The organism is Kitasatospora indigofera (assembly GCF_014655955.1).
Taxonomy (GTDB): Bacteria; Actinomycetota; Actinomycetes; order Streptomycetales; family Streptomycetaceae; genus Kitasatospora; species Kitasatospora indigofera.
Genome location: NZ_BNBO01000035.1, coordinates 1 through 56,365, shown reverse-complemented (window position 1 = coordinate 56,365; position 56,365 = coordinate 1). Strand labels below are relative to the sequence as shown.

The 56,365-nt window shown below is 74.2% G+C and carries 50 protein-coding genes, 1 pseudogene and 3 riboswitches (1 of these 54 cut by a window edge); of the genes and pseudogenes, 22 read left to right on the top strand and 29 right to left on the bottom strand.

Going from position 1 to position 56,365, the window contains the following annotated elements; all coding sequences use genetic code 11:
* Together IE329_RS26010 and IE329_RS26005 are read left to right on the top strand one after the other, a co-directional pair.
* Positions 1-1,538 carry the 3' portion of a phytoene desaturase family protein gene (locus IE329_RS26010; protein ID WP_190213404.1) on the top strand. It extends 25 nt beyond the left edge of the window, so only the last 1,538 of its 1,563 coding nucleotides appear in the window; the start codon falls outside the window, past its left edge; its stop codon occupies positions 1,536-1,538.
* Between the two features lie 222 nt (positions 1,539-1,760).
* A complete protein-coding gene (locus IE329_RS26005; protein ID WP_190213403.1) occupies positions 1,761-3,140 on the top strand; it encodes a glycosyltransferase 87 family protein in 1,380 nt (459 codons plus the stop codon).
* Positions 3,141-3,176: 36 nt separating this feature from the next.
* Here IE329_RS26005 and IE329_RS26000 read toward each other — a convergent pair whose 3' ends face one another.
* Together IE329_RS26000 and metF are read right to left on the bottom strand one after the other, a co-directional pair.
* Entirely contained in the window at positions 3,177-4,130 is a 954-nt protein-coding gene (locus IE329_RS26000; RefSeq protein WP_190213402.1) for a hypothetical protein, read from the bottom strand.
* A gap of 106 nt (positions 4,131-4,236) precedes the next feature.
* Positions 4,237-5,151 carry a methylenetetrahydrofolate reductase [NAD(P)H] gene (gene metF, locus IE329_RS25995; protein WP_190213401.1) on the bottom strand — a complete coding sequence of 305 codons (915 nt, stop codon included), beginning with the start codon at positions 5,149-5,151 and terminating at the stop codon, positions 4,237-4,239.
* Positions 5,152-5,312: 161 nt separating this feature from the next.
* Here metF and IE329_RS25990 point away from each other — a divergent pair, with 161 nt between their 5' ends.
* On the top strand, positions 5,313-6,419 hold the full coding sequence (locus IE329_RS25990; RefSeq protein ID WP_229927758.1) for a polyprenyl synthetase family protein: 1,107 nt from the start codon (positions 5,313-5,315) through the stop codon (positions 6,417-6,419).
* An 86-nt stretch (positions 6,420-6,505) separates the two neighbouring features.
* On the opposite strand, the gene thiE is transcribed toward IE329_RS25990, so the two are convergent.
* From thiE to IE329_RS25975, 3 genes are all read right to left on the bottom strand, one after another.
* Positions 6,506-7,171 (bottom strand): thiamine phosphate synthase, encoded by a 666-nt coding sequence (thiE, locus tag IE329_RS25985; RefSeq protein ID WP_190213400.1) that lies wholly within the window; start codon positions 7,169-7,171, stop codon positions 6,506-6,508.
* Complete coding sequence (locus tag IE329_RS25980; RefSeq protein WP_073923314.1) at positions 7,171-7,536, bottom strand: Rv2175c family DNA-binding protein; 366 nt, start codon at positions 7,534-7,536, stop codon at positions 7,171-7,173. Before IE329_RS25980 ends, thiE begins: the two co-directional genes overlap by 1 nt.
* A 101-nt stretch (positions 7,537-7,637) precedes the next feature.
* Complete coding sequence (locus tag IE329_RS25975) at positions 7,638-8,834, bottom strand: NAD(P)/FAD-dependent oxidoreductase (protein ID WP_229927757.1); 1,197 nt, start codon at positions 8,832-8,834, stop codon at positions 7,638-7,640.
* A gap of 112 nt (positions 8,835-8,946) precedes the next feature.
* Positions 8,947-9,060: riboswitch (TPP riboswitch) on the top strand.
* Between IE329_RS25975 and thiO the strand changes: the two genes are divergently transcribed.
* The 5 genes from thiO to IE329_RS25950 all read left to right on the top strand — a co-directional run bounded on the left by thiO (position 9,054) and on the right by IE329_RS25950 (position 14,725).
* Positions 9,054-10,280, top strand: coding sequence for a glycine oxidase ThiO (gene thiO, locus IE329_RS25970; RefSeq protein ID WP_190213399.1), 1,227 nt, complete (start codon positions 9,054-9,056; stop codon positions 10,278-10,280). It overlaps the preceding riboswitch by 7 nt.
* On the top strand, positions 10,277-10,486 hold the full coding sequence (gene thiS / locus IE329_RS25965; protein WP_190213427.1) for a sulfur carrier protein ThiS: 210 nt from the start codon (positions 10,277-10,279) through the stop codon (positions 10,484-10,486). The genes thiO and thiS overlap by 4 nt, the downstream gene beginning before the upstream one ends.
* 80 nt (positions 10,487-10,566) lie before the next feature.
* Positions 10,567-11,310 carry a thiazole synthase gene (locus tag IE329_RS25960; protein WP_229912977.1) on the top strand — a complete coding sequence of 248 codons (744 nt, stop codon included), beginning with the start codon at positions 10,567-10,569 and terminating at the stop codon, positions 11,308-11,310.
* A 147-nt stretch (positions 11,311-11,457) separates the two neighbouring features.
* Positions 11,458-13,212, top strand: a complete 1,755-nt coding sequence (gene pknB, locus IE329_RS25955) for a Stk1 family PASTA domain-containing Ser/Thr kinase (RefSeq protein WP_229927762.1) — start codon at positions 11,458-11,460, stop codon at positions 13,210-13,212.
* 133 nt (positions 13,213-13,345) lie between these two features.
* Entirely contained in the window at positions 13,346-14,725 is a 1,380-nt protein-coding gene (locus IE329_RS25950) for an FAD-binding oxidoreductase (RefSeq protein ID WP_190213397.1), read from the top strand.
* Positions 14,726-14,806: 81 nt separating this feature from the next.
* Here IE329_RS25950 and IE329_RS25945 read toward each other — a convergent pair whose 3' ends face one another.
* Positions 14,807-15,436, bottom strand: a complete 630-nt coding sequence (locus tag IE329_RS25945) for a sulfite oxidase-like oxidoreductase (RefSeq protein WP_190213396.1) — start codon at positions 15,434-15,436, stop codon at positions 14,807-14,809.
* A 204-nt stretch (positions 15,437-15,640) separates the two neighbouring features.
* Between IE329_RS25945 and bfr the strand changes: the two genes are divergently transcribed.
* Positions 15,641-16,120 (top strand): bacterioferritin, encoded by a 480-nt coding sequence (gene bfr / locus IE329_RS25940; RefSeq protein ID WP_190213395.1) that lies wholly within the window; start codon positions 15,641-15,643, stop codon positions 16,118-16,120.
* A 199-nt stretch (positions 16,121-16,319) separates the two neighbouring features.
* On the opposite strand, the gene IE329_RS25935 is transcribed toward bfr, so the two are convergent.
* Both IE329_RS25935 and IE329_RS25930 read right to left on the bottom strand, forming a co-directional pair.
* On the bottom strand, positions 16,320-16,634 hold the full coding sequence (locus IE329_RS25935; RefSeq protein WP_190213394.1) for a (2Fe-2S)-binding protein: 315 nt from the start codon (positions 16,632-16,634) through the stop codon (positions 16,320-16,322).
* 235 nt (positions 16,635-16,869) lie between these two features.
* Positions 16,870-18,207, bottom strand: coding sequence for a class II 3-deoxy-7-phosphoheptulonate synthase (locus tag IE329_RS25930; protein WP_190213393.1), 1,338 nt, complete (start codon positions 18,205-18,207; stop codon positions 16,870-16,872).
* A 303-nt stretch (positions 18,208-18,510) separates the two neighbouring features.
* Between IE329_RS25930 and IE329_RS25925 the strand changes: the two genes are divergently transcribed.
* On the top strand, positions 18,511-20,475 hold the full coding sequence (locus IE329_RS25925) for an anthranilate synthase family protein (RefSeq protein ID WP_190213392.1): 1,965 nt from the start codon (positions 18,511-18,513) through the stop codon (positions 20,473-20,475).
* A gap of 130 nt (positions 20,476-20,605) precedes the next feature.
* On the opposite strand, the gene IE329_RS25920 is transcribed toward IE329_RS25925, so the two are convergent.
* The 3 genes from IE329_RS25920 to IE329_RS25910 all read right to left on the bottom strand — a co-directional run bounded on the left by IE329_RS25920 (position 20,606) and on the right by IE329_RS25910 (position 23,485).
* A complete protein-coding gene (locus IE329_RS25920; RefSeq protein ID WP_073923301.1) occupies positions 20,606-21,277 on the bottom strand; it encodes a response regulator in 672 nt (223 codons plus the stop codon).
* Positions 21,274-22,401: a MacS family sensor histidine kinase gene (gene macS, locus IE329_RS25915; RefSeq protein WP_190213426.1), complete on the bottom strand. Its 1,128-nt coding sequence runs from the start codon at positions 22,399-22,401 to the stop codon at positions 21,274-21,276. The genes IE329_RS25920 and macS overlap by 4 nt, the downstream gene beginning before the upstream one ends.
* Positions 22,402-22,591: 190 nt before the next feature.
* Complete coding sequence (locus IE329_RS25910) at positions 22,592-23,485, bottom strand: lysophospholipid acyltransferase family protein (RefSeq protein WP_190213425.1); 894 nt, start codon at positions 23,483-23,485, stop codon at positions 22,592-22,594.
* 223 nt (positions 23,486-23,708) lie between these two features.
* On the opposite strand from IE329_RS25910, the gene IE329_RS25905 reads away from it, so the two are divergent.
* From IE329_RS25905 to IE329_RS25895, 3 genes are all read left to right on the top strand, one after another.
* Positions 23,709-24,503, top strand: coding sequence for an alpha/beta hydrolase (locus IE329_RS25905; protein WP_190213391.1), 795 nt, complete (start codon positions 23,709-23,711; stop codon positions 24,501-24,503).
* A gap of 10 nt (positions 24,504-24,513) precedes the next feature.
* Entirely contained in the window at positions 24,514-25,290 is a 777-nt protein-coding gene (locus tag IE329_RS25900; RefSeq protein ID WP_229927756.1) for a hypothetical protein, read from the top strand.
* Positions 25,291-25,498: 208 nt separating this feature from the next.
* Positions 25,499-26,197, top strand: a complete 699-nt coding sequence (locus tag IE329_RS25895; protein WP_190213390.1) for a hypothetical protein — start codon at positions 25,499-25,501, stop codon at positions 26,195-26,197.
* Between the two features lie 37 nt (positions 26,198-26,234).
* On the opposite strand, the gene IE329_RS25890 is transcribed toward IE329_RS25895, so the two are convergent.
* The 5 genes from IE329_RS25890 to IE329_RS25870 all read right to left on the bottom strand — a co-directional run bounded on the left by IE329_RS25890 (position 26,235) and on the right by IE329_RS25870 (position 30,676).
* The gene (locus IE329_RS25890) at positions 26,235-27,038 is read right to left on the bottom strand and encodes an endonuclease/exonuclease/phosphatase family protein (RefSeq protein WP_190213389.1); all 804 of its coding nucleotides are present in this window, start codon (positions 27,036-27,038) and stop codon (positions 26,235-26,237) included.
* Positions 27,039-27,301: 263 nt separating this feature from the next.
* Positions 27,302-28,246 (bottom strand): ROK family glucokinase, encoded by a 945-nt coding sequence (locus IE329_RS25885; RefSeq protein WP_190213388.1) that lies wholly within the window; start codon positions 28,244-28,246, stop codon positions 27,302-27,304.
* A gap of 193 nt (positions 28,247-28,439) precedes the next feature.
* Positions 28,440-28,940, bottom strand: coding sequence for a DUF5304 family protein (locus IE329_RS25880; protein ID WP_190213387.1), 501 nt, complete (start codon positions 28,938-28,940; stop codon positions 28,440-28,442).
* Positions 28,941-29,007: 67 nt separating this feature from the next.
* Entirely contained in the window at positions 29,008-30,225 is a 1,218-nt protein-coding gene (locus IE329_RS25875; protein WP_190213386.1) for an ArsA family ATPase, read from the bottom strand.
* Between the two features lie 16 nt (positions 30,226-30,241).
* Positions 30,242-30,676, bottom strand: coding sequence for an SRPBCC family protein (locus IE329_RS25870; RefSeq protein ID WP_190213385.1), 435 nt, complete (start codon positions 30,674-30,676; stop codon positions 30,242-30,244).
* Between the two features lie 287 nt (positions 30,677-30,963).
* Here IE329_RS25870 and IE329_RS25865 point away from each other — a divergent pair, with 287 nt between their 5' ends.
* Positions 30,964-32,757, top strand: a complete 1,794-nt coding sequence (locus IE329_RS25865; RefSeq protein WP_190213384.1) for an AMP-dependent synthetase/ligase — start codon at positions 30,964-30,966, stop codon at positions 32,755-32,757.
* A gap of 174 nt (positions 32,758-32,931) precedes the next feature.
* Here the strand turns inward: IE329_RS25865 and IE329_RS25860 are convergent, their stop codons facing one another.
* The gene (locus tag IE329_RS25860) at positions 32,932-34,068 is read right to left on the bottom strand and encodes a glycosyltransferase family 4 protein (RefSeq protein ID WP_190213383.1); all 1,137 of its coding nucleotides are present in this window, start codon (positions 34,066-34,068) and stop codon (positions 32,932-32,934) included.
* Positions 34,069-34,315: 247 nt separating this feature from the next.
* Between IE329_RS25860 and IE329_RS25855 the strand changes: the two genes are divergently transcribed.
* Positions 34,316-35,749 carry a glycosyltransferase 87 family protein gene (locus IE329_RS25855; protein WP_229927755.1) on the top strand — a complete coding sequence of 478 codons (1,434 nt, stop codon included), beginning with the start codon at positions 34,316-34,318 and terminating at the stop codon, positions 35,747-35,749.
* A gap of 61 nt (positions 35,750-35,810) precedes the next feature.
* Here IE329_RS25855 and IE329_RS25850 read toward each other — a convergent pair whose 3' ends face one another.
* The 6 genes from IE329_RS25850 to IE329_RS25825 form a co-directional block, all read right to left on the bottom strand.
* Complete coding sequence (locus IE329_RS25850; RefSeq protein ID WP_190213382.1) at positions 35,811-37,037, bottom strand: hypothetical protein; 1,227 nt, start codon at positions 37,035-37,037, stop codon at positions 35,811-35,813.
* 86 nt (positions 37,038-37,123) lie between these two features.
* Positions 37,124-38,188 carry a C40 family peptidase gene (locus IE329_RS25845; RefSeq protein ID WP_190213381.1) on the bottom strand — a complete coding sequence of 355 codons (1,065 nt, stop codon included), beginning with the start codon at positions 38,186-38,188 and terminating at the stop codon, positions 37,124-37,126.
* A 245-nt stretch (positions 38,189-38,433) separates the two neighbouring features.
* Entirely contained in the window at positions 38,434-39,552 is a 1,119-nt protein-coding gene (locus IE329_RS25840) for a C40 family peptidase (protein ID WP_190213380.1), read from the bottom strand.
* 10 nt (positions 39,553-39,562) lie between these two features.
* A riboswitch (cyclic di-AMP (ydaO/yuaA leader) is annotated at positions 39,563-39,727 on the bottom strand.
* A 543-nt stretch (positions 39,728-40,270) separates the two neighbouring features.
* A complete protein-coding gene (locus IE329_RS25835) occupies positions 40,271-41,305 on the bottom strand; it encodes a C40 family peptidase (RefSeq protein ID WP_190213379.1) in 1,035 nt (344 codons plus the stop codon).
* A 284-nt stretch (positions 41,306-41,589) separates the two neighbouring features.
* Positions 41,590-42,945 carry an NYN domain-containing protein gene (locus IE329_RS25830; RefSeq protein WP_190213422.1) on the bottom strand — a complete coding sequence of 452 codons (1,356 nt, stop codon included), beginning with the start codon at positions 42,943-42,945 and terminating at the stop codon, positions 41,590-41,592.
* Between the two features lie 375 nt (positions 42,946-43,320).
* Entirely contained in the window at positions 43,321-43,578 is a 258-nt protein-coding gene (locus IE329_RS25825) for a hypothetical protein (protein ID WP_190213378.1), read from the bottom strand.
* Positions 43,579-43,781: 203 nt separating this feature from the next.
* Between IE329_RS25825 and IE329_RS25820 the strand changes: the two genes are divergently transcribed.
* Entirely contained in the window at positions 43,782-44,600 is an 819-nt protein-coding gene (locus IE329_RS25820; RefSeq protein ID WP_190213377.1) for a rhomboid family intramembrane serine protease, read from the top strand.
* A gap of 123 nt (positions 44,601-44,723) precedes the next feature.
* Positions 44,724-45,005: an Lrp/AsnC family transcriptional regulator gene (locus IE329_RS25815; protein ID WP_190213376.1), complete on the top strand. Its 282-nt coding sequence runs from the start codon at positions 44,724-44,726 to the stop codon at positions 45,003-45,005.
* A 92-nt stretch (positions 45,006-45,097) separates the two neighbouring features.
* Here IE329_RS25815 and IE329_RS25810 read toward each other — a convergent pair whose 3' ends face one another.
* The 3 genes from IE329_RS25810 to IE329_RS25800 form a co-directional block, all read right to left on the bottom strand.
* Positions 45,098-46,477, bottom strand: coding sequence for an aminotransferase class V-fold PLP-dependent enzyme (locus tag IE329_RS25810; protein ID WP_190213375.1), 1,380 nt, complete (start codon positions 46,475-46,477; stop codon positions 45,098-45,100).
* A 50-nt stretch (positions 46,478-46,527) separates the two neighbouring features.
* A riboswitch (SAM riboswitch) is annotated at positions 46,528-46,645 on the bottom strand.
* Between the two features lie 221 nt (positions 46,646-46,866).
* On the bottom strand, positions 46,867-47,943 hold the full coding sequence (trpD, locus tag IE329_RS25805; RefSeq protein WP_190213374.1) for an anthranilate phosphoribosyltransferase: 1,077 nt from the start codon (positions 47,941-47,943) through the stop codon (positions 46,867-46,869).
* A gap of 416 nt (positions 47,944-48,359) precedes the next feature.
* The gene (locus IE329_RS25800; RefSeq protein ID WP_073923281.1) at positions 48,360-48,785 is read right to left on the bottom strand and encodes a response regulator; all 426 of its coding nucleotides are present in this window, start codon (positions 48,783-48,785) and stop codon (positions 48,360-48,362) included.
* A gap of 438 nt (positions 48,786-49,223) precedes the next feature.
* On the opposite strand from IE329_RS25800, the gene ctaE reads away from it, so the two are divergent.
* The 5 genes from ctaE (at position 49,224) to IE329_RS25775 (ending at position 54,032) form a co-directional block, all read left to right on the top strand.
* Positions 49,224-49,844, top strand: coding sequence for an aa3-type cytochrome oxidase subunit III (gene ctaE, locus IE329_RS25795; RefSeq protein WP_073923280.1), 621 nt, complete (start codon positions 49,224-49,226; stop codon positions 49,842-49,844).
* 186 nt (positions 49,845-50,030) lie between these two features.
* Positions 50,031-50,837: a cytochrome bc1 complex diheme cytochrome c subunit gene (gene qcrC, locus IE329_RS25790; protein WP_190213373.1), complete on the top strand. Its 807-nt coding sequence runs from the start codon at positions 50,031-50,033 to the stop codon at positions 50,835-50,837.
* On the top strand, positions 50,834-51,901 hold the full coding sequence (gene qcrA / locus IE329_RS25785) for a cytochrome bc1 complex Rieske iron-sulfur subunit (RefSeq protein WP_190213372.1): 1,068 nt from the start codon (positions 50,834-50,836) through the stop codon (positions 51,899-51,901). Before qcrC ends, qcrA begins: the two co-directional genes overlap by 4 nt.
* Positions 51,898-53,556 (top strand): cytochrome bc1 complex cytochrome b subunit, encoded by a 1,659-nt coding sequence (gene qcrB / locus IE329_RS25780; protein ID WP_190213371.1) that lies wholly within the window; start codon positions 51,898-51,900, stop codon positions 53,554-53,556. Before qcrA ends, qcrB begins: the two co-directional genes overlap by 4 nt.
* Before the next feature lie 104 nt (positions 53,557-53,660).
* The gene (locus IE329_RS25775; protein ID WP_190213370.1) at positions 53,661-54,032 is read left to right on the top strand and encodes a GntR family transcriptional regulator; all 372 of its coding nucleotides are present in this window, start codon (positions 53,661-53,663) and stop codon (positions 54,030-54,032) included.
* 110 nt (positions 54,033-54,142) lie between these two features.
* On the opposite strand, the gene IE329_RS25770 is transcribed toward IE329_RS25775, so the two are convergent.
* The 3 genes and pseudogenes from IE329_RS25770 to IE329_RS25760 all read right to left on the bottom strand — a co-directional run.
* Entirely contained in the window at positions 54,143-55,408 is a 1,266-nt protein-coding gene (locus tag IE329_RS25770; RefSeq protein ID WP_190213369.1) for a L,D-transpeptidase, read from the bottom strand.
* A 170-nt stretch (positions 55,409-55,578) separates the two neighbouring features.
* Positions 55,579-55,995: a cytochrome c oxidase subunit 4 gene (locus IE329_RS25765; RefSeq protein ID WP_190213368.1), complete on the bottom strand. Its 417-nt coding sequence runs from the start codon at positions 55,993-55,995 to the stop codon at positions 55,579-55,581.
* Positions 55,995-56,365 (bottom strand): annotated as a pseudogene (locus IE329_RS25760) (cytochrome ubiquinol oxidase subunit I); the annotation flags it as partial. The pseudogene IE329_RS25760 and the gene IE329_RS25765, both read right to left, overlap by 1 nt.

Here is a 56,365-nt window from a genome sequence, read left to right as displayed (position 1 = left end):
CAGGAATGAGCGGGCTCGCGGCGGCCTCCCGGCTGGCCACCCTCGGGCACCGGGTGACGGTCTGCGAGGCCTCCGGCACCCACGGCGGGATGGTCGGCCGGTACGAGCGGGACGGCTTCGCCTTCGACACCGGCCCCGGTCTGCTCACCCTGCCCGCCGTCTACCGCGACCTCGCGCTGAAGACCGGCCGGGAGCCGCTGGAGGAGCTGGTCTCTCTCGCCCCGGTGGACCCGGAGAGCCGGCACCTGATGCCCGACGGCACCACCCTGCTGCTGCCGAACGCCTCCCGGGGCGGCGTGTCCCAGGCCCTGGACGCCGCCTTCGGCGCGGGCTCCGGCGAACGCTGGAGCGAGGTGATGAACCACGGCCGGACCGTCTGGGAGGCCACCCGCCGCCCGCTGCTGGAGGAGCCGCTCCCCGCCGACCCGGAGCGGCTGCGCACCGACCCGTACCCGGCGCCGCCGCGCCGGGGCCTCGGCCGGCTGCGGCGCACGCCGTGGACCCTGGCCGAGGTGGCCGGACGGGAGCTCGGCGGCCGTCCCGGCCTGACCGCCCTGCTGCACGAGCACGCCCTGCGCTTCGGCTTCGACCCGCTGACGGCGCCCGCCGGCGCGACCGTGCTGCCGTACATGGAGCAGTCCTTCGGCGTCTGGTACGTCCGGGGCGGCATCCGGGCGCTGGCCGACGCGGTGTACCGGCGCTGCCTGGACCGCAAGGTCGAGTTCCGCTTCGACTGCCCGGTGGAGAAGGTCCTGTTCGACCCGGCGGACGGCCGGGCGGCCGGGGTGCGGACGGCCGGCGGCGACCGGCTGGAGGCGGACACCGTGATCTCCTCGATGGACACCCGCGCCTTCCACCGGGAGGCCGTCGGGCACCCCGGCCAGGAGGGCCCGCGGCACGACACCCCACAGCGCGACGAGGGGCCGTCCGCCCGGGTGCCCGGCCGGTTCACCGTGCTGCTCGCCCTGCGCGGCCCGCGCCCGGCCGGCACCGCGCACCGCACCGTGGTGCACGCCGCCGACGCGGCGGCCGAGCGGGAGGCGCTGTTCGGCCGCGTCCCGAAGCTGTACGGGCGCCCCACCGTGCAGGTGCTCCGCCCCAACGACGCCACGCTCCACCCGGAGGGCCACGAGAGCGCCTCGCTCACCGTGACCGTGCCGGCGGCGGACGCGCTGGACTGGAACGCCCCCGGCACCGCCGAGCGGTACGCCGACCAGGTGCTCGACCAGGCCGACGCGGCCGGGCTCGGCCTGCGCGAGAGGCTGCTCTGGCGGGTGGTCCGCACCCCGCTCGACACCCGGGCGGAGACCGGCGCCCTGTTCGGTTCGGTCCCGCGGCCCGCACTGGCCGGGGCCGGCGGCGGCCTGCTCCAGGCCGCCAACCGGGAGCCCGGCCCCGGCCTGTTCGTGATCGGCGGCGCCGCGCACCCCGGCGGCGGCCTGGCCCGGGTGGGCATGTCCGCCTGCATCACGGCCGGCCTGGTCGGCCCGGCCTGGTCGGCCCGGCCTGATCCCGCCGGCCTGATCCCGCCGGCCTGATCCCGCCGGACCGCGAGCCGGACCGCACCACAACCCGCACCGCAACCCGCACCGCACCGCGCTCCGACCCGAACCACAGTCCGTGCCGCGCCGGCCCGGACCGCCCGCCGCCACCCCGGTGGACGCGGCCGGCGGGCGGCGCGCGATGAATGACAGTCAGTTCCCGCACGGGCTAGCATCCAGGCGTCGCCCGGCCGTGCACGCCGTTACCGGAGGTCCGTCATGTCGAGCAATCCCGCTGCCGAGCGGCGGCCGGGCCTCCGCGACCGGGCGAGCGGTCAGATCGTCGCCGCGGTCGCGATCGTGGTGGCCGCGACGGCGGTCCGCAAGCTGATGTTCCCGTGGGAGTCCGACGACTACCGCTACTTCCTGCACCCCTGGTACACCCACATCGCCGACCACGGCGGGTTCCGGGCGCTCAGCGACATCGGCTTCTCCGACTACAACGTCCCGTACCTCTACGTGCTGGCCGCGCTCAGCCACCTGCCGGTGCAGGACCTGGCCGGGATCAAGGCCGTCTCGACCCTGTTCGACCTGCTGACGGCGTACTTCGTCCACCGGATCGTGGCACTGCGCCACCCGGAGGGCTCCTGGCGGCCGCACATGGCCGGCGCGGTGGTGCTGTTCCTGCCCACCGTGATGGCCAACAGCGGCTGGTGGGGGCAGGCCGACTCGGTCTACTCCGCGTTCGTGGTCGGCGCGCTCTGGTTCGTGCTGTGCCGCCGGCCCTGGTGGGCCTGCACGTTCCTCGGCATCGCGCTGGCCTTCAAGCTGCAGACCGTCTTCGTGTTCCCGTTCCTGCTCGTCCTGCTGCTCACCCGCCGGGTGCCCTGGCGGGCGCTGCTGGCCGTCCCGGCGGTGTACCTGCTGCTGGACGTGCCCGCCCTGCTGGTCGGCGCCGACCTCGGGCAGCTGCTGACGGTCTACTCCCGGCAGACCGGCACCTACCAGACCCTCTCGATGAACGCGCCCAGCGTCTACCTGCTGTTCCAGCCGGGCGACCACGCCGACGGCGTCCGCCGGGCCGGCATCCTGCTCACCGGCGCGGTGGTGCTCGCGCTGGTGGCCTGGGTGGTGCTGCGCCCGGCCGGCCGCGGGCCGCTACGGCCCGGCGGGTGGAGCAGGGAGCTGACCGACACCCAGATCGTGCTGCTGGCCACCACCTCGGTGGTGCTGGTGCCGTTCCTGCTCCCGTCGATGCACGAGCGGTACTTCTTCCTCGCGGACGTGCTGAGCGTGGTGGCGGCGTTCCACCTGCCGGGCCGGCTCTGGTACCTGCCGGTGCTGGTCCAGCTCGCCTCGGCCGGCACCTACCTGCAGTACCTGGCGCACGACGCCGCCCGGTACACCAAGGTGGAGCTGTTCGGCGCCCTGATGGCGCTGGCCGCGGTCGCCGCGGTGCGGGCCACCGCCCAGGAGTTCCGGCGGACGCCCGTCGGACAGGACGGCACGGCGGGCCCGGACGGCACGACAGGTGCGCACGGCAGGGCAGGTGCGGGCAGGGCAGGTGCGGACGGGACGCCAGGTGCGCACGGGACGGCGGCCGGGCCGGTCCACGGCGCCGCCCCCGAGGGCCGGGTGCCGGCCGTCGAGCGGGGCTGACCGGCCGCGGGCCCCGGCCGGGCCGCGGCGGGCGGCTCAGCCCTGCTGCTGCCAGGTCCCCTGCTGCTGCCAGTTCTCCTGCTGCCCGTAACCGGGTTGCTGCGGCTGCTGCTGGGGCTGCGGGGGCACCCCGTCGGCCGGCTGCGGCTGCCACTGCTGCTGGCCGTCCCAGCCGGGCTGCGCCTGCTGCTGGTAGCCCTGCTGCTCGTACCCGGTGCCCTGCTGCTGCCACTGCTGCTGGCCGGTCTGCCCGGTGTAGGGGTCCTGCTGGTAGCCGTAACCCTGGTCGTAGCCGTAGGCCGGCTGCTGCTGCCACTGCTGCTGGCCGTCCCAGCCGGGCTGCGCCTGCTGCTGGTAGCCCTGCTGCTCGTACCCGGCGGCCTGCTGCTCGTACCCGGCGCCCTGCTGGTAGCCCTGCTGCTGGCCGTAGAAGGCCGAGGCGTCGGCGTACACGCCGTCCGCCGCGGGCTCCTGCGGCTCGAAGGCGGTGGGCTGCGGGCCGGCCGGCCGGCGCCCCCGACCGCCGAAGCCCGCACTGTCGTAGGCGTCGTCGTCGTCGGCGTCGAACGGGACGGCCTGGTACGTCGCCGTCTCGAAGTCCGAGATGTCGGCCTCGACCGCGCCGATCTCCCCCACCTGCTGGACGACGACCGGCTCGGCGACGTCCTCGCCGCCGGTGGCCGCGCTCAGCAGCGGCACCTTGGCCAGCGGTCCCGGCAGCTCGCCGTCGGACCTGCGCAGCGACCAGCCCCCGCGGAACCCGCGCTTGACGGACAGCGTCACGAAGACCTGGCCGACGGCGAAGAGCACCGCGCCGGCGCCGATCACCAGCACCGAGCGGGCGGCCATCCCGGCGACCACGCCGAGGAAACCGCCGAGTGCCACGGCGCGCCAGTGCAGCGGCGCGCGGTTCTGCAGCAGCAGCTCGGCGACCAGCCAGAGCGCCACCACCGCCAACGCGGCGTACAGCAGCAGGTACCCGATGCCCATCCGCCCGCTACCTCCAGTCGCGTGCCGCGCGCCCCGCGCGTGTGCCGAGACTGTACCGGGTCATCGCGCCGCGACCCACATCGTGCGTCGCGGCGCGGGCCCGGGATCAGCGCTGGTGCAGGCCGAGGTTCTGGTAGATCTCCAGCGTGGAGGTGGAGTGGTTGAGGGTGATGAAGTGCAGGCCGGGGGCGCCCTCGGCGAGCAGCCGCTCGGACATCGCGGTGGCGTGGTCGATGCCGACCGCCCGGACGGCCTGCGGGTCCTCCTCGACCGCCCGGAAGCGGCTGACCAGCTCCGCCGGGAAGTCCGAGCCGCTGAGCTGCGGGAACCGCTCCAGCTGCTTGATGTTGGTGACCGGCATGATCTCCGGGATGATCGGCACCTCGCAGCCGGCCGCCGCGACCCGGTCGCGCAGCCGCAGGTAGTCGTCGACCTCGAAGAACATCTGGGTGATCGCGTAGTCCGCGCCGGCCCGGCACTTGGCGACGAAGTGGCGGATGTCGTCGTCCCAGTTCTCCGAGCGCGGGTGCATCTGCGGGAAGGCGGCGACGCCGACGCAGAAGTCCCCGATGCCCTTGATCAGCTCGACCAGCTCGGCCGCGTAGCTGACGCCCTCGGGGTGGCGCACCCACTCGCCCATCGGGTCGCCGGGCGGGTCGCCGCGCACCGCGAGGACGTTGCGCACGCCCTGGTCCGCGTACTGGCCGATGATGTTGCGCAGCTCGGCGATCGAGTGGTCGACGGCGGTCAGGTGGGCGACCGGGGTCAGGGTGGTCTCGGTGGCGATCCGGCCGACCAGGTTGACCGTCCGGCCGCGCGAGGAGCCGCCGGCGCCGTACGTCATGCAGACGAAGTTCGGGTCGAGCGCCTCGACCCGGCGGATCGCGTCCCAGAGCCGCTTCTCGGCGGCCTCCGAGCGCGGCGGCATGAATTCGAAGGAGTAGGACCGCTTGCCCGCCGCCAGCAGTTCGCGAACGGTCAGTGCGCGGTCGGTTCTGGTGGAAGCGATGCCGAGTGCCATGCTGGCAGGTTAGCCGCCGTCCGGAGAGGCGGGACAACTCACGTCCACCGAGTGAGACACCGTTCGGACGGCCACGACGGGGCCGTACGGGTGCTCGTACGCCGGGCCGGGACCGCCGGGCTAGGCTGATCGGTACCCCCAGCGACTCCCGGAGCCTCATCGTGACCACGTCCAGCAGCCGCCCGGCCAACCCGATCGACGTGGAGGCCGTGCGGACACGCGTCAACGGCGCCCTCGGCGAGTTCATGGACGGCCAGGCGGTCCTGCTCGGCAAGATCTCGCCCCAGCTCGGGCCCGCCGTCGACGCCCTGCGGGACTTCCTGCTGGACGGCGGCAAGCGGCTGCGTCCGGCCTTCTGCTACTGGGGCTGGCGCGGCGCCGGCGGCGGGGCCGCCGACCCGGGCATCGAGCACGCGGCGGCCGCCCTGGAGCTGCTGCAGGCGAGCGCACTGGTGCACGACGACCTGATGGACCGCAGCGACACCCGGCGCGGGGTGCCCTCGGTGCACCGCCGCTTCGAGGCGCTGCACCGGGCCAGCGGCTGGCGCGGCGACCGCGAGCAGTTCGGGGCCTCCGCCGCCGTCCTGCTCGGCGACCTGCTGCTGATCTGGTGCGACGAGCTGTTCCTGCGCTCGGGGCTGCCCGCCGAGGCGGTGCTGCGGGCCAAGCCGGCCTTCGACCTGATGCGGACCGAGGTGATGGTCGGCCAGTACCTCGACGTGCTGGAGCCGGTCGCCGGCGACTCCACCGACGAGGGGGCGCTGGACCGGGCGCAGACCGTGCTGCACTACAAGTCGGCGAAGTACACCATCGAGCGGCCGCTGCAGGTGGGGGCGCTGCTCGCCGGGGCCTCCCCGGAGCTGGTGGCGGCGTACTCGGCCTTCGGCCTGCCGCTGGGCGAGGCCTTCCAGCTGCGGGACGACCTGCTCGGGGTCTTCGGCGACCCGGCGGTCACCGGCAAGCCGGCCGGCGACGACCTGCGGGAGGGCAAGCGCACCCTGCTGGTGGCGCACGCCATGCGCGGACTGCCGGCCGCCGACGCCCGGCACCTGGACGAGCGGCTCGGCGCGCCGGACCTGGCGCCCGAGGAGGTCGTCGTGCTGCGCGACCTGGTCGGGCGCAGCGGTGCGCCCGAACGGGTGGAGAGCCGGATCGAGGAGCTGATGCGGCAGGCGCTGGCGGCGCTGGAGGCGGCCCCGCTGGTGGACCCGCGGGCCCGGGAGGTCCTGCTGGCGCTGGCCGAGGCGGCGACCGTCCGCCGCTACTGAGCGGCGGCCGCGGCCCGGGCGGGCGTCCTGGCCGTCCCGGGCGTCCCGGGCGGCGGGGGCGCACCCCACGGCCCGGGACGGCGGTGTCAGACCGCGCGGACCCGGTGGGCCAGCTCGGCCGCCGCGGCGGCCGGGTCGTCGGCGGCGGTGATCGCGCGGACCACCACCACCCGGCGGGCGCCGGCGGCCAGCACCTCGTCCAGGTTGCCCAGGTCGATGCCGCCGATGGCGAACCAGGGGCGGTCCGTCACCTGCTTCGCCGCGTACGAGACCAGGCCGAGGCCGGGCGCGTGCCGGCCGGGCTTGGTCGGGGTCGGCCAGACCGGGCCGGTGCAGAAGTAGTCCACGCCCGGCTCGGCGACGGCCGCGTCGACCTCGGACTCGGCGTGGCAGGACCGTCCGATCACCACGTCCTCGCCGAGGATCGCGCGGGCGGCCCGCACCGGCAGGTCGTCCTGGCCGAGGTGCAGCACGTCCGGGCCGGCCGCGTGCGCGACGTCCGCCCGGTCGTTCACCGAGAGCAGCTTGCCGTGCCGCCGGCAGGCGTCGGCGAAGACCTCCAGGTACTCCAGCTCCTGCTTGGCCTCCAGGCCCTTGTCACGGAGCTGGACGATGTCGACGCCTCCGCCGAGCGCGGCGTCCAGGAACTGCTCCAGGTCGCCCTGCTCACGGCGGGCGTCGGTGCACAGGTACAGCCGCGCGTCGGCCAGCTGCGCGCGCAGCCGCCCGCCCGCCGTCAGGTCCGCCGCCATCAGATCAGCATCGCCTGGGCGCGGCGCTTCACCTCGGTGCCCCGGTTCTCTTGGAGGGCCTGGATCGGGCTGCCGGGCAGCGACGGGTCCTCGGTGAAGAGCCACTCCAGGATCTCCGCGTCGTTGTACCCGCAGTCGCGGAGCACGGTCAGCGTGCCGGACAGGTGCTTCACCAGGCCGGGGCCGTCGATGAAGGCGGCCGGCACCTGCAGCGACTTGTTCGGGCCACGGCGGACGGCGATCAGGCCGCCGTTCTTGACCAGGTCGCGCACCTCGGTGACGCGGACGCCCCACTGCTCCGAGATGTCGGGCAGGTACATCCACTCGGGGACAAGGTCTTCAATCTTCGCTTCGATCTCGCTCACGTCACCAGACTGCCACCTCGCCGGGCCGCCGCGCACCAACCGGGCCCCCGGCGGCCGGCCCGGTGGCCGATCGTGACCGGACGTGACCGGGCCGGAGCGTGCTACCCGGCGAGCGCGGCCTTCAGCGGCACGGCCTGGTCGGCGGCCCGGGCCGGGTCGAGGACGGCGCCGCGCTCCAGCAGCCGGCGGCCCTGGGTGAGGTCCCGCGGGCGGTCGACGGCGAGCAGGGCGCGCAGCCGCCCGTCGCGCAGCCAGAGCACCGTCCAGGCCGGGTCCCCGGGCGCCCCGCGCCACAGCAGGTCGTCGCCGTCGGTGTGCCGGCCGGCGTACTGCACCATCCGCCCGAACTGCTCGGACCAGAAGTACGGCACCGGGTCGTACGGGGTCTCCAGGCCGAGCAGCGAGGCCGCGGCCGCCGCCCCGGACTGCAGGGCGTGGTCCCAGTGCTGGACGGAGAGCCGGGTGCCCGAGCGGGCCGAGGGGTAGGAGACGCAGTCGCCGGCCGCGAGGACGCCCGGCAGCGAGGTGCGCAGCCGCTCGTCCACCAGGACGGCGCCGGCCGCGTCCAGCGCGACCCCCGAGCCGGCCAGCCAGCCGGTCGCCGGGCGGGCGCCGACGCCGACCACCACCTCGTCGGCGGCCAGCCGGGTGCCGTCGGCGAGCAGCACCTCGTGCGGGCCGACCGAGGCCACCACCGCGCCGCAGCGCAGGTCGACGCCGGCCTCCCGGTACCAGGCGGTCATCGCGGCGCCGACCCGGGCGGGCAGTGCGCCGGGCACCGGCGTCGGGCCGGCCTCCACCACGGTGACCTCGCAGCCCAGCGCGCGGGCGACGGTGGCGGTCTCGGCCCCGATCCAGCCGGCCCCGACCAGGACGATCCTGGCCCCCGGGCGCAGCAGCGCGCGCAGCGCCAGTGCGTCGTCGACGGTGCGCAGCAGGTGGGCGCGGTCCGCGCCGGGCAGGGCCACGGGGGCCGCGCCGGTGGCGATCACCAGGCTCCCGTAGGGCAGTTCGCCGGCGTCGGTGTGCAGCACCCCGGGCTCCAGCGCGGTGGCCCGGCGGCCGGTGACGAGGTCGACGCCGAGGTGGGCCCAGTCGATGTCCAGGGTGGTGGCGTCGGCCTTGCCGAGCAGCACGTCCTTGGAGAGCGGCGGCCGGTCGTAGGGGGCGTGCGGTTCGTCCCCGAGCAGGACGATCCGGCTCCGCAGGCCGCCCGCGCGCAGCGCGCCCGCGCACCGTGCCCCGGCCAGCCCCGCCCCGACGACGACCACCGTGTCCGTGTTCCGCAGCTCTCCCACGGCGCCACCCTATCGGCCGGGCCGTCCAGCCCTCGTACGCGCCTTCGGCCCCGGCCGCACCCGGAGTTATGGTGGGTGCACCTCGACCGACCGGCCCCCCCAGGTGCCGGACGGTCCGTACCACGGGAGCCCGGCGGACCGGGCTGAGAGGCGGGCTGGCACGGCCTGCGACCGTCCGAACCTGATCCGGGTCATTCCGGCGAAGGGAGAGCAGGGACTTTGACACGCTTCACGAGCGGCGCCACGACGGACGTCCTCGTCGTCGGCGGCGGCATCATCGGCCTCGCGGTGGCCTGGCGGGCCCGGCAGCGCGGCCTCGGGGTGGTCGTGGCCGACCCCGCGCCCGGCGGCGGCGCCGCCCAGGTCGCGGCCGGGATGCTGGCCCCGGTCACCGAGCTGCAGTACGGCGAGGAGCCGCTGCTGAGGCTCGGGATGGCCTCCAACGAGCGGTACGCGGCGTTCACGGCCGAGCTGGAGGAGGCCTCCGGCCTGCCGACCGGCTACCGCGCCTGCGGCACCCTCGCCGTCGCGCTGGACTCCGACGACCGCGAGGAGCTGCGCGAGCTGCACGCCTTCCACCGGCGGCTCGGCCTGGACTCGGCCTGGCTGACCGGACGCGAGTGCCGCAAGCTCGAACCGATGCTGGCCCCCGGGGTCCGCGGCGGGCTGCACGTCGCCGACGACCACCAGGTGGACGGCCGCCGGCTGGCCGCCGCGCTGGTGGCGGCCTGCGAGCGGGCCGGGGTGCTGCTGCACCGCGCCGAGGCCGTCGAGCTGCTGGTGGCCGGCGGCCGGGCCACCGGGGCCCGGCTGAGCACCGGCGAGCTGCTGGGCGCCGGCCAGGTGGTGCTCGCGGCCGGCCCGCGCAGCCACCTGCTGCCCGGCCTGCCCGAGGGGGTGCTGCCGCCGGTCCGCCCGGTGAAGGGCCAGATCCTGCGGCTGCGGGTGCCCGAGGCGTACCGGCCGTTCCTGTCGCGCAACGTCCGCGCCGTGGTGCGCGGGCAGCACCTCTACCTGGTGCCGCGCGAGGACGGCGAGCTGGTGATCGGCGCGACCAGCGAGGAGCAGGGGTACGACACCACCGTGACGGCCGGCGGGGTGTACGAGCTGCTCCGCGACGCCCACGAGCTGGTCCCGGGGATCACCGAGCTGCCGCTGGTGGAGACCTCCGCCGGGCTGCGCCCCGGCTCCCCCGACAACGCCCCGCTGCTCGGTCCGACCGCGTTGCCGGGCCTGGTCGCGGCGACCGGCCACTACCGCAACGGCGTGCTGCTCACCCCGGTGACCGGCGACCTGCTGGCCGAGTACCTGGCCACCGGTGCGACACCCCCGCTGGCCGCGCCGTTCTCCCCCGGCCGGTTCGCCGCCGGCCCGCCGGCCGCCGCGGCCGTCCCCGCCGGCGCCGCCCCCTCCGACCTCTCCACTCCCGCAAAGGCACTGGCATGACCGATATCTCACTCTCCGTCAACGGCGAGCCCCGGCAGGTGCCCGCCCGGAGCACCCTCGCCGAGCTGGTGGCCGGCGTCAGCGCCGCGCCCTCCGGGGTCGCCGCGGCGGTCAACGAGACCGTGGTGCCGCGCAGCGCCTGGGCCGGGACCGGGCTCGCCGCGGGCGACCGAGTCGAGATCCTCACCGCCGTGCAGGGGGGCTGAGCGCCGTGACCGGCACCGCGACCGCCGACGAGAAGGACCTCCTGACGATCGCCGGCACCACCTTCGGCTCCCGCCTGATCATGGGCACCGGCGGGGCGCCGAGCCTGGACGTGCTGGAGCAGGCCCTGCGGGTCTCCGGCACCGAGCTGACCACGGTCGCGATGCGCCGGGTGAGCACCTCCACCCAGGGTTCGGTGCTGGACGTGCTGACCCGCAACGGCATCCGGGTGCTGCCCAACACGGCGGGCTGCTTCACCGCCGGCGAGGCCGTGCTGACGGCCCGGCTGGCCCGCGAGGCGCTCGGCACCGACTGGGTCAAGCTGGAGGTCATCGCGGACGAGCGGACCCTGCTGCCCGACCCGATCGAGCTGCTGGACGCCGCCGAGACGCTGGTCGACGACGGCTTCACGGTGCTGCCGTACACCAACGACGACCCGGTGCTGGCCCGCAAGCTGGAGGACGTCGGCTGCGCGGCGATCATGCCGCTGGGCTCACCGATCGGCTCCGGCCTCGGCATCCGCAACCCGCACAACTTCCAGCTGATCGTGGAGAGCGCCACGGTGCCGGTGATCCTGGACGCCGGCGCGGGCACCGCCTCCGACGTGGCGCTCGCCATGGAGCTCGGCTGCGCCGCCGTGATGCTGGCCTCCGCCGTCACCCGCGCCCAGGACCCGGTCCTGATGGCCGAGGCGATGCGGCACGCGGCCGAGGCCGGGCGGCTCGCCCACCGGGCCGGGCGCATCCCGCGCCGCTTCCACGCCGAGGCCTCCTCGGCGATGGCCGGCCGGGCCGACCTCGACCACCGGGAGCGGCCGGCGTTCTGAGCAGCGGCGTTCCCCGGGGCGGCCCTCCGGGGCGGCGTTCCGGGGGGGCCTCGGCGTGGACGTGTCACAAGCCGGGCACAAGCGGCCCCGGGCGCGGTGTCCGCCCGGGGCCGCCGGCCTCGGCGCCCCTACACTTCCCTGGTGGACATGGCACTGCACGACCCGTTGATCGGTACCCTGCTGGACGGCCGGTACCGGGTCGAGCAACGGATCGCGACCGGTGGCATGGCCACCGTCTACCGGGGCACCGACACCCGGCTGGACCGGGTGCTGGCGCTCAAGGTGATGCACCCCGCGCTGGCCGGCGACGCCGACTTCACCGACCGTTTCATCCGCGAGGCCAAGGCCGTGGCCCGGCTCTCGCACCCCAACGTGGTCAACGTCTTCGACCAGGGCGCCGACGGCGGCACGGTCTTCCTGGCGATGGAGTACGTCCCGGGCCGGACCCTGCGGGACGTGCTGCGGGACCGCGGCGCACTGTCCGCGCGGGCCGCCCTGGACATCCTGGAGCCGGTGCTGGCGGCGCTCGGCTCCGCGCACCGCGCCGGGCTGGTGCACCGGGACGTCAAGCCGGAGAACGTGCTGATCACCGACGGCGGGCTGGTGAAGGTCGCCGACTTCGGGCTGGTCCGGCTGCTGAACGGCGCCGACGGCGCGGTCACCACCAGCACGGCCGGCGCGGTGCTCGGCACCGTCTCCTACCTGGCGCCCGAGCAGATCCGGCCGGAGGGGGCCACCGACCAGCGGGTGGACGTCTACGCGGCGGGCATCGTGCTGTACGAGATGCTCACCGGCGACCGGCCGCACACCGGCGAGAACGCCGTCCAGGTGATCTACCGCCATCTGCACGAGGACGTGCCCGCGCCGTCCCTGGCCGTCCCCGGCATCACGCCCGGCCTGGACGCCATAGTCGCCTCGGCCACCGCCCGCGATCCCGGGGCCCGCCCCTACGACGCGGTCGAGCTGCTCGCCGCCCTGCAGCGGGTGCGGCGCACCCTGACGCCGGCCCAGCTCGACGCCGAGCCGCCGGCCTCCACCCGGCCCAGCCCGGCGTTCCCGACCACCGAGCCGACCTCGGTGATCCAGCCCCCGGTGGAGCACACCAGTGTGCTGGACGTCCCGCCGGAGCTGATGGACGCGCTGCTCACCGGGCCCCGCCCCTACGACGAGCCGCCGGCCGCCGGGGGGAAGCGGCCCGGGCGGCGGCCGCCGCGGCCGCGCCGCTCACGCGCGCCGCTGGTCTGGGGCGCGGTGCTGGCCGCCGTGCTGCTGCTGGTGGGCGGCGCGACGTACGCGCTGTCCGGCGCGGTCTACACGAAGGTGCCCGGCGTGCTCGGCAAGAGCCGGGCGGAGGCCGTCTCGGTGCTGGCGGCGGCCGGCCTGCAGGGCAGCTTCACCGAGGCGTACAGCGAGACCGTCCCGGCCGGCGCGGTGATCGGCACCGATCCGGACGTCGGCCGCCGGGTCCGCAAGAGCGACCCGGTGGCGGTGACCGTCTCGCGCGGGCCGCAGCGGATCGCGGTGCCCGACCTCACCGGGAAGACCCTCGACCAGGCCCGGCAGGCGCTGGCCGCCGCGCAGCTGGCGCCCGGGACCAGCAACGAGCAGTACGACGACGTCGTGCCGCAGGGCTCGGTGATCAGCAGCTCCCCTGCCGCCGGGGAGCTGCTGCCGGTGAACGCGCCGGTGTCGCTGCTGGTCAGCAAGGGCATGGTGGCCGTCCCCGACGTGGGCGGGATGACCAAGGACGACGCCACCAAGGCGCTCACCGACGCCGGGTTCAAGGTGCAGAGCAACGGCCTGAACCTGTTCGGCACCGGCAAGGTCTCCGGGCAGAACCCGGCCGCGGGCCAGCGCCGTCCGCAGGGCACCACGGTGGTCATCAGCTTCCCGCTGATCTGAGGCCGCCCGGGCTTCGGGGGCCCGGCTCCCGAAGCCCGGGCGGCCCGGCTTGAGGCCTCACCCGATCGGCGTAGCGTGAAAGGAAGGCCCCTGCCGGGGCTTCCCGCAGCCGGTACCCCGAGGAGTGGTCCCCATGGCCGGGCACACTGTCGACGACTTAAGAGAACGCACCCGGGGTGACGTGGTGACCCCGCAGGACAGGGGCTACGACGAGGCCCGCAAGGTCTACAACGCCACCGCGGACCGCCGGCCCGCGGCCGTCGTCCGGTGCGCGAACGCCGGCGACGTGATGGCCACCGTCAACTACGCCCGCGAGATGGGCCTGGACCTCGCCGTACGCGGCGGCGGGCACAGCGCGCCCGGCTACGGGACCTGTGACGACGGCGTGGTCGCCGACCTGTCCGGTCTGCGCGGGGTGCGCGTCGACCCGGCGACCCGGACGGCCCGCGCGGAGCCGGGCGCGACCTGGGGCGACCTGAACGCCGCCACCCACGCCTTCGGCCTCGCCACCACCGGCGGGATCGTCTCCACCACGGGCATCGCCGGGCTGACGCTCGGCGGGGGCTTCGGCTACCTCTGCCGGACCATGGGGCTGACCTGCGACAACCTGCTGTCCGCCGATGTGGTGACGGCCGACGGCCGGTTCCTGACCGCCGACGCCGACCGGAACGCCGACCTGTTCTGGGCGCTCCGCGGGGGCGGCGGCAACTTCGGCGTGGTGACCTCGTTCGAGTACCGGCTGAGCCCGGTCGACCAGGTCGTCGCCGGCCCGATGCTGTTCGAGCTGGAGCACATGGAGAACATCCTGAAGTTCTACCGGGAGTTCGTCCAGGACGCTCCCGAGCAGCTCTTCCTCTTCCCCGGGTTCCAGACCGCGCCGCCGCTGCCGTTCATCCCCGAGGACCGGCACGGCGACGTGCTGGGCATCGTGGTGGTCTGCTGGTCCGGGCCGGTCGAGGAGGCCGACCGGGTGCTCCGGCCGCTGCGCGACCTGGCTCCCCGGGTCGCCGAGGCGGTCGGGCCGATGCCCTACCCGGCGATCAACAGCGCCTTCGACCCGCTGCTGCCGCCGGGCCTGCGGGAGTACTGGAAGGGCAGCTTCGCGACCGAGCTGACCGACGCGGCGATCGCGGCCCACCTGGAGCACGGCCCCCAGGTGCCGACCCTCAGCTCGACCATGCACATCTACCCCGTGAACGGAGCGCCGCAGCGGGTCGCGCCCGAGGCCACCGCGTACTCGTACCGGGAGGCGACGTTCTCCACCGTCATCCTGGCGGTCTGGGACGACCCGGCCGGCGACGCGGCGCAGACCGCCTGGGTGCGGGACTACTACGCGGCGGTGGCGCCGCACTCCGAGCCCGGCGGGTACATCAACTTCATGGGCGAGGACGACCAGGGCCGGGTCGAGGACAACTACCGGGGCAACTACGCCCGGCTGGCCGCGGTGAAACGGCAGTACGACCCGGGCAACCTGTTCCACCTCAACCAGAACATCAAGCCGGCCGCGGCCTGACGCGCCCGGCTCCGGTCCTCCTCCGGACGGCTCCGGACGAGGGCCGGCGGCTCCGGACGCCCGGAGCGGGCCGTCCGGCAGCTAGCGCAGCGGCCCGTCGCCGGGCTCCTCCTGGTACGAGAAGCGCTTCTCGGTCCAGGGGTCGGCCCGGTTGTGGTAGCCGCGCTCCTCCCAGAAGCCGCGGCGGTCGGCGCGCATGTACTCCACCGCACGCACCCACTTGGGCCCCTTCCAGGCGTACAACTGGGGCACCACCAGCCGGACCGGGAAGCCGTGCTCCACGGTGAGCGGCTCGCCGTTGTGGTGGGTGGCGAAGACGGTGCGGAGGTCGGCGAAGTCCTCCAGCCGGAGGTTGGCGCTGTACCCGTACTCGGCCCACACCATGACGTGGGTGACGCCGGGGGCCGGGGGCACCTGGTCGAGGACGGCCGACGCCGGCACGCCGGTCCAGTCGTTGCCGAGCATCGAGAACCGGGTCACGCAGTGGAAGTCGGCCTGCACGGTGACCCGGGGCAGGGCGTGGAAGCCGGTGAAGTCCCAGCTGTGCTTCTCGGCCGAGGCGGTCGCCCCGAACACCTGGAAGTCCCAGGTCAACGGCTTGAAGCGGGGAACGGGCCCGTAGTGCAGGACGGGCCAGCCGCGCTGCAGGCGCTGGCCCGGTGGGAGCCTCGGGTCAGACGGTGGAAGTGGTTCTTGTTCGGACTGACCCATGCCTCCATGGTGACAGACGGCGCGTGGTGCTACGTGCGCGCCCCTTGTCCGCGCCGCACGCCCGCCCGCGCAGAGCAATGAAGCGCAAATCAGATAATCCGGCACATCCCCGTGTGAGTGTGAACTTACTGGAAATACCACCCAGCACGATGCCAGGATGCGGGCAGCCGTGGATCCCGGAAGCACAGCAGGAAGGCAGACGCCATGAAGGGTGACCCCGAGGTCATCGAGTTCCTCAACGAGCAGCTCACCGCCGAGCTGACCGCCATCAACCAGTACTTCCTGCACGCCAAGATGCAGGAGAACTTCGGCTGGACGAAGCTCGCGAAGTACACCCGCCACGAGTCCTTCGACGAGATGAAGCACGCCGAGATCCTCACCGACCGGATCCTCTTCCTGGACGGGCTCCCGAACTACCAGCGGCTGTTCCACGTCCGGGTCGGCCAGAACGTCAAGGAGATGTTCGACGCGGACCGCCAGGTCGAGGTCGAGGCGATCGACCGCCTGCGGCGCGGGATCGTGGTGATGCGTGCCAAGAACGACGTCACCTCGGCCAACATCTTCGAGTCGATCCTCGCGGACGAGGAGCACCACATCGACTACCTCGACACCCAGCTCGAACTGCTGGAGAAGCTCGGCGAGCCGCTCTACCTGGCCCAGCTGATCGAGCAGCCGGAGTCGTAGGGCCGGCAGCACCCGGGAAGAACCGCGAGGAGCACCGCGGCGGCGACGCCCGGCCGCAGGCGTGTCGCCACCGGACCCGCGGCGCGCCCGGCGGGCGGCCGGACGGCGGGGCGAACGGGCGGCTCAGGGATCGACCGGCGGCTCACGGGCGGACCGGCGGCGGGGCGGAGGCGGAGCAGGCGCCGAGCGGGCGCGCGACCTAGGCGGCGCGCAGCGGGGCCGGCTCCAGCGACCGGACGGCCGGCAGCGGTGCCCGCCCGGCCGGGGCCGGCGCGGGGGCCGGCTGGCCGGCGTCGCTCTCCGGGTCGGTGAGGCCGAGCTTGGCGGCCAGCCGGGCGGTCGGGCACGGCCGGGCGCCGTGCTCGCCCAGCAGGGCCTGGATCCGGCGGACGCAGGAGCCGCAGTCGGTGCCCGCCTTGCAGCCCTTGGCGATCTGGCGGGGGCTGTTGGCGCCGGCGTCGATGGCCTTCTTCACCTGGTCCTCGGTGACCGCATGGCACATGCACACGTACATCGCGGTCTCTCCCAGGTGGTTCGGGGATGATCTCGGGGTGGATCCCGGCGGGATCCGGAGATGATCTAGGAAGGCTTGCCTTAGCTCACTAAGCCTTACCTTACCCGCCGATCCGGGTACGAAAAAGCCCCTCCGGGCTCGGGAATCCCGAAACCGGAGGGGCCTTCGTCACATCACGGGCGTTCTGCCGGGCACGGCCCGGCCGTGGTGGGCGCCGGGGCGGCGGCCACCGCGGTCAGTGACCGCCGCGGTACATCTCGGCCACCAGGAACGCGAGGTCCAGCGACTGGCTGCGGTTGAGCCGCGGGTCGCAGGCCGTCTCGTAGCGCTGGTGCAGGTCGTCGACCAGCACCTCGTCGCCGCCGCCGACGCACTCGGTGACGTCGTCGCCGGTCAGCTCCACGTGGATGCCGCCCGGGTGGGTGCCGAGCGCGCGGTGCACCTCGAAGAAGCCCTTGACCTCGTCGAGCACGTCGTCGAAGCGGCGGGTCTTGTGGCCGCTGGAGGCCTCGAAGGTGTTGCCGTGCATCGGGTCGCAGATCCACACCGGCTGGGCGCCGGAGGCGGTGACCTTCTCCACCAGGGTGGGCAGGTGATCGCGGATCTTGCCCGCGCCCATCCGGGTGATGAAGGTGAGCCGGCCGGGCTCGCGCTCGGGGTCGAGCCGCTCGATCAGGGTGAGCGCCTCCTCGACCGTGGTGGTCGGGCCGAGCTTGACGCCGATCGGGTTGCGGATCTTCGACGCGAACTCGATGTGCGCCCCGTCCAGCTGGCGGGTGCGCTCACCGATCCAGACCATGTGGCCCGACACGTCGTACAGGTCACCGGTGCGCGAGTCCACGCGGGTCAGCGCGGTCTCGTAGTCCAGCACCAGCGCCTCGTGCGAGGAGTAGAACTCGACGGTCTTGAACTCCTCGGGAGCGACCCCGCAGGCCTGCATGAAGGCCAGCGCGTTGTCGATCTCCTTGGCCAGCTTCTCGTACCGCTGGCCGGACGGGGAGTTGCGCACGAAGTCCTGGTTCCAAGCGTGCACCTGGCGCAGGTCCGCGTAGCCACCGGTGGTGAAGGCACGGACCAGGTTGAGCGTGGCGGCGGACGCGTTGTACATCCGCTTCAGGCGCTCGGGGTCGGGGATGCGGGATTCGGGGGTGAACTCGAAGCCGTTCACCGAGTCACCCCGGTAGACGGGCAGGGTCACGCCGTCGCGGGTCTCGGTCGACTTGGAGCGCGGCTTGGAGTACTGGCCCGCGATCCGGCCGACCTTGACCACCGGCACGGAGGCGGCGTACGTCAGCACGGCGGCCATCTGCAGCAGGGTCTTGAGCTTGTTGCGGATCTGCTCGGCCGACACGCCGTCGAAGGCCTCGGCGCAGTCGCCGCCCTGCAGCAGGAACGCCTCACCACGCGCGACGGCACCGAGCCGGGCGCGCAGCTGGTCACACTCGCCTGCGAAGACGAGCGGCGGATACGAGGCGAGGTCCGCAAGAGACTTGCGCAGCGCCTCAGGATCCGGCCATTCAGGCTGCTGCGCCGCGGGCAGGGACTGCCAGGTGTGGAGATTTGTCACGGTCACGTTGCCAAGGCTACGGGGTGTGACAACAGAATTGTGCGCGCTGCCCGATGGATGAGACGCGTCGTGGACATATCCGTGACCGGCCTCACTTCCGCGGCGCATCCGCTACGCTCTGCACCATGAACGCGCCGCACACCTTCTCCTGGTGGTGGACCATCCCCGAGGTGGCCCACCGATAGCGCGTCCCTGACGACACGACGGCCGCCCCTCGGGGCGGCCTTCTGCGTATCGCGAGCAGTTCGGCCCTCCCGGAAAAGCGGATCCAGTACCGCATCCCGAGCCTTCCCGGAAGGAAGCCGCACCGTGACCAGTCCCACAGAGCTGCTCGCCCGCCTGACCGCCCCCGGCGCCCCCGCCTTCGCCCTGCTGCACCGCCGGGCGCCCCGGCTGGCGCCGGACACCGTGGAGGTGCTGCTCGGCACGGCCGGCTCCTACCAGCAGCTCGCCGACCTGCCGGTGCCGGCCGGTGTCCCGGCGGACGGCCCGCGGCACGACCTGCTGGCGCTCGTCCCGTACCGCCAGATCCGGGAGCGCGGCTTCGACGCGCACGACGACGGCACCCCGCTGCAGGCGATCTCGGTGGCCGAGGAGCACGCCTTCCCGCTGGCCGAGCTGCTGCCGGCGCTGCCGCAGCTGCCGGTCTCGTTGTCCGGCGGCGGCTTCGACATCGACGACGAGAGCTACGCGGAGATCGTCCGCCGGGTGATCCAGGACGAGATCGGGCGCGGCGAGGGCGCCAACTTCGTCATCCGGCGGGACTTCACCGCCACCCTGGACGGCTTCGGGCCGGCCCTCGCCCTCTCGCTCTTCCGCCGGCTGCTGGAGCAGGAGCGCGGCGCGTACTGGACCTTCCTGGTGCACACCGGGGAGAGGGTCCTGGTCGGCGCCTCCCCCGAGGTGCACGTGCGGCAGTCCGGCGGCACGGTCGTGATGAACCCGATCTCCGGCACCTACCGCTATCCGGCGGCCGGCCCCGGCATCGACTCGCTGCTCGAATTCCTCCAGGACCCCAAGGAGCTGGAGGAGCTCACCATGGTGGTCGACGAGGAACTCAAGATGATGTGCACCGTCGGCGACCTCGGCGGCCAGGTGCTCGGCCCGCGGCTCAAGGAGATGGCCCACCTCGCGCACACCGAGTACGAGCTGCGCGGCCGCACCTCGCTGGACGTCCGCGAGGTGCTCAAGGAGACCATGTTCGCCGCCACCGTCACCGGCAGCCCGGTGCAGAACGCCACCCGGGTGATCAAGCGGTACGAGCCCACCGGACGCGGCTACTACTCCGGCGCGCTGGCCCTGATCGGCCGCTCCGCCAGCGGCGGGCAGCTGCTGGACTCCCCGATCTGCATCCGCGCCGCCGACATCGACCCGGCCACCGGCCGGCTCGTGGTGCGGGTCGGCGCGACCCTCGTACGGCACTCCGACCCGCACGGCGAGGTCGCCGAGACGCACGCCAAGGCCGCCGGTGTGCTGACCGCGATCGGCGCCCGGCCCGCCCCCGCGCACCGGCTCCCCCGGCCCGGCGGGCCCCGGCTCTCCGACGACCACCGGGTGCAGACCGCGCTGGACGCCCGGCGGGCGAACCTGGCGCCGTTCTGGCTGCGGATGCAGGAGCCGGCCACCGTCACCGAGGCGCTGCCCACCCTGGTCGTCGACGGCGAGGACACCTTCACCTCGATGCTCGCCCACCTGCTGGCCTCGCTCGGCCACCAGGTCTCGGTGCTCCGCTACGACACCCCCGGCCTGCGCGAGCGGGTCGCCGCCCATCCCGGCACCCTGGTGCTCGGCCCCGGCCCGGGCGACCCGGCCGACGCCGCCGACCCCAAGATGGCGCTGCTGCGGCCGATCGTGGCCGACGCCCTGGCCGCGGCCCGGAGCGGCGCCCGCACCGCACCGCTGCTCGCCGTCTGCCTCAGCCACCAGCTGCTCTCGGACGCCCTCGGGCTGCCGCTGGCCCGCAAGGCCGTGCCCTACCAGGGCGCCCAGGAGACGGTGGACCTGTTCGGCGAGCGCCGCACCGTCGGCTTCTACAACACCTTCACGGCCCGCTGCTCGGACGCCGAGGCCGCCCGGCTGGCCGCCGGGGGCGTCGAGGTGGCCCGCGACCCGGCCACCGGCGACGTGCACGCGCTGCGCGGTCCCGGCTTCGCCGGCCTGCAGTTCCACCCCGAGTCGGTGCTCACCCGGGACGGCGTCGACATCGTCGCCGGGCTGCTGGCCCGCCCGGGGGTGCGGGGCGCGGCCGGCGCCGCCCTGCTCGGCCGGGGCTGAGGGCCGGCACCGGACCGCCCGCCCCGGACCGCCCGCCCCGGACCGCCCGCACGGGACCGGCCGCCCCGGACCGCCGCGCGCGGTGCGGGGCGGCCGGGTGCGGGCGGACTGACGGCGGGCGGACGGGCCGTCAGGCCTCGTCGTCCAGGCCCTGCTCGATCGCGTAGCGGACCAGCTCGACCCGGTTGTGCAGCTGGAGCTTGCCCAGGGTGTTCTGCACGTGGTTCTGCACCGTCCGGTGCGAGAGCACCAGGCGGTCGGCGATCTGGCGGTACGACAACCCCTTGGCGACCAGCCGCAGCACCTCGGTCTCCCGCGCGGTGAGCTGCGGGGCGGCGGGCGCCGAGGCCTGCGCCGGCTCGGCCGCGAGCCGGCGGAACTCGCCCAGCACCAGCCCGGCCAGGCCGGGGGTGAAGACGGCGTCGCCGACGGCCGTGCGGCGCACCGCGTCCAGCAGTTCGTCCCGCCCGGCCGACTTCACCAGGTACCCGGTGGCACCGGACTTGACGGCCTCCAGCACGTCCGCGTGCTCGCCGCTGGCGGACAGCACCAGCACCCGCACCGACGGGTCCTGGCCCACCACCTGGCGGCACACCTCGACCCCCGGCAGGCCGGGCAGGTTGAGGTCGAGCACCACCACCTGCGGGCTGCAGGCCCGGGCCCGGCGCACCGCCTCCTCGCCGTCCCCGGCGGTGGCGACCACGTCCAGGCCGGCCTCGGCGAGGTCCCGGGAGACCGCCTCCCGCCACATCGGGTGGTCGTCCACCACCATCACCCGCAGGGCGTCCTGTTCCACCGTCATGCTCCCTCCCTGGGGACCCGCAGTTCGACCTCGACGCCCTCGCCCGGCACCGAGTACAGCTCGGCGCTGCCGCCGAGGTCCAGCAGCCGGCCCCGGATCGACTGCGAGACGCCGAGGCGCCCGCTGCGCTCGGCCTCGCCCAGCCGGCCCGCCGCGAAGCCGGGCCCGTCGTCGCGGATGCTGACGGTGACCGCGTCCGGCTCGTCCTCGACCAGGATCCAGGCCCGGGCGCCGGGGCCGGCGTGCCGGTGCACGTTGTCCACGGCCGCGCCGACGGCGGCGGCCAGTTCGCCGGCCACCGGCCCCGGCAGCAGCACCGGCGTGCCCGGGGCGGAGACGGTGACCCGCTCGCCGGCGTACGGGGTGACCAGGGTGCGCAGGTCCGCCGGCTCGGCCGCGCCCTGGTGCGGCAGCGGCCCGCCGGTCATCAGCGCGCGCAGGGCGCGCTCCTGCTCGCCGGCCAGCCGGCCGAGCTCGGCCAGCCCCGGCGCGTTCCCGGCCGTCTGCTCGCCGCCCCGCCGCTGGACCAGCGCCAGCACCTGCAGCACGCCGTCGTGGATGTCCCGGGAGAGCCGCTCGCGCTCCCGGGTGGCCGACTCCACCTGGAGGGCCCGGGTGAGCGCGGCCTCGCTGGCGCGGGCCAGCTCGATCACGTACCCGATGGCGCAGCCGGCCACCATCAGCAGCACGATGTTGTGGACGTTGTCGCCGGTGAAACCGCCGTGGCCGAAGATGTTCGCGACCCCGATCAGGGTGCCCGCGAAGGCCGCCGGGCGCCAGCCGCCCTTGGCGGCGAAGCCGAGCACGGTGCCGGCCGCCCAGATGGTGGGCAGGGTGGGCGCGCCGGCCTGGACCCGGGCCGGGTCGTCGACGATGCCGCTCATCACCACGCCGGTCAGGGTGAGTGCCAGGTCGGTGCCCAGCACGTACCAGGTGCACCGCTGCGGGCCGGCGAAGGAGCGGATGGTCGCGAGCGTCCACAGGGTCAGGGCGCCCAGGTAGATCCAGCCGGCGACGGGGTGCAGGAAGTCGTCGTAGGAGTTGAGGTAGCGCAGCAGCGCGTAGCCCAGCGCCAGCACCCGGAAGTACGAGATGGCGCGCCAGAGCGGCAGCTCGACGGACATCCCGCCGGCCGCCAGCGTGCCGCCGACACCGGTCGGGCCGCCGAAGCCGCCGAAACCCGCGACCGGGCCGGCGGCGGGCCGCGCGACCGCGGTGCCCGTACCCGGTCCCGGTCCGCTGCCGCCGTCGGCGCCGGGACCGCCGCTGCCGTCCGTCATGAGCCCTCCCCTGGCGGTGGCGGTCGGACCAGGCCTAGGCCTGACCGCTGTCCTTCTCGTCGTCGGCCTTCTGCTGCCGGGCGGCCTCCGGCCCGGCCTGCCCGGCCGCCGCCTTCTCGGCCTCGGCCTGCTCCGCCGCCGCCTGCTCCGCCGCCGCCTGCTCGGCCGCCGCCTTCTCCGCCTCGGCCTTCTCCGCCTTCAGCGCGGCCTGCTCGGCCTTCTGGGCGGCCTTGCGGTCGGCGTCGGTGCGCTTCTTGTCGTCGGCGATCTGCCGCTTGGCGGCGGTCGCGTAGATGTCCACGTACTCCTGGCCGGAGAGGCGCATGATCTCGTACATCACCTCGTCCGTCACCGAGCGCAGGATGAACCGGTCGTTCTCCATCCCCTGGTAGCGGGAGAAGTCGAGCGGGCGGCCGATCCGGATGCCGGGACGGATGCCGAAGTTGGGGACCACCTGGCCGGGCGGCTGCACCTTCTCGGTGTCGATCATGGCCACCGGGATCACCGGTGCGCCGGTCGCCAGTGCGACCCGGGCCAGGCCGCCGACCTTGCCCCGGTACAGCTTGCCGTCGGGCGAGCGGGTGCCCTCGGGGTAGACGCCGAAGAGTTCGCCGCGCTCGATCACCGCGACGGCGCTGCGGATCGCCGCCTCGCCGGCGCCGCGGACGCCCGAGCGGTCCACCGGGAGCTGGCCGACGCCCTTGAAGAAGGCCGCGGTCAGCTTGCCCTTCACCCCGGGGGTGTTGAAGTACTCCGCCTTGGCGATGAACGTCACCCGGCGCTTCATGAGTGCGGGCAGGAAGAAGGAGTCCGAGAAGGAGAGGTGGTTGCTCGCGATGATCGCGGCACCCTCTTCGGGGATGTTCTCCGCCCCCTCCATCCACGGCCGGAAGAAGATCCGTAGCAATGGCGCGACGATCATCTTCATCAGTCGGTAGAACAACGCCGGGCCTCCTGTTTAGCGGACCGGTCGATCCTAATGCCCAGCGGCCCTCCCCGGCGCCGCCGCCCCGCCCCGGCCGGACGCGGAGGGCGTTCCGGCGGGGTGTACGAGCCGCCCCGACGCGTGGGACGATGCGGCTCCAGCGCTCCCGCCCGGGCCACCCGCGCGCGGTCGCCCCGCCCCCGCGAACGCGAAGGAGCCCCCACCCATGCCGCTGCTGCCCGGTGCCGAGCCTTTCCACCACCGGGGCGGCCCGGTCGGCGTCCTGCTCTGCCACGGCTTCACCGGCTCGCCGCAGTCGCTGCGCCCGTGGGCGGACCACCTCGTCGAGGCCGGCCTGACGGTCTCCCTGCCGCTGCTGCCCGGGCACGGCACCCGCTGGCAGGACATGCAGGTCACCCGCTGGGAGGACTGGTACGCCGAGGTCGAGCGGGAGTTCCTGGCGCTTCGCGAGAGCTGCGAGCAGGTCTTCGTGCTCGCCCTGTCGATGGGCGGCGCGCTCGCCCTGCGGCTGACGGCCGTGCACGGCGAGGCGGTCGCCGGCCTGGTGCTGGTCAACCCGTCGGTGCGCTCGGACAACCCCGCGAGCGTGCTGCTCCCGGTGCTGCGGCACGTGCTGCCGAGCCTGCCCGGGGTGGCGAACGACATCGCGCTGGAGGGCTCCCGCGAGGTCGGCTACGACCGCACCCCGCTGCACGCAGCCTGGTCGCTGTCCCTGCTGTGGAAGGACGTCCAGGCCAGGCTCCCGCAGGTGCGCCGGCCGGTGCTGCTCCTCCACAGCCCGCAGGACCACGTGGTCTCGCCGGCCAACTCGGAACTGGTCCTCGCCCGGATATCCTCGACCGACGTGACGGAGCGACTGTGCGAACGCAGTTTCCACGTCGCGACGCTGGACCACGACGCGGCGGAAATATTCGGGGCGAGTCTGGACTTCATCCGACGGCTGGCCCCGTCGCTCGCGACGGGCGCCACCCGGGTCGAATCCGACGATCACCAAGGCTGAAGGGCCGGAAGTGCACGAGAGCAGCACGGCGGGCAGCGAGGACGAGCCGCCCCGCGAGGACGGTCTGAAGAAGGCGGCCGAGGAGCCGGCGGACGCGCGCCCGGAGGCCGGTGACGACACCGGGGGTCCGGCCGCCGAACCTGTCGGCGGCACGGCCGCGGGCAGCGGGACGGTGGCCACCGGCGGCCCCGGAGCCCCGGGCGGTCCTGCTGCCCCGGGCGCCGGCGGTGCCTCCGGCGCGGCCGGTACCGAGGCGGGCGCGGCGCCGCCGGCCCGCCGGGTGCCCGAGCGCAGCCAGGCCGAGCAGGACGAGATCTTCGCCGCCCTGGTCGCGCAGTTCGACGAGCCCGCCGGCCTGAACAGCCCGGACTGGCCCGAGAGCGAGAACCTGCGCGGCCGGGGCGAGTCGCGGAGCGGAACGGCGAGCGCCACCGCCGACCTCGCCGACCTGGCCCCGCAGCCGCGCCCCCGGCCCGCCCAGCCGGTCGTCCCGGCCGCCGGCCCGCGCGACTACGAGGCCGCCGAGGACCCGGACGAGGGCCACTTCGTGCCGCCGGAGCCGCCGCCGCTCCCCGAGGCCGACGTCACCGCCAAGTTCGCCTGGCTCGCCGTCCTCGGCGGCCCGGCGCTGCTGCTCTTCGACGCCGTGTTCTGGCAGGAGGTCGCCGGGTGGCCGGCCTGGGTCGGCGTCACGGCCTTCCTCGGCGGCTTCGTCACCCTGGTCGTCCGGATGAAGGACCGCGACGAGGACGAGCCCGAGGACCCGACCGGCGGCGCGGTCGTCTGACCCCGGGCGCGGTCGTCCCTGAGCCGGGCGTTCCGTGCGGCCGGACGGCGGCCGGACGCAGGCCGGGCGGTGCTGGCCGGGAGCGGTCCGTGCGGAGGGGGCGGTCCGCGCCGGGGCACCCGTCCGGGCGCGCGGGCGGGCGGGCCCCGCCTACGGTGGTGGGGCCGGGTGTCCGCCCGGTTCCGGCTCCTCCGGGAGGCGACGGCCCATGCGTGCCACCCCTGCCGTCCGCGCGGTTTCGCTGCTGGCTCCGTCCAACGGCGCCCAGGTGATCGACGGCCAGGGCCAGGGGTTCAACGCCGACATCTTCGTCACCACCCTGGCGGGGCCGGCCTTCCCCGCCCACGTCACCATCGCTCCCGGGGACACCGCCCTGGGGTTCGTCTCCTTCCAGCTGCCGGCCGACTCCACCCTGGCGAAGGTCCGGTTCACCCTGGACTCCGGCTTCGCGGACGCCACCGGGCGGTGGCGGGTGGACCCGGCGGCGAGGAGCTCGCAGGCGACCACGGCCCCGCGGGACACCGGCGCCCCCTCGGGGACCACCCCACCGGCCTCCCCGGCCGCCGGCCCGGCCGCCGCGGACGCCCGGGCGGCCGTCGAGGCGTACTTCGCCGCCCTGAACGCCAAGGACTACCCGGCCGCCTGGGCCCTGGGCGGCAGGAACCTCGGCTCCTCGTACCAGGACTTCAGGGCGGGCTTCGCCTCGACCACGCGGGACGACGTCACCGTGACGACGGTGAACGGCCCGGTGGTCGGCGTCGTCCTGGACGCCGTGCAGACCGACGGCAGCCACCGGGTCTTCACCGGGACCTGCACCGTGCGCGGCGGCGTGATCGTCGGCGCGGACATCCACCGAGCCGGCCCGCCCCCGGACGCGACGGCCGGCGGCCCGCTCCCCCGGACGTGACCGCCGGCGGCGTCGACGACCGCCGGCCCGCCCACGGTCAGCCGGCCGGCGCCGGGATCTCCAGGACAGCGAGCACCGGCAGGTGGTCGGTGGCGGCCCGCAGGTCGGCCCCGCCGACCCCGGGCAGGCCGTGCGGGACGCCGCAGGCGAGGACCCGGACGCCGGGTGTCGCGAAGACCGCGTCGATCCGCTGGTAGGGGTTGTCCGGGACGGAGGTGAAGGTGCCGCCCCAGGGCGCGGTCGGATGACCGTCCTGGAAGCGCCCGGCGAGCAGCTGCCAGCCGGGGCCGTCGGGGTGCTCGTTGAAGTCGCCGGCGATCACCCCGTGCTCCCCCGGCGCGATCTGCCCGGGCAGCAGCTCGAACTGGGTGTACCGCTCCGCGGGGTCCAGGCTGAGGTGGCAGCTGGTGACCGAGAAGGGCGCGCTGCCGCCGGCCCGGAGCACGGCGGTCGCGAACCCGCGGGCGTGCAGGCCGCGGGTCTTGGGCAGCAGCCGGTCCCGGACGGCGAGGACGTCGAGGCCGGGGCGGCCGAGCAGCAGCGGACCGGCCGCCACCCGCCCGCCGCCGGAGAGGATCTCCGTACCGGTGTGCCGGGCCAGCCAGGCCGCCTGGCCGCCGGGCCGCCAGTAGCGCGGGGACTCCTGGACGCAGACCACGTCCGGCTCGCAGGCCCGGACGACCCGGGCCAGGGCCCGCCGGTCGTCGCGCAGCGAGCGGATGTTGTAGCTGAGCAGGCGTACCCGGTGGCCGCCGTCCGGCCCCGGCCCGGAGGGCGGGAGCGCCGGCGGGGCGGGACGGGCCGGGTGCGGCGGCCCGGGGCTCCGGGGCTGGTCGGTCACGGTGTCGTCCCCTCCTGCGCCAGGGCCTGTCCGGCGGACAGGCCCTCGGGCGGTCCACCGGCCACGATAGGCCCGCCGCCCGTCCGCGCGGGGCAGGAACACCACGACGGCGGGGCGGGTGCCCGGCACGCGGTGGCCGGGCGGCAGGGCCGGCGGGCCGGAGAACGCCGCGACGGCGGGGCGGGGGGTGAGGGCCTCCCCGCCCCGCCGTCGGCGGAGCAAGCGAACCGGGTCGTACGGGCCGACCGGGCGAGTGGTGCGGGTCAGACGGTGCGGGCCAGGTCGCCCGCGCCGGCGATGCCGGCGGCCGAACCCATCGAGGCCAGCACGACCTCGGCACGCGGGCGGTGGACGCCGCCGGTGAGGTAGCGCTGGAAGGCCTTGGCGACCGGGTCGAGCAGCAGCCGGCCGGAGTCGGAGACACCGCCGCCGAGCACGAAGACGCCCGGGTCGAAGAGGGCGGCGAGATCGGCCATGCCGCGGCCGAGCCAGTCGGCCAGCTCGTCGTAGCACTCCAGGGCCAGCGGGTCGCCGTCCTCGGCCGCCTCGGTGATGTGGATGCCCCGGATGGTCTCGGCGACGCCGTCGTTGAGCTCCAGCATCCGCTTGCCGCGCACCGGGTCGGCGGCGGCCTTCTCGCGGCCGTAGCGGCGCAGCGCGCGGCCGGAGCCGTACTGCTCCCAGCAGCCCTTGCCGCCGCAGCCGCAGAGCACGCCGTCGGGGACCATGTTGAGGTGGCCGATCTCGCCGGCCACGCCGAACCGGCCGCGGTGCAGGCGGCCGTCCAGGACGATGCCGCCGCCGATGCCGGTACCGACGGTGATCAGCACCATGTCGGAGTGGGCCGCCGCCGCGCCGAACCGGAACTCGGCCCAGGCCGCGCAGTTGGCGTCGTTCTCGACGACCGTCTCAAGGCCGGTGAGTTCCTCGATCCGGGCCTTGAGCGGTTCGTTCTCCCAGTCGATGTTGGGCGCGAAGATCACCGTGGAGCGGTCCCGGTCGACGAAGCCGGGGGCCCCTACGCCCACCGCCGTCACGTCCGGGTGCAGTTCCTTGAGCTCGCGTACTGCCTGTGCGATGGCATCGACCGCCCACTGGGGGTCGGCCGGGGTGGGTACCCGGGTCCGGGCCAGGATCTCGCCTGCCTCGTCGACCACGCCGGCCGCAATCTTGGTACCGCCGACATCGACGCCGATGGTCAGAGCCATGTGTCCCTCAGCTATTCATCTCGTTCCCGCTGGACGGAAAGGTACCGTCCAAACCTGCTCCCGTACACACCGGCGCCTACATTATCCGAAAGCAATCCCGCGGGAACATGGCTGTCCGCTTTCAAAAGTCGTACGTTTCGAATCGCTGCGTCAGCTCCCGTCCGCCCTGAGTAACCGTGCCTGACCTGGCGATTCACTCCTTGTCGGACGGTCCGTCAGGCGTGTCGAGGTCAATGTGCTCACTCTCGGTACTGCCTCCCGCCGTCCACCGGCGTTCATGCCCGGAGACAGCGGCCCGATAGGCGGCGAGCAGTTCGCCCCCGGCCGCGGAGAGATGCCCGTACACTTCGGGGTGCTTCGCGCGAAGGACGCCCGGCAGCTCGGAGAGCGTTCCCAGCGAGCCCGCGGCGCCGCCCGGGGCGAGCGATCCCAGCGAACCGAGGGCCGCCGCCGCGAACTGCGGCAGGCCGGCCTCCTCCGCCTTCTCGCCGACGGCCTTGGCGAGGCGCCGGACCTCCTCCACCAGCAGACCCAGCTCCGGCCCGAACGGATGCTCCTTCCCGGCGTCCTGCCGCTCGCCCCGGCCGGGCCCGGCCTCCGTGCCGTCGCTGTCGCCGGGGCGCCCTCCGCCGGGGCTCGTGGCACCGGCGCTCTCGTCGGCGGGCCGGGCGGTCCGGTCGTCGGCAGTGGTCATCGCGGGCGCCTCCTCAGCTGCGGCCGCACCCGCGGCCGCCTCCCTCGACGCTACCGGAATCCGCCGCTCAGCCCCGGGGCCAGAGCGCCGGGTCCGGGGCGAACCGCACGGCGAGCACACCGTCGGCCAGGGCCGCACCGGTGACGGTGCAGCGGCGCAGCGCGGACGGCAGCGCCAGGATCCGACGGTACGCACCGATGCCGACCACCAGCTCGTCGCCGCGCCGGACCAGGTCCAGATCGGCCCGGTCGGCGCCCGGCAGGGCGATCCGCCAGACCAGCAGGCCCTCCTCGGCCAGCCGGTCCTCGACCGCCGGGAGCGCGGGGGCGGCGGGGGCCGGGCCGTCGCCGTCGCCGTACAGCCGGCCGGCGACCTCCTCCAGGGCGACCTCGGGGAGGGTGCTGACCAGCAGCGGCACGTCCAGCTCGGCGGCCAGGTCGTCCAGCAGCGCGCGCTGGCGGGCGGCCAGCGCGGCGAGCCACGGGTCCGGCGAGGAGGCCGCGGCGGGCGGCAGCGCGCGGTGCGCGACCACGGAGTCGGGCCGCAGGCCGTGCAGCGCGAGGCCGGCCCGGATCCGGCGCAGCTCGTCCACCGGGCCGGCCTCGGCCGCGACCACCAGGCGGACCGAGGTGCCCGGCGCGGTGATCGCGGCCCGGACCTCGGCCAGCGCGGCGGCCGCCTTCGTCCGGGCCTCGTAGAGCCACTCGGCGGGCATCGGGACGCCGGCCACGGCGGCCAGCAGCGGGCGCAGCGCGCGGGCGGCCTGGCGCTGCTCCGGCAGCAGCCGGGCGAGGTAGCGCTCCAGCTGCTCGGGCAGGGCGAGGACGGCGGTGAGCTCGGCGGGCGGCGGGGCGAGCACGACCAGCAGGTCGGCGTCGCAGGTGTGCAGGGCGCGCAGCATGGCCAGCCGGGAGGTGCCGGGGAGGGCGGTGAGCTCCTCCGGGTCCAGCGGATCGGCGCCGAGCAGGTCCAGGACGGGCTTCAGGCGGTCGCCGACCGCGCCGAGGGCCTGCCGGAAGGCGGCCTGCTCGTCGATCCGCGCGACCCGCAGCCCGGGGGCGTACTCCACGGGTTGCGCGCTCAGGCGGGTGCCGAGCAGGGAGTCGAGGGTGCGGTGCGGGTCGTCGGCGGCCAGCAGCAGGGTCCGGTGCCCCCGGCGGGCCGCGTGCAGGGCGGTGGCGGCGGCGACGGTGGCCGTCCCGCCGTCGCCGCTGACCAGGATGACGCGCGCCGGGGCCGGACGGCCCGGGGCGGCGGTGGTCGGATCGGAGCTGCTCACCGTCATGGCCGGCGGTCCGCCGTCAGCCCTCGACGCGCTTCTTCAGACCGGCGAGCGCACGGTCGATGATGACCTTCTCGGCCTTGCGCTTGATCATGCCGAGCATCGGGATCTTGACGTCGACGGCGAGCTGGTAGGTGACCTCGGTACCGCCGCTCCTCAGCGGGGCCAGGGTGTAGGAGCCGTCCAGGGTGCGGAGCATCTGGCTCTTGACCAGGGTCCAGCCGACCTCGCGGTCGCCGTCCCAGGTGTAGGCGAGCACGTGCTCGTCGCGGATGGCGCCGGCGTCGAGCAGCAGGCGGACCTGGGCGGCCCGGCCGGCGTCGTCGGTCTCCAGCACCTCGATCTCCTTCACCTCACCGGTCCAGGCCGGGTAGGCGGCGAAGTCGGCGATCACGGCCATGACCTCGGCCGGGGTTGCCTCGATGGTGATGCTCGCCCTGGTGTGCTCCGCCATTGGAATGGCCCTCCGCGTGATCCCGTGCGTGCCGGTCGGCTGTGCGCCGAGGGCAGGCTATCGCGATCGGCGTGGCGCTCGGCCCACGCCCCGTCAGGTGGCCCCGGGGGCTACCGGCAGGTCACCCCGGCGCTGCCGTAGGGTGCCATTCGAACGATCCCGTCCCGGCCGGGCCGGGCGCGGCCCGGGTGTGACGCTTCGAACACCGGAGCCGACCCCCCTGGCCGAACCCGCCTACTGGGCAGTAACGTCCTGGCGTCCCGCAGCGTCGCGAACGAGGAGCAGTCTTGCTCGACTTCAGCCTTCCGGCTCTCTACCAGGTACCGAGCGGCGGTAACCTCTCCGACCTGGTGCACCAGAACGCCGAGCGGCACCCGGGTGTCGCGGTGCTCAGCCGAAAGGCCGACGGGCAGTGGAGCGACCTGACCGCCGCGCAGTTCCTGGCCGAGGTGCACTCCGCCGCCAAGGGCCTGATCGCGGCGGGCATCGCCCCCGGCGACCGGGTGGGCGTGATGTCGCGGACCCGCTACGAGTGGACCCTGCTGGACTTCGCGATCTGGTCGGCCGGCGCGATCACCGTCCCGGTGTACGAGACCTCCTCCGCCGAGCAGGTCGAGTGGATCCTCGGCGACTCCGGGGCCGTCGCGGTGGTGACCGAGACGGACGCGCACGCCGCCGTGGTCGAGCAGGTCCGGGAGCGGCTGCCGGAGCTGCGGCAGACCTGGCAGATCGAGCGGGGCGCGCTGGCCGCGCTCGCCGTGGCCGGGGCCGACGTCACCGAGGCGACCGTGACCGAGCGCCGGTCGGTGCCGACCGCCGACTCGATCGCCACCATCGTCTACACCTCGGGCACCACCGGGCGCCCGAAGGGCTGTCAGCTCACCCACGGCAACTTCCTGGCCGAGCTGGGCAACGTGACGGCCCGTCTGGAGCCGCTGTTCCGGACCGGCGAGAGCTCGGTGCTGCTCTTCCTGCCGCTCGCCCACGTGCTGGGCCGGATCGCCGAGATCGCCGCCGCGATCGCCCCGATCAAGCTGGGCCACGTCTCGGACATCAAGGACGTCACCGCCGAGCTGGCCTCGTTCCGGCCGACCCTGATCCTGGGCGTCCCCCGGGTCTTCGAGAAGGTCTACAACACCGCCCGGGCCAAGGCCCAGGCGGACGGCAAGGGCAAGATCTTCGACCGGGCCGCCGACACCGCCATCGCGTACAGCCGGGCGCTGGACCAGGGCGGCGCGGGCCTGGGCCTGAGACTGAAGCACACGGTCTTCGACAAGCTGGTGTACAGCAAGCTGCGCGCGGCCCTGGGCGGCCGGGCCACCCACGCGATCTCCGGCGGGGCCCCGCTCGGCGAGCGTCTGGGCCACTTCTACCGCGGCATCGGCTTCACCGTGCTGGAGGGCTACGGCCTGACCGAGACCTGCGCGGCCACCGCCTTCAACCCGCACGACAAGCCGAAGATCGGCACCGTCGGGCAGCCGCTGCCGGGCTCCGCCGTGCGGATCGCCGAGGACGGCGAGGTGCTGCTCAAGGGCCCGCAGGTGTTCACCGGGTACTGGAACAACCCGAAGGCCACCGCCGAGGCGCTGCAGGACGGCTGGTTCGCCACCGGTGACCTGGGCACCCTGGACGACGAGGGCTACCTGTCGATCACCGGGCGCAAGAAGGAGATCATCGTCACCGCCGGCGGCAAGAACGTCGCCCCCGCGGTGATCGAGGACCGGATCCGCGCCCACGCGCTGATCGGCGAGGTCATGGTGGTGGGCGACCGCCGGCCGTTCATCGCCTGCCTGGTCACCGTGGACGAGGACTTCTTCCCCCGTTGGAAGGAGATCAACGGCAAGCCGGCCACCGCCACCGTCGCCGAACTGCGCGAGGACGCGGACCTGCTGGCCGCTCTGCAGTCCGCCGTGGACGACGGCAACGCCGCCGTCTCGCACGCCGAGGCGGTGAAGAAGTTCCGGGTGCTGGACACCGTCTTCTCCGAGGCCAGCGGGCACCTCACCCCCTCGCTCAAGCTCAAGCGCAACCTGGTGCTGAAGGACTTCGCGGCGGACGTGGAGGCGCTCTACCAGCGCTGATCCCCACCGCCGCACGGGTACGGCCCGCCGGTCGTCCGTCCGAACCCGGACGGTCACCGGCGGGCCGTACCCGTCGGGCGGGGCAGGCCGCCCCTCGGCGGGCCCGCCGCACGGGGCGCCCGCGACCCAGGGCGCCCGCGGCTCAGGGCGCCCGCGACCCGGGAGGTCTGCCGCTCAGGAGGCCAGCAGCGAGGTCAGCCGACCGGCCAGCAGGTCCCAGCGCCAGGAGCGGTGCACCCAGCGGCGGCCGGCCTCGCCCAGGCGCCGGCGCAGCTCCTCGTCGTTCAGCAGCCGCACGATCCGCTGCGCCACGTCCGGGGCCGAGCGGCCCGGCACCACGTACCCCGTCTCGCCCTCCAGCACCGCGTCCGGCGCGCCGCCGGAGTCGCCGGCCACCACCGGGAGGCCGGTCGCCGAGGCCTCCAGGTAGACGATGCCGAGGCCCTCGACGTCCAGCCCGCCGCGGCGGGTGCGGCAGGGCATCGCGAAGACGTCCCCGGCGCCGTAGTGCGCGGGCAGCTGCGACCAGGGCACCGCGCCGGTGAACCGCACCGAGGCGCGGACGCCGCGGGCGTCGGCCAGCCGCTCCAGGTCGCCCCGGTAGGGGCCGTCGCCGACGATCAGCAGGACGGCGTCCGGCACGTCCGCGAGGATCTGCGGCATCGCCTCGATCAGGGTGTCCTGCCCCTTGCGCGGGACCAGCCGCGAGACGCAGACCACCACCGGACGGTCCGCCAGCCCCAGCTCGCGGCGCAGCTCGGCGCCGCCGGAGTCCGGGTGGAAGGTCTGCTCGTCGACGCCCGGCGGCAGCTGCACCATCCGGGCGGCGGCCTCCGGGCCGACCGCGGCGGCGATCCGGGAGCGGGTGTACTCGCCGAGGTAGGTCAGGGTGTCGGTGCCGGCGCCGATCCGGCGCAGCAGCTGCCGGGAGCCGGGCAGCTGGGCCCAGGCCGCCTCGTGCCCGTGGGTCATCCCGACCAGGCGTCCGGCGCCGGCCCGGCGCAGCTCGGGCGCCATCAGCCCGAGCGGGGCGGCCGCGCCGAACCAGACCGAGTCGCAGCTCTCGGCCTTGAGGATCTCGGCGGCCCGGCGGGTGACCCGGGGTGTGGGAACCATCACCTTCGTCCGGTCGCGGATCACCTGGAAGGGCTGCTCGGCGTCGAACCGGGCGCACTCCTCGCCGTCCCGCCAGGTGGAGGCGTACACCACCACGCTCCCGGCGGGCTGACGTACCGCCATGTTGTGGACGAAAGCCTGGATACCGCCGGGCCTCGGCGGGAAGTCGTTGGTGACGATCAAGGTCTTGTGCATCGGGCCACGGCTCGCTCGGTCGGGGGGTGCTCGGTGTACCGCTCGGTGATCCGTACGATAGGTCACCACCACGACCCGCCGGGAACGGAACGACGTACGGCAACCGTTTCTCCCCCGGGTCCGTCCTAGAGCTAGGTACGGGTGAGCCCCGGCCGGCCGGTTCCGGCGCCGGCCGCAGGTGCCCCCGGCGTCGCGTGACGCCCGCGGCGGGACTTGGAGACGAACGCGAGACGAACGAGGGAGCGCAGTGGAGTTGGCCCCGGCCGGTACGCCCGGCAGATCCGGCAGCGCCGACGGCACCGGCGCCGAGGGCGCGCCCGCCGTCATCCCTCCGCCCGTCGTCGTCCCGGCGCCCGCCGGGCCGCCGCGGCCGGCCGGCGGCGCCCTCTGGGCCCTCGGGGCCGGCTGGCTGGGCTCCCGGACGCTGCTGCTGCTGATGGTCACCGGCGTGCTCAGGCTCGGCGGGGACATCACCGCGGACGTCTCGGTGATCTACCACGGCTGGTACGGCGTGCTGCAGACGGGGACCTTCCCGCTGGACGACGTGACCTGGCAGTACCCGCCCGGCGCGGCCCTGGTGATCATGCTCCCCGGCCTGCTGCCCTGGTCCTACCTGGTCTCCTTCTGGGTGATCTGCGGGGTGGTGGACGCCCTGTCGATGGGCCTGCTGATGCGCGCGGGCGTACGCGCCGGCCGCAGCTACAGCGGCGCCTGGGTCTGGGTGGCCGGGGTGCCGCTGCTCGGCCCGATGATCTACAACCGGTACGACCTGCTGGTCACCGCGCTGGCGGTGGCCGGGCTGCTGGCCCTGCTGCGGCGCCCGGCGATCGGCGGCCTGCTGCTGGGCCTGGGCGGCATCATCAAGGTCTGGCCGCTGCTGGCCCTGATCGGCACCCCGTCCGGCCGCCGCACCCGGCGGTCCTGGACCTCCGCGGCGGCCACCGCGGGCAGCCTGGGCTTCCTGCTGGCGGCCGGCATGAACGGCGCCTTCGAGTTCCTGAAGTTCCAGAAGGACCGCGGCATCGAGGTGGAGTCGCTGGGCGCGATGCCGCTGCACTTCGCGCGGATGGCCGGGACCTGGGACGGCCAGGTGAAGATGAACTACGGCTCCACCGAGATGCTCGGCCCCTGGGTGGACGTCATCTCCAAGGTGATGGTGGCCGGGACCTTGGCCGGCTTCGCCTGGCTGCTGTTCTGGCGGCTGACCGCGAAGCGCCGGACCGCCGCCACCACCTACGACGCGGCGCTCGCCGCGCTGCTGGTGTTCACCGTGACCAGCCGGGTGATCAGCCCGCAGTACATGGTCTGGCTGGTGGGCGTGGCCGCGGTCTGCCTGAGCGTCCGCGCGACCAGCCAGCGCCCGGTGGCGGTGCTGGTCCTGCTCGCCACCCCGCTGACCATGCTGGAGTTCCCGCTGCTGTTCGGCCAGGTCACCGCCAGCCACACCTGGGGCGTCGTCGTCCTGGGGCTGCGCAACCTGCTGCTGCTGGCCGCCGCCGTGCTGTCCTGCGTGCGCCTGTGGCGCTCCAGCCGGGCCCCGGCCACCCTGACCGCCACGGTGGTGCTCCCGGCCCCGCTGGAGCTGACCGCCAACCCCGCCTACCCCGTCCGTCCGGGCATCGCGTACGAGCAGGACCTGCTGGACGGCATCGACCGTCCGCACGCCGGCGCCGAGCGCTGACCGGCCGGCCCCGTGTGGCGGGTCCGGCGCGGGTCCGGCCCGGCGCGCGGGCCGCGCGGCCTCAGCCGGTGCCGGAGAGCCGGGTGCGTATCTCCTCGCTCCAGCGCGCCGTGAAGGCGGCCAGGCCGGTGCCCAGCTCCGCCCGCAGCACCTGGTCGAGCTGCGCCTCGCGGCCGGCACCGGGCCCCGCCGCGGCCACCGCCCGGTAGAGGGCGACCAGCCGCTGCGGCCCGTACCGGGTCGCGATCAGGTCGCAGGCCAGCCAGGACAGCTCGTACGCCTGGGCGATGCCGGCCGCGCCCGCCGTGAAGTCCGCGTCGGCCGGCAGCGCGGTCGGCACCCGTCCCGCGGCCACGTCGCGGGCGAGCTCGGGGGCGATCTGCCGGGTGGTGCGGCCGGTGCCCAGGTAGCCGGTCCAGTCGGCGGCGCCCTCGGAGAGCCAGAGCGGCGTCCAGGGCCTGGTGTCGGCCCTGGTGGCGACGTGGGTGGCCTCGTGGGTGGTGACCACCTGCCGGCCCAGGTCGCTCAGCCGGGTGAACGCCTCGGGGTTGACCAGGACCCGGTCGGCCGGGGTGTGCGAGGGGGCGCCCGCGGCGGCCGTGGTGACGGCCGCCATGTCCGCCCAGTCGGCCGGCGGGACGTCCAGCAGCCGGGCGAACTGCTCCTGCCCGGCCGGCAGCTCCAGCAGCAGCCGCCCGGCCCAGTCCCCGCCCCAGACCGCGCTGACCGCCGGCACCGCCCGGTCGGCGACCTCCACCAGCGCGGCCGGCCGGACGGCGCCGCCGGCCGTGGCCAGCACCAGGCAGTGCGCGCCCGCGACGGCCTCGGCGCCGCCCAGGTCCCAGAGCGGTGCGGCGCCGCCGTCCGGCTCCTCCCGCCCGACCCGCCAGACGCCGCCCTCCCGGGCCAGCTCCAGCCGCCGGGGGAACAGCACGGGGTACTCGTCGTAGCCGGCGATCCGGACCGCCAGCTCGGCCCGGACGACCGCCCGCCCGGCGGCGTCCGGCGGGCCCGCCGAGGTCACCCGGTAGGCCAGCCCGGCCAGCGGGACGGCGGCGGTCCTGGAGAGCAGCTCGGCGACGGCCGGGCGGCCGGCGGCGGTGCTGCCGGCGGCCGCGGCCGCCGGGTCGCGGGTGCGCACCGCGTCCGCGCGGGCCGCGAGCAGCGCCGACAGCTCGGCGGGGCCGGCGCCCCGCGCCGTGGCGGGGCGGGCGGCGGTGGCGGGCGGCAGCGAGAGCTGGGCCAGGCCGCCGGCGGCCAGCAGCAGCGCCCCGCGCCGCGACAGCACCGGCCGGGACAGCGCGGGCCGCCCCGTCCCGGTGTCGTCACCGGGCAGGTCGCGGGCGAGGTCCGCCTGGAGCGGCCGGGGAGGGATCAGAGCCGGACCACCTCGGTCACCGGCATCGCGTTGACGCTCTCGTAGCGGACCCGCGCGCCCGGGTAGGGCGCGTGCACGACGACGCCACCGCCGGCGTACATCCCGACGTGGTGCCTGTCGCCGTAGAAGATCACCAGGTCTCCCGGTCGTGCGTCGGCCAGGGCGACCCGCTGTCCCGCGCGCGCCTGGCCCTGAGAGGTCCGCGGCAGGCTCACGCCGGCCTGCCGCCAGCTCCAGTACATCAGACCCGAACAGTCGAACGCGCCGGGCCCGCTCGCCCCGAACACGTACGGCGAGCCGATCCGGGTGACGGCGGCGGCCAGCGCGGCGGCGGCGCGGTCCGAGGCGGGCGGGGCGGTGCCGAGGTCAAGCCGGTCGGTGCCGCGGGTGGCGCGCTGCTCGGCGTCCCGGGCGTCCTGGGCGACCAGCCGGGCCCGGCCGGCCACGCCGAGGCTGTTCAGCAGCCGCTGGGCCCTGGTCAGCCGCTGCTGGATCTGTTCCTTGCTGTCGGCCAGCGCGTGCCGGGCCTCCTCCAGCTCGGCGAGCTTGGCGGTGGCCTCGCTGCGGCGCTGGTCCAGCCGGCGCTGCCGCTCCGCCACCTCGCGCAGGGTCTCGCTCTGCCGCTCGGCGACCTGGTCCAGGCTGCGGGCCCGGGACAGGTAGCCCTCGGGGTCGGAGGCGAGCATCAGCTGGGCGGTCGGGGCGATCCCGCCGGCCCGGTACTGGGCGCCGGCCACCGTGGCGAGCTCGCCGTGCAGCCGGTTGAGCTCGTCCTGGCCGGCCGCCACCTGCTGCTGGAGGGCGCCGGTCTCGCTCTGCAGCCGGCGCTGGTGCTCCAGGGCCGCGTTGTACTTTTCGGAGGCCTGCTCGGCCTCGTCGTAGATCTGGTCGACCTGGGCCTTGACGTCCTTGCGGTCCGGCGGGCCGTCAGGTGTGCCGGGAGCGGCGAAGGCGCTGCCGCCGGCCGCCACACCCAGCGCGGTGCCGGCGGCGGCGGTGAGCACCAGCGCGCGGACCAGCGTGTGCACACCTGGCAGTGGGTGACGGCGGTGCATCGCCATACGGCGCGGCTCCATTCCTGCGGCCCGGGCCACCGCCGCCGCCCGGGGTGGGCGACCGTCCGAGCGGAGGTCCGGGGGCAGACGTTAGCGAGTCCTCGCGGCCGAGTCCAAACCCCTCCCAACCCGAATATTTGACCCCCAATCGGACATCAGCCCGGATGGCCGGAACGCCGCAGGCCCGGCCCCCGGACGAACCGGGGGCCGGGCCTGCGGAAAGAGCCGGCGGAACTGCGGAGCGGGCCGCGTCAGATCCGCACGATGGCCGAGATCGGCATCACGGTGGCGGACTCGTAGCGGACGTTCGCACCCGTGTGCGGGGCGTGGATGATCTGGCCGCCGCCGACGTACAGACCCACGTGGGTCATGCCGCCGTAGTAGATGATGAGGTCGCCGGGCTGCGCGTCGGCGATGTTGGTGCCGATCCGGGTGCCGGCCGAGGCCTGCGCCTGCGAGGTGCGCGGCAGCGACACGTTCGCCTGGGCGTAGGCCCAGCCGGTGAAGCCCGAGCAGTCGAAAGAGCTCGGGCCGGTGGCGCCGTACTTGTACGGGGCACCGAGCTTGCTCTCGGCGGCGGCGATCGCGGCGGCGGCCCGGCCACTGGCGGGGACGTTCGCGGGCGCCGGGGTGGCGGCGGCGGGGGCGCCACCGGTGAGCGGGCTGCGGGCGGTGTCGCGGGAGGCGCGCTCGGTCTGCGCCTTGGTGGCGTCGGCCTTCGCCTTCGCGTCCGCGGCGGCCTTGGCCTCGGCGGCCCGCAGCGCCTCGCGCTCCTGCTCGGTCAGCGTGTTGAGCAGCTGCTGCGCCTTGGCGAGCTTGGCCTGGACCTCGTCCTTGCTGGCCTTGAGCTGCTGGGTGGTGCTGTCCAGCTCGGTGAGCTTGCCCTGCGCCTCGGTCTTGTCCTGGTCCAGCTTGCGCTGCTGGGCCTGGAGCTCCTTGAGCGCGTTGCTCTGCGAGTCGCCGGCCTGGTTGATCGAGCCGGCCTGGCTCAGGAAGTTGTCCGGGCTGGTGGAGAGCATCAGCTGGACGGTCGGGGAGATCCCGCCGTTGCGGTACTGCTCCGCCGCGATCTCGGCGAGGCCGCCCTGAAGGTCGATCACCTGGGACTGCTGGCGGGCCACGCGGTCCTGGATCTCGCCGACCTGCTTCTGCAGCTCCTGCTGCTTGGCCTGAGCACCGTTGTACGCCTCGGTGGCGACCTCGGCCTCTTCGTTGAGCTGGTCGACCTGCTCCTTGACCTGGTCCTTGGTCTGCACCGGGTCGGCGTGGGCGCCACCCTGGGCGGACAGGGCCACCGCGGCCGCGGCGGCGGCGGTCATGATCGAGACGCGGGCGCGGCTGGCGGGCTTGGGACGACGATGGGACGCCACGAAGGCGGACTCCTTCTTCCTACGGCCGCCTACCGGGTGAGCTGACGGGTTCGGGCTGGAAGAGATGCCCTACGACGCCTCACCGGCTCACCGTCTCACGACGGCCTGCCGACCTGGCGCCGATTCACCCCGAGGAACGTGGTTCCCCGGCTCCGATGCACAGCACCCCCTGCGGGGGCTTCCCCGTGGGCAGTTGACTGCCCGGCTGCTTCTCGGACTCGGCGGTAACCACCGCCGCCACCCAGGCTTGGGTGATCGACTGTGCGGTGGTTCGAGTCATGACCCTAGTAACGAAACCGTGATCCGTTCAAATCGTTGTAGGAAAAAAGTTGGAACTCCGTCCGAACCCGGCGGGGATTGTGACCGGATGTGATCGTCCGTCCACCCAGGGCTGATGGTTTTTCACCATGTGGTCGCCGATGCCCCGGAGGCACGTGTTCCAGATCACAGCGGGACCCTGGGGCGCCCGGGCATGTCGGAGGTGGCGAACAATCAGGAAATGTCCGAAATGGGCTCGTTGTCGGCCACGGGCGGAGTCCTCACGCCCCCCGGGAGTCCCTCCGGCCCCGGCCGTCCGCCGCGCGCCGCCCGGGGCGTACCCGCGGCCCGGCGGACGGGCCGCTCGGGCGGCCGGGCGCACCGGTGGGCGGGCCCGGGCGACGGGGCCCGGCGGACGGGAGGCCCGGGCGGCGGCGCCCGGACCCGGCCCCGCGGTGCGTCAGACCCGGCGGATCGTGTTGATCGGCATGGCGTCGGCCTTCATCACCTTGACCACGTCGCCGGTGTGCGGCGCGTGCACGACCAGCCCGTTGCCGATGTACATCCCGACGTGGTGGCGGTCCGAGCCGTAGACGACCAGGTCGCCCGGCTGGGCCTCGGCGAGCGAGGGCACCCGCACGCCGACGTTGCCCTGGGACTGCGAGGTGCGCGGCAGCGAGACGCCGGCCTGGCCGTACGCCCACACCATCAGGCCCGAGCAGTCGAAGGTGCTCGGCCCGGTGGCGCCCCAGACGTAGGGCGCGCCCTGCTTGCTCATCGCCTTGGCCACGGCGACACCGGCGTACCCGGCGGCCTGCGGCAGGGTGCCGAGGTCGACCCGGACGGAGTCGCGCGAGGCGCGGCCGTCGCCCTGGACCACCGAGGCGCGGTCGGCGGCGCTGAGCGTGTTCAGCAGCGCCTGCGCCTCCTTGAGCTTCTGGTTGACGTCCGCCTTGGCCTGGTTCAGGTCCTTGGTGGTCTCGTCCAGCGAGGAGAGGATGGCCGCGGCCTCGATCTTCTGCTGGTCGAGCCGGCGCTGCTGGTCCTGGAGGCCCTTGAGCGCCTCCGCCTGGCTGGAGGTCGCCTGCTGGACGCTGGTCGCCTGCTGGAGGTAGCCGGACGGGTCCGAGGCGAGCATCAGCTGGACGGACGGGTCGATGCCGCCGGTGCGGTACTGCTCGCCCGCCACCTCGGCCAGACCCGCCTGAAGGTGGGTCATCTGGTCCTGGCCCCGCGCCACCTGGTCCTGGAGCTGGTCGGCCTGCTTGCGGAGCTGGTCGGCCCGCTCCTTGGCGCCGTTGTAGCGCTCGGCGGCCTGCTCCTGCTCCTCGTTGAGCTTGTCGATCTGCGCCTTCACGTCCTCCTTCTTGGAGGGCGTGGTGGGCGCGGCGTGTGCGCTCATCTGGGCGGACAGAGCGACCGCGGTCGCGGCGGCAGCGGTGAGCACGGTCACCCGCGCGCGGCTCGGCTGCTTCGGACGGCGGTGGGAGGCCAAGGACCGGCTCCTTCTTCCTGCGGGCTCACCCGAACGAGTGAGTATCCGGAAAATAGGTTTGACGCCAGACCCTAGTGAAGATCAGCGCAATCCGCCACTCCCGCAGGGCCACCAACTTGAGGCCTCGGCCGGGAATTCACCTGATCCACACACTCCCGCCGTCCGGGCCCTGACCAGCTGTCAAGGCCGGCGGCCCGGCCCCCGGCCGGCCGGCCCCGCCCCGGCCCAGGCCTGGCCCCGCAGGCCACGGCCCGACCCCGGCTCAGCACCGGGCCCGCACCCGCTCAGGACCGGGCCAGCCGGTTGAGCAGCAGGACGGAGGCCACCGGGCGCGCGCCGGCGTTGCGCACGCCGTCCGCGACCTCCCGGTCGGTCGAGACCACCACCACCGGGCGCCCCTGCGGCTCGGCCCGCACCAGCCGGCGGATCAGCTCGTCCGCCGTCTCCCCCGTCCGGCTGAACCGCACCCGGACCCCGCGCGGCGGCGCCATGATCACCGGGACGTCGAGGTCCTGCCCGTCGAAGACGCAGGTGACCTCGGCCTGGGTGCGCTGCGCGAGCATCGCCAGCCCCCCGAGCAGCCGGATCCGCTGCTGCTCCAGCGGCAGCGACGGGTAGCCGGTCTTGGTGACGTTGTAGCCGTCCACCACCAGATGGACCTGCGGGATCGCCAGCAGCTGGTCCAGCAGCGCCGGATCGTCCTCCGCGAGCGCCCGCCGGGCCACGTCGTGCGGCGAGGCGGAGGCCGGCTCCACCGCCTCCACCAGGTCGGCCGGGTGGATCCGGGCGACCGGCAGCGCCAGCTCCCGCTGCAGCCCCTGCGCCGACTGCAGGACGGTGTCGAGCAGCAGCCGCAGCCGCATGTCCTCCACACTGCGTCCCTCGCGGGCCGAGCGCCGGCCGTGCTCCACCGCCGTCTCCAGTTCGGAGATCCGGTGCTTCAGCCGGCGGGCCTCGCCGTCGGCGGCACTGCGCTCGGCGGTCGACGAGGCGCGCAGCGCCTCCAGCTCGGCGGCCAGCTTGCGGGTCTCGGCCTGCGCCCGCCGGGTGTCGCTCTCCAGCGAGCGCACCTTCTTGCGCAGCGACTCCGCCTCCTTGCGCACGCTCTCCGACTCGGCGCGCTGGCGCTCCAGGTCGTTCCGCGCGGCGGCCCGCAGCTCGGCCAGCTCCGCCTGCAGCTTCTCGGCCAGCCGGGCCGACTCGGCGGCCGCGCCCTCGGCGCCGGCCCGCTCGGCGAGCTCGCCGGCCTGCTCGACCAGCCGGGCCCAGCCGGGCGGGCGCAGCAGGTAGGCGGCGGTGGCGACGTCCATCGGGTCGGCGGCGCCGGGCACGTTGCCGGCCTCCAGCGCCTTCACCAGGTCGGGCTGGCCCAGCCGCAGCCGGTCCGCTATCCGCACCCGGAACGCGGGCTCCGACTCCAGCGCGGCGGCCAGCGCGGTGGCCGCGTACTTGGCCCGCCGGGCCGGCGTGAACTTGGCGTACTGGCGCAGCGAGAGCGGCAGTTCGGCGACCGGCAGGCCGCCCAGCGCGTCGGCGGCGATGCCCACCACCCGGCGGCGGACGCCCTCGGGCAGCGGGCGGTCGAGCTGCTCGCCCGCCCGCTCCTCGGCGTCCCCCTCGCCCGGGGGCGTCCCGGGCACGGCCGGGCCGGCGTCCGGGGCGGTGTCCCCGTCCGTGGTCTCAGCACCGGCCGGGACGGCCTCGACCGCGTCCGGGGGCCGGGCGTCCACAGCGGGCTGCTGCCCCTGCGGTCCGGCGGGCTCCCTCGCTGCGTCCACCACGTCCTCGGCTCCGATCCTGTTCTGCGGAGTGCTCACGGCCGGCTGCCGCTGCCCTGAAACTCACCGCTCTCTGCAATTGTCCCTGTACGGTGCCCCACCCCGCGCCACGCCACACTCCCGCGGCCGGGGGGCGCCCGGCCCGCCGGGGCCCGGGGCCGGGGCGGTGGGCCCGCGCGGGTGGGCCGGTCGCCCCCGGCGGGCCCGGGGCCGGGACGACCGGCCCCGGCCGGCGGGTCAGGCCTGCTCGGCGGCCTCGGCCTCGGCGCCCGGACGGTCCACCAGCTCGACCTGGTCCACCGCGTTGCACCAGCGGCAGCGCACCGACTCGACGGTCTCGGCCAGCACCTCGGTCTCCTCGACCTTGGAGTCGCCCGCCAGGTCGAAGTGCAGGTACTCGACGACCCGCGCGGTGCGGGTCACGTCGAAGCGGGTCAGGTTGCCGCACAGCGTGCAGCGCCAGCGGGTCTCAGCGGTCAGGGCGGGGACGGTCATCGGGGGGTCCTCTCGGCGGTTCCCTGGTCTGGGCGGGAGGCGCTCCCCCCGGAGCCCGGCGTCGGCGGCGGGAGGCGGGGAATGCCCGCCCCAAGCCTATTGCCTGGGCCGTCTCCACCCGTCACCGGTCCGAACCGGTGACGGTCACCCACACGCAGTACAGCGCGGTGTCACCGCCGCGCGCCCGAGGAATGCTCCCCGGCATGGCGATCCCGGTCCTCGACCACACCGGCGCGCGGGACGGGCGTCCGGCCGTCCCCGCACCGGTGGTCACCTACGCCCTGATCGCCCTGAACACCCTGGTGTTCCTGCTCGGCCCGGCAGCCGGCCTCAACCCGCTCTACGGCACCGGGCAGGCCCGGGTCTGCGCCGAGCAGCGGTTCGAGCAGCGCTGGGGGGCGGTGCCGGCCGAACTGCTGGAGCACCGCCCGCTGGCGGCCGGGCGGATCGTCCAGCCGCCGGGCTGCGAGGTGGGCCCCACCCCGGGGAAGTCACCGGCGCTGTCCGTGCTCAGCTCGCTGTTCCTGCACGCCGGCTGGCTGCACCTGCTCGGCAACATGCTCTTCCTCTACGTCTTCGGCGCCGGCGTGGAGGAACGCCTCGGACGGGTCCGCTACCTGGTCTTCTACCTGGCGGTGGGCACCCTCGCCACCTACGGCTACGCGCTGGCGCAGGCGCACGCGGCGGGGGCGGACCGGGTCCTGATCGGCGCCTCGGGGGCGATCGCGGCGGTGCTCGGCGGCTACCTGCGGCTGTACCCGAAGGCCCGGGTGACCACGCTGGTACCGCTCTTCCTCTTCCTCCCGCTGCGCTTCCCTGCTTGGCTGGTGCTGGGGCTCTGGTTCGCGCTGCAGTGGTGGTCGGTGCGCTCCACCGGCCTGGACGGCGGCGGGCAGCCGCCGGGCCCGGGCAGTGTGGCGTACCTGGTGCACGTGATCGGCTTCAGCGCGGGCTTCCTCCTCACCTGGGCCGCCCACCCGCGCCCGCCGCGCCGGAGCCCCGGTCCGCGCCGGACCGGCTGAGCCGGCCCGGCGACGCCGGGCCGTCCGGGAACGCCGGGGCACCCGGCAAGCGGGCCGCGTGGGCGGACTGACGCCGGGCAGGGCGGCGGCTACGCTGGCCGCACCCCACAAAGGAGCAGCAGAGTGATCACCGCCATCGTCCTGATCAAGACCAGCGTCGACCGCATCCCGGAGATCGCCGAGGCGATCACGGCCATCGAGGGTGTCAGCGAGGTCTACTCGGTGACCGGCGGCTACGACCTGGTGGCGATGGTCCGGGTGCGCCGGCACGACGACCTGGCCGACGTGATCCCGGGCCGGCTGAACAAGGTGCCCGGCGTGGAGCACACCGAGACCCAGATCGCCTTCCGCACGTACTCCCAGCACGACCTTGAGGCCGCCTTCGCCCTCGGCCTGGGCGAGTAGCGGGCGGCGGGTGGCGGCCGGGCTCCCCGGCCGCTCCCGGCGGCGGCCCCGGCCTCGCCGGCCCGGGCCGCTCCGGCCGGACTGCCCCGGGCTCAGGCCGCCCGGCGGGTGTCGGCGACGCAGCGCCCGCCCTCGCTGCGGTAGCTCCAGGCGGCGCCGTCGGTGACCAGCTCGCGGACGGCGGTCAGGAAGCGGTCCACGTGCTCGTCCGGGGTCCCGGCGCCGAAGCTGACCCGGATCGCGTTCAGGCTGCGCTCGCCCGGCAGCGAGGCCTCCGGCGCGCCGCACTCGGACGGCGGGGCCTCCTCGCCGCCGAGCAGGGTGCGGACCAGCGGGTGCGCGCAGAACAGGCCGTCGCGCACGCCGATGCCGTACTCGGCGGACAGCGCCGCCGAGAAGTGCGAGCTGTTCCAGCCCTGGACGACGAAGGAGAGCACGCCCACCCGGGCGACGTCGGTGAGCAGCGGGGTGTCGCCGAACAGGCTGAGCACCTTGACCTCGGGGATCTCGGCCAGGCCGGCCTTGAGCCGGGCGATCAGCTGCTGCTCGCGGGCCTCCAGCGCGTCGAAGCCGGCCTCGCTCAGCGCCCGGCAGGCGGCGGCGATCGCGTAGGCGCCGATCACGTTCGGGGAGCCGGCCTCGTGGCGGGCCGGGCCGGAGTTCCACTCGACCGCGACCGAGCCGTCCGCCTCGCGGGCGACGGTGCGGGTGGCGCCGCCACCGGCCAGGTACGGCTCCGCGGCGTCCAGCCAGTCGCGGCGGCCGGCCAGCACGCCCGAGCCGAACGGCGCGTACAGCTTGTGGCCGGAGAAGGCGACCCAGTCCACGTCCAGCTCGCGGACCGAGACCCGGTGGTGCGGGGCGAGCTGGGCGGCGTCCAGGACGACCCGGGCGCCGTACCGGTGGGCGGTGCGGGTGAGCTCGGCGACCGGCCACAGCTCGCCGGTGACGTTGGAGGCGCCGGTGACGCAGAACAGCTTCGTGCCCTCGCCCGCGCCGGCCAGGGCGGTGTCCAGCGCGGCGACCGCCTCGGCGTGCGAGCGGGGGGCGCGCAGGTAGGAGACGGTCAGGCCGTCGCGGCGCCAGGGCAGCAGCGAGGCGTGGTGCTCGGTCTCGAACACGAACACCTCGGTGCCGGCCGGCAGCGCGCCCGCCAGCAGGTTCAGCGAGTCGGTGGTGGCGCGGGTGAAGACCACCTGGTCGCCCTCGCGCAGGTCGAGGAACTCCTCGACGGTGCGGCGGCTCTGCTCGAACAGGTCGGTGGACAGCTGCGAGAGGTAGCCGGCGCCGCGGTGCACGCTGCCGTAGTAGGGGGCGTAGGCGGCGACGTCGTCCCAGACCCGCTGGAGCGCCGGGGAGCTGGCGGCGTAGTCGAGGGCGGCGTAGGCGACCTTCTCGCCGTTCACCAGCGGGACCTGGACGTCGTGGCCGAGGACGGCGAGCGGGGCGCAGAGATCGGTGGTCACAGACATGGGAGTGCACTCCTCTGAGGTCAGGACCCCGGGAGTGCAGATACGCCGGTGGTCCGCGCTTGCCACGCGGACGGACTGCCGCGTGACCCGGTCCTCACCCAGGGCACCCCGCCACGGACGGAGGGTTGCCGGACAGCAAGCTGGGGCTTGTCGCTGTCACTCATGACCTGGCGAAAACATTAGGCGGCGCCCGCCTGATGGTCAAACAGGAGTCCGGCATGTGGACGAGGGGCGCCGCGCGCGGGTACGGCGAAGGCCCGCGGAGCACCGCCCCGCGGGCCTTGAGCACCAGGTCGGCGGCCGGGACCGGGCCGCCGGGGCCGTCCGGATCCCGGACCGGGCCCCGGCGGCGGACGGCGCCGCCGGTCCACTCCTGCGACAACGGCCGGTCAGCGCCGGCTGCTCGCCTCGGCCCAGTGCTTCAGCAGGGACTGCGCCGCGCCGGAGTCGACGGCCTCGGCGGCCCGCGCGATCCCGGCCGCCAGCTGCTCGGCCAGCGGCGCCTCGGTCAGGTCGAGCGCCACCAGGGCGGCCGCGGTGTTCAGCAGCACGGCGTCCCGGACGGGCCCGCGCTCCCCGGCCAGCAGCCGGCGCGCGACGTCCGCGTTGTAGGCGGCGTCCGCCCCGCGCAGCGCCTCGATGCCGACCAGCTCGATGCCGACCTCGCGCGGGTCGAAGGAGGTCTCGGTGACCACGCCGCCCTTCACGATCCAGACCCGCGAGGTGGTGGAGATGGTCAGCTCGTCCAGTCCGTCGTCACCGCGGAAGACCAGCGCGGTCGAGCCGCGCCGGGCCAGCACGCCGGCGATCAGCCCGGCCAGCCGGGTGTCGAAGCAGCCGACCGCGTGCGCGGTCACCCGGGCCGGGTTGGTGAGCGGGCCGAGGATGTTGAAGGCCGTCGGTACGCCGAGCTCGGCCCGGGCGGTGGCGGCGTGCCGCATCGCCGGGTGGAACTTCGCCGCGAAGCAGAAGGTCAGGCCGACCTCCTCGGCGATCTCGGCCACCCGCGCGGCCCGCAGGTCGAGGCTGATGCCGAGCTTCTCCAGCACGTCCGAGGAGCCGCTCGCCGAGGAGGCGGCGCGGTTGCCGTGCTTGACCACCTTGGCGCCCGCGGCGGCGGCGACGATCGCCGACATGGTGGAGATGTTGACGGTCTTGGCGCGGTCGCCGCCGGTGCCCACGATGTCCACGGCCGGGCCGGGGATGTGCAGCGGCTCGGCGTGCGAGTACATTGCGTCGACCAGGCCGGTGATCTCGTCGACCGTCTCGCCCTTGGCCCGCAGCGCCACCATGAAGCCGGCCACCTGCGCGGGGCTCGCCGCGCCGCTCATGATCTGGTCCATCGCCCAGGCGGTGTCCTCCTGGGTGAGGTCCTCGCCCCGCAGCAGCGCCGACAGGAGATCCGGCCAGACGCGGACCACCTGCACGGGGTCGTTGCCGCCGTTCGCAGGGTGCGCGTTCACCATGGCTGACTCCAGCTCTCGTCAGTGTTGCCGGAAGGGCTCCGGGAACCAGGAGGCCAGCCTATCCAGCGGCGCGGCGCGGCAGCCCCCGCCGCCGCCCCTCTTCTCTAGTACTGAGACGGCTCCCGCACCGGACGGCTCCGGCGCCGGGTCGGCTCCGTGACAAGGACGGGCTCATGACGGGGACGGGCTCATGACGGGGACGGCGGCGCCGGAAGGCGGGTGCAACGGTCCCGGCCGCCCGGGCACCGGGCATCCGCACGGGGGCGGGCTCCGCGCCGGGTCGGCCGGGGCGGGCAGCAGGACGCCCGGCACCCCGTACGCACGCCGGCGGATGCCGGGCCGTACCGGATGCCGGGCGCCGGGGCGCACCAGGCCCGGGCCGTCGGTGGGCCCGGGCCGTCAGCAGGCCGGGAACGTCAGTGAGTCGCCGGGGTCCGGCCCGCGATCCGGTTGCGGAGCAGGGTGGCGGCGGCCTCGGCCAGCGCCACCGGGTCCACCGGGTGGGAGATGGCGGCGTCCGCCCGGCTCCAGGCGGCCAGCCAGGAGTCCTGCGGCCGGCCGATCAGCACCAGCACGGGCGGGCAGCCGTAGATCTCGTCCTTCAGCTGGCGGCCCAGGCCCAGCCCGCCGGCCGGCACGGCCTCGCCGTCCAGGACGCAGAGGTCCACCCCGCCCTTCTCCAGTGCGCGGAGCACGGCGGGCGTGGTCGCGCACTCCAGGTAGTCGAGTTCGGGAAGATCCGCGGCCGGGCGCCGGCCGAGGGCCGTCCGCACCTGCTCGCGGGTGTTGCGGTCATCGCTGTAGACGAGGACGGTGAGCGTCTCGTCGGTCGTGTGCGCCATGGGGCCCTGCTCCCTCAGATGTGATCCGGACCACGTCCACCTCTTCCGGATGCTACTCCCGATCACCCGCCGTGGAGCCCCTCCCGCGCGATCCGCCCGGGAGCGGCCTCCGGGCGGAGCGGGCGGCGCCGGTTCCAAGGCGCCGCGCTGAACCGTCACCCGCCCGGGGGCACCGCGTCACCCTGACGCACGAAGACCACCCGTACGGCGGACCCGCTAGCCGACCCGGTGGGCGGCGGGGCCCCCGACACGCAGGGCAAAGGAGTGCTCGGAGCCCTCCGGAGGCCCCCCGGGGGCCCGAACAACCGTCAGAAAACGGACATAGTCGCGCCGACCGGGCCGTCGGAGCCGCTCTCGGCCCCCAACGGGGCATATCGCACGCACCGGACACTCCGAGGGAGACCCCCCGGCGTGAAGACGGAATAAGGGACCGACATAATGTCCGTCGTGGCGACAGCAACAGCAGTAGAAACCGGGCACGCGCACGGATCGGTCAACCGGCCGAACATGGTCAGCGTCGGAACGATCGTCTGGCTGAGTTCCGAGTTGATGTTCTTCGCGGCCCTCTTCGCGATGTACTTCACTCTCCGCTCCGTGAAGGGGGCGGAGTTCTGGAGCGAGAAGGCGCACGCGCTCAACGTGCCCTTCTCCTCCGTCAACACCACGATCCTGGTGCTCTCCTCGCTGACCTGCCAGCTCGGCGTCTTCGCCGCCGAGCGCGGTGACGTGAAGAAGCTCCGCTCGTGGTTCGTCATCACCTTCGTGATGGGCGCGATCTTCATCGGCGGCCAGATCTTCGAGTACACCGAGCTGGTCAAGAAGGACGGCCTGTCGCTGTCCTCCGACCCGTACGGCACGGTGTTCTACCTGACCACCGGCTTCCACGGTATGCACGTGACGGGCGGTCTGATCGCCTTCCTGCTGGTCCTGGGGCGCACGTACGCTGCCAAGCGCTTCACGCACGAGCAGGCCACGGCCGCCATCGTGGTGTCGTACTACTGGCACTTCGTCGACGTCGTGTGGATCGGCCTGTTCGCGACCATCTACCTGATCAAGTAACCAGCTGATCAGGTCGCTGGCCGCCGGCCGCGGGGCGCCCTCACCGAAGACGACCCTGCTGCCGGTGAACGACGCACCCACCGACCGACCGCGCGCGCAGCCCTAGACAGGCAGCCTGCCGTTCCGGCCAGACCGGCCGCCGGGCGCACCCACCAGTCGACCAGATCCTGACACCGGGGTTATTCCGTGAAAAAGCTCTCCGCACGACGGCGCCACCCACTGGCGGCGCTGGTCGTTCTACTTCTCGCCCTGGCGGCCACCGGGGGGCTGTACGCCGCGTTCGCGCCCGCCGAGAAGGCGCAGGCCGACACCGCCGCGCAGTCGCTCGCGATCGACGAGGGCAAGAAGCTCTTCGCGGTCGGCTGCTCCTCCTGCCACGGCCTCAACGGCGAGGGCAGCAGTGACGGTCCGAGCCTGGTCGGCGTCGGCTCCGCCGCGGTCGACTTCCAGGTCGCCACGGGCCGCATGCCGGCCCAGCAGCCCGGCGCCCAGGTGCCGAAGAAGAAGAACATCTACACCCAGCACGAGATCGACCAGCTCGCGGCGTTCGTCGCGTCGCTCGGCCCGGGCCCGGTTGCGCCGACCGAGAAGCAGTACACCTCGACCAACCCGGATGACGTGGCTGCGGGCGGCGAGCTGTTCCGCACCAACTGCGCCCAGTGCCACAACTTCGCCGGCCAGGGCGGTGCCCTGACCCAGGGCAAGTACGCCCCCTCGCTGGAGGGTGTGGACGCCAAGCACATCTACGAGGCCATGCAGACCGGCCCGCAGAACATGCCCTCGTTCCCGGACACGACCATGCCCGAGGAGCAGAAGCGCCAGATCGTGGCCTTCGTCCGCCACCTCGACGAGGAGCCCAACCCCGGTGGTCTGACCCTGGGCAGCCTCGGTCCGGTGACCGAGGGTCTGTTCGGTTGGATCTTCGGTCTCGGCGTGCTCATCGCGGTCGCGATCTGGGTCGCCGCCCACACCACCAAGGCCCGGAAGTCATGAGCCACGACATGTCAGAAGACAAGCTCCCGGAGTCGCACGGCTCCGCAGGGCAGCACGAGGTCGCCACGCACGGTGACCCGTTCGCCGACCCGGGCCTGCCGGCCCACGAACCGCGTCGCACCGACATCGACGAGCGGGCGGCCAAGCGCGCCGAGCGCCAGGTCTCGCTGATGTTCGTCGTGTCGATGCTCGCCACGGTGGGCTTCATCGCCTCCTACGTAGCGATCGACGCGGACAAGATCGTCTACATCTTCCCGCTGGGCCACGTCAGCGCGCTGAACTTCGCGCTCGGCCTGACCCTCGGGGTGGCGCTGTTCTGCATCGGCGCGGGCGCGGTCCACTGGGCCCGCACGCTGATGTCGGACCACGAGCTCCCGGCGGAGCGGCACCCGATCGAGGCTGACGACGAGGTCCGCGCGGACGTCATCGAGCAGTTCAAGACCGGCGCCGCCGAGTCCGGCTTCGGCCGCCGCAAGATGATCCGCAACACCCTGATCGGCTCGATGGCGCTCGTCCCGCTGTCGGGAGTGGTGCTGCTGCGCGACCTGGGCCCGCTGCCCGAGAAGAAGCTGCAGCACACCGGCTGGGACCTGGCCACGCCGGAGCACCCGCTGCCGCTGGTCAACATGAACACCAACAAGCCGATGAAGGCCGAGGACATCGTCGTCGGCTCGCTGACCTTCGCCAAGCCCGAGGGCCTGGAGGAGGACGACGAGACCTTCCAGCAGCAGATCGCCAAGGACGCGCTGATGCTCGTCCGGATCGCCCCGGAGAACATCAAGGACAAGGACTCCGCGGAGCTCGGCTTCGAGGGCATCCTGGCCTACTCCAAGATCTGCACGCACGTCGGCTGCCCGATCAGCCTCTACGAGCAGCAGACGCACCACGCGCTGTGCCCCTGCCACCAGTCGACCTTCGACCTGGCGGACGGCGCCCGCGTGATCTTCGGCCCGGCCGGTCACCCGCTGCCGCAGCTGAAGATCACCACCAACGAAGAGGGCTTCCTGGTCGCCACCGGCGACTTCGCGGAGCCCGTCGGCCCGAGTTTCTGGGAGCGCTCATGAGTGCCGCGAACAGCGCCACCAGTGGCGCGTCCAAGCCGGCCAGCACCCGCGAAAAGCCCGCCAACAAGGCCGAGGCGGTAGCGGACTGGGCGGACGGCCGGCTGGGGATCTACTCCCTCGCCAAGGCCAACCTGCGCAAGATCTTCCCGGACCACTGGTCCTTCATGCTCGGTGAGATCTGCCTCTACACCTTCATCATCATCATCCTGACGGGTGTCTACCTGACGCTCTTCTTCAACCCCAGCATGGGCGAGGTCGTCTACCACGGCTCCTACGCCCCGCTGAACGGGATCAGGATGTCGGAGGCCTACGCCTCCACGATGGACATCAGCTTCGACGTCCGCGGTGGCCTGCTGATCCGCCAGATCCACCACTGGGCCGCGATCGTGTTCGTCGCCGCGATGCTCGTGCACATGATGCGCGTGTTCTTCACCGGCGCGTTCCGCAAGCCCCGCGAGGTCAACTGGATCTTCGGGTTCCTGCTGCTCTTCCTGGGCATGTTCGACGGCTTCATGGGCTACTCGCTGCCGGACGACCTGCTCTCCGGTACGGGTATCCGCTTCATGGAGGGCGCGATCCTGGCCGTCCCGCTGGTGGGCACCTACCTCCAGTTCTTCCTGTTCGGCGGGGAGTTCCCGGGCACGGACATCATTCCGCGCTTCTTCACCATCCACATCCTGCTCATCCCGGGCGTGATGGTGGGCCTGCTGGTCGCGCACCTGATCCTGGTCTTCTACCACAAGCACACCCAGTGGGCCGGGCCGGGCAAGACCGAGAAGAACGTCGTCGGCATGCCGCTGATGCCGGTCTACATGGCCAAGGCCGGTGGCTTCTTCTTCCTGGTCTTCGGCATCATCTCGGCGATGGCCGCGATCGCGACCGTCAACCCGATCTGGGCGTACGGCCCGTACCGCCCCGACCAGGTGTCGACCGACGCCCAGCCGGACTGGTACATGGGCTTCTCCGAGGGCCTGATCCGCATCATGCCGGGCTGGGAGATCCGCGCCTGGGGCCACACCCTGAACATGGGTGTGTTCGTGCCGCTGATGATCTTCCCGCTGGTGCTGGCCGTCATCGCGATCTACCCGTTCATCGAGTCCTGGGTCAGCGGTGACAAGCGCGAGCACCACATCCTGGACCGCCCGCGCAACGCCCCGGTCCGCACCGGCCTCGGCGCGGCCTGGATCAGCCTGTACCTGGTGCTGCTGATCGGTGGTGGCAACGACCTCATCGCGACCCACCTGCACCTGTCGATCAACGACATCACGTACTTCGTCCGGGTCGGCTTCTTCGTCGTCCCGGTGATCACCTTCGTGATCACCAAGCGCTGGTGCCTCGGCCTCCAGCGCCGTGACCGGGACAAGGTGCTGCACGGCCGCGAGACCGGTGTCATCAAGCGCCTGCCGCACGGCGAGTTCGTCGAGGTGCACGCGCAGCTGCCGCAGGACAAGCTGCACAAGCTCACCGCGCACGACCAGCCGCTGCCGATGGAGCTGCCGGCCGAGGTGGACGAGAACGGTGTCGCCGCCAAGACCGGCATCCTCACCAAGACCCGTGCCAAGCTCTCCCACGGCTTCTACGGCGAAGGCAGCCAGATCGCCAAGCCGACCGCCGAGGAGCACCACGAGATCACCAGCGGCCACGGCCACCACTGATCCCGTACGCACCCCGCGTCACCCCCGAGGGCCGCTGACCAGACTTCCCTGGTCGGCGGCCCTCGGGCTTTTCCGTACCGTCCCGCCGTCCGTCAGGAGCCCTCGTGCAGCTGTCCGTCGACCCCGATGCCGCCACTCCCCCGTACGAGCAGATCCGGTCCCAGATCGCCGGGCAGGCCCGCAGCGGCGAACTGCCCACCGGCCTGAAGCTGCCGACCGTACGGGCGCTGGCCGAGCAGCTCGGGCTGGCCGCGAACACCGTGGCCCGGGCCTACCGGGAGCTGGAGGCCGAAGGCGTGGTCGAGACGCACGGCCGGCGCGGCACCCTGATCGCCGCCACCGGCGACACCGCCCACCGTCTGACGGCCGCCGCCGCCACCGAGTACGCGGAGCGGGCCCGGCGCCTCGGCGTCCCCCGGGCGGACGCCGAGGCCGCCGTCGCGACGGCCCTGCGGATGGCCTACGAGGTCTCCTGACCGTCCGGCGGTGGCCGCCCTGGCCGGACGACGGGCGCGGGAGCGGGACGGGAGCCGCACGGGGGCCGCACCGCACGGGGCGCCGGGGAAAGCCCCCGGCGCCCTGTCCGCTACAGCTGCGGGAGGATCACCGCGGCCGCCTGCCCCTGGCCCACCGGGCCGTCGGTGCTGACCGGCTTCCCGGTGGCGCTGTGCTTCACCCAGTCGTCCCAGGTGAGGTTCCAGTCGCCGAACCCGTTGCCGAAGGGCTCCATGCCGGCGCCCTTGCTGTTGATCACCTGGACGAGGTCGCCGACCCGGGTCTGCTCGAAGAACCACTTGGCGTTCTCGGTGCTCATCCCCGTACAGCCGTGGCTGACGTTGTCGACCCCCTGGGAGGCCACCGACCAGGGCGCGGCGTGGACGTACTCGCCGCTCCAGGTGACCCGGGTGGCCCACTCGACCTGGAGGTCGTAGGACTCCGAGCTGCCGGCCGCGATCCCGATCGACTCCCCGCTCATCCGGACCGTGCGCTCCTGGCCGAGCACCACCTTGATGCCGTTGCGGGTGGAGAAGCCGGGCTTGCCGGTGGTGACCGGGATGGTGCGCACCGGCTGGCCGTTGCGGGTGAGGGTCAGCTCGTGGGTGGCGGCGTCGACCACGCTCTCGACCCGGTCGCCGGTCTTCAGGGCCAGCGTGGCCGGCGGGCCGCCGTACAGGCCGTCGGAGATCCGGACGCCCTCGCCGTCGAAGCTCAGGGCCACCGTGGCGTTGGCCGGCCAGTAGTCCTTCGGGCGGAAGTGCAGGTTCTGGTCGTCGACCCAGTACCAGGCGCCGATCACCGCGGGCTGGGAGACCACCCGCAGGGCGCTCTCCACCTCCTGGCGGGCCGCCGGGTCCTTGACCGCCTCGGAGAGCTTCACGGTGAGCGGCTGGCCGACGCCGTAGACGCCGCTGCCCGAGGAGTCGGGGCCGAGCTGGGCGGTGAGCAGCCGCTGCGCCGCGACGGTGCTGAAGGTGGAGCTGGTCTCGCCCCGGCCGCCCTTGCCGTCGTCGGCGGCGATCCTGACGGTGTAGCTGGTGGCGGCCTTCAGATGGCCGGTGCTCTGCCAGCTGCGCTGGTCCTCGGAGAGCTTGCCGGCGACCAGGTGACCGTCCGGGCCGCTGAGGGTGACGTCGGTGAGCCGGGTGCCCGGCTCGGCGGTCACGGTGAGGGGCTGTGAGGGGTCCAGGGCGCCGGTGGCCGAGGTGTGCACCAGCGGGGCCGCGTCCACCGTGCGGGAGGGCTCGGTGGCCTGCTCCGAGCCGCCCGAGGAGCAGGCGGCCAGCGGGGTTATGCAGATGAGTGCGAGGGAGATGCTGCTGCGTATGCCTGAGGTGCCGCGCCTGCCGGTCATGCCCGCCTCCGAGGGGTCGCACGATTGTTCAGATCGTAGGAACACCGAGCGGGGAGCGACATCCGGAGGACCCCGCGCTGAGCCGGAGGGGTGAGCCCGCCACCCGGCGGACGCAGCAGGGCCGGGCGCCCCTTGCGGGAAGCCCGGCCCTGTGGATGAGCGGGAGGAACCTACTGGTTCTGGTCCTCGCCCCGGTAGAACTCGAAGACCCAGCCGTACAGGCCGATCAGGATGATCGGCAGCGACCACCAGAGCAGCCACCAGCCGAAGATCACGCCGCAGAAGGCGAGCGCGCCGCCGATCGCGAGCGCCAGCGGCTGCCAGCTGTGCGGGGCGAAGAAGCCCAGCTCGCCGGCGTCGTCCGCGACCTCGGCCTCGGGGTTGTCACCCGCGCCGCTGTCCACCCGGCGGGCGGTGAAGGCGAGGTAGTACCCGATCATGGCGCAGAGGCCGAAGGCCAGGACCAGCGCGGTGGTACCGGCCGCCTCGAAGCCGATGTCGCTCTTCGAGGTCCAGATGCCGTACGTGATGGCCATCGCGAGGATGAAGACCGCGAAGCCCAGGAAGATCTTGCCCTGTTCCTTCATCAGGCGTCGCCGTCCTTCTTGCCCTTGCCCAGCTGCGGGTTGTCGTACTTGGCCGGGGTCACGCCGGCGAAGTGCTTGGCCGGCTCACCGTGCGCCTCCAGGTAGTCCAGCGCGGCGATCTCCGGGTGGTGCAGGTCGAACGCCGGGGATTCCGAGCGGATGCGCGGGAGGGTGAGGAAGTTGTGCCGCGGCGGCGGGCAGGAGGTCGCCCACTCCAGCGAGCGGCCGTAGCCCCACGGGTCGTCGACCTCGATCTTCTCCCCGTACTTGGCGGTCTTCCAGACGTTGTAGAGGAACGGCAGGATCGACAGGCCGAGCAGGAAGGAGCCGATGGTGGAGACGGTGTTCAGGGTGGTGAAGCCGTCCGAGG

What these genes read in the sequence shown, in the direction of transcription:
- IE329_RS26005 (WP_190213403.1), top strand. Translation starts at nt 1,761, where the DNA reads ATGTCGAGCAATCCCGCTGCCGAGCGGCGGCCGGGCCTCCGCGACCGG.
- IE329_RS26000 (WP_190213402.1), bottom strand. Translation starts at nt 4,130, where the DNA reads ATGGGCATCGGGTACCTGCTGCTGTACGCCGCGTTGGCGGTGGTGGCG.
- metF (WP_190213401.1), bottom strand. Translation starts at nt 5,151, where the DNA reads ATGGCACTCGGCATCGCTTCCACCAGAACCGACCGCGCACTGACCGTT.
- thiE (WP_190213400.1), bottom strand. Translation starts at nt 7,171, where the DNA reads ATGGCGGCGGACCTGACGGCGGGCGGGCGGCTGCGCGCGCAGCTGGCC.
- thiS (WP_190213427.1), top strand. Translation starts at nt 10,277, where the DNA reads ATGACCGATATCTCACTCTCCGTCAACGGCGAGCCCCGGCAGGTGCCC.
- IE329_RS25960 (WP_229912977.1), top strand. Translation starts at nt 10,567, where the DNA reads ATGGGCACCGGCGGGGCGCCGAGCCTGGACGTGCTGGAGCAGGCCCTG.
- pknB (WP_229927762.1), top strand. Translation starts at nt 11,458, where the DNA reads ATGGCACTGCACGACCCGTTGATCGGTACCCTGCTGGACGGCCGGTAC.
- IE329_RS25950 (WP_190213397.1), top strand. Translation starts at nt 13,346, where the DNA reads ATGGCCGGGCACACTGTCGACGACTTAAGAGAACGCACCCGGGGTGAC.
- IE329_RS25945 (WP_190213396.1), bottom strand. Translation starts at nt 15,436, where the DNA reads ATGGGTCAGTCCGAACAAGAACCACTTCCACCGTCTGACCCGAGGCTC.
- bfr (WP_190213395.1), top strand. Translation starts at nt 15,641, where the DNA reads ATGAAGGGTGACCCCGAGGTCATCGAGTTCCTCAACGAGCAGCTCACC.
- IE329_RS25935 (WP_190213394.1), bottom strand. Translation starts at nt 16,634, where the DNA reads ATGTACGTGTGCATGTGCCATGCGGTCACCGAGGACCAGGTGAAGAAG.
- IE329_RS25920 (WP_073923301.1), bottom strand. Translation starts at nt 21,277, where the DNA reads ATGACGGTGGAACAGGACGCCCTGCGGGTGATGGTGGTGGACGACCAC.
- macS (WP_190213426.1), bottom strand. Translation starts at nt 22,401, where the DNA reads ATGTCCGTCGAGCTGCCGCTCTGGCGCGCCATCTCGTACTTCCGGGTG.
- IE329_RS25910 (WP_190213425.1), bottom strand. Translation starts at nt 23,485, where the DNA reads ATGAAGATGATCGTCGCGCCATTGCTACGGATCTTCTTCCGGCCGTGG.
- IE329_RS25905 (WP_190213391.1), top strand. Translation starts at nt 23,709, where the DNA reads ATGCCGCTGCTGCCCGGTGCCGAGCCTTTCCACCACCGGGGCGGCCCG.
- IE329_RS25895 (WP_190213390.1), top strand. Translation starts at nt 25,499, where the DNA reads ATGCGTGCCACCCCTGCCGTCCGCGCGGTTTCGCTGCTGGCTCCGTCC.
- IE329_RS25885 (WP_190213388.1), bottom strand. Translation starts at nt 28,246, where the DNA reads ATGGCTCTGACCATCGGCGTCGATGTCGGCGGTACCAAGATTGCGGCC.
- IE329_RS25880 (WP_190213387.1), bottom strand. Translation starts at nt 28,940, where the DNA reads ATGACCACTGCCGACGACCGGACCGCCCGGCCCGCCGACGAGAGCGCC.
- IE329_RS25875 (WP_190213386.1), bottom strand. Translation starts at nt 30,225, where the DNA reads ATGACGGTGAGCAGCTCCGATCCGACCACCGCCGCCCCGGGCCGTCCG.
- IE329_RS25870 (WP_190213385.1), bottom strand. Translation starts at nt 30,676, where the DNA reads ATGGCGGAGCACACCAGGGCGAGCATCACCATCGAGGCAACCCCGGCC.
- IE329_RS25860 (WP_190213383.1), bottom strand. Translation starts at nt 34,068, where the DNA reads ATGCACAAGACCTTGATCGTCACCAACGACTTCCCGCCGAGGCCCGGC.
- IE329_RS25845 (WP_190213381.1), bottom strand. Translation starts at nt 38,188, where the DNA reads ATGGCGATGCACCGCCGTCACCCACTGCCAGGTGTGCACACGCTGGTC.
- IE329_RS25825 (WP_190213378.1), bottom strand. Translation starts at nt 43,578, where the DNA reads ATGACCGTCCCCGCCCTGACCGCTGAGACCCGCTGGCGCTGCACGCTG.
- IE329_RS25820 (WP_190213377.1), top strand. Translation starts at nt 43,782, where the DNA reads ATGGCGATCCCGGTCCTCGACCACACCGGCGCGCGGGACGGGCGTCCG.
- IE329_RS25810 (WP_190213375.1), bottom strand. Translation starts at nt 46,477, where the DNA reads ATGTCTGTGACCACCGATCTCTGCGCCCCGCTCGCCGTCCTCGGCCAC.
- trpD (WP_190213374.1), bottom strand. Translation starts at nt 47,943, where the DNA reads ATGGTGAACGCGCACCCTGCGAACGGCGGCAACGACCCCGTGCAGGTG.
- IE329_RS25800 (WP_073923281.1), bottom strand. Translation starts at nt 48,785, where the DNA reads ATGGCGCACACGACCGACGAGACGCTCACCGTCCTCGTCTACAGCGAT.
- ctaE (WP_073923280.1), top strand. Translation starts at nt 49,224, where the DNA reads ATGTCCGTCGTGGCGACAGCAACAGCAGTAGAAACCGGGCACGCGCAC.
- qcrA (WP_190213372.1), top strand. Translation starts at nt 50,834, where the DNA reads ATGAGCCACGACATGTCAGAAGACAAGCTCCCGGAGTCGCACGGCTCC.
- qcrB (WP_190213371.1), top strand. Translation starts at nt 51,898, where the DNA reads ATGAGTGCCGCGAACAGCGCCACCAGTGGCGCGTCCAAGCCGGCCAGC.
- IE329_RS25770 (WP_190213369.1), bottom strand. Translation starts at nt 55,408, where the DNA reads ATGACCGGCAGGCGCGGCACCTCAGGCATACGCAGCAGCATCTCCCTC.
- IE329_RS25765 (WP_190213368.1), bottom strand. Translation starts at nt 55,995, where the DNA reads ATGAAGGAACAGGGCAAGATCTTCCTGGGCTTCGCGGTCTTCATCCTC.